Origin of the sequence: Devosia sp., assembly GCF_036676215.1 — a bacterium.
Classification (GTDB): Bacteria; Pseudomonadota; Alphaproteobacteria; order Rhizobiales; family Devosiaceae; genus Devosia.
The window spans coordinates 57672-113442 of sequence record NZ_JAKFDJ010000052.1 but is presented as its reverse complement, the minus strand read 5'-3'; the positions used below and the strand labels follow the sequence as shown (position 1 = coordinate 113442).

The window sequence follows — 55771 nt, the reverse complement described above, 5'->3', positions numbered from 1 at the left end:
CGCAGATCCGCAAATGGGCGCACAAATTCTTCCATGTGCACGGCAAGGACGCGACGATCCGCTGGGAGGTCATCAAAGAGCACGGTGTGTTCGGCAAGGAGCCTTTCGTGTTCATGCGGACGCCGGGTTTTGGCGACAGCAACTGGACCGACGTGATCTCCGAACTGCGGCTGGCGGGCTACGAGGGCTCCATCGACATCGAAGGCTGGCATGACCCGGTCTATCGCGGCGACCTCGAAATGACCGGCCAGGTCGCCGGCCTCAACTATCTCAAACGCGCCCGCGGCGGCGACTACGTCGATCACAACTCGCTCTATGCGGGCGGCGATCCGTCGCTGGCGCGCAACTGAGGCAGAACCGCGGGCCTACATGCCCGCGGCAAGAACTAAACTGAATTCCACGGCCCGCCGGGAGGGCAGGCCGATGGTTTTGCGGATGGTCCGCACTGTTGGGAGGAAACCAAAATGAGACTATCGAGACTTGCCTTCCTCGCAACGCTGGCACTTTCCAGCGCTGCGATCTTCACACTTCCCGCCGCCGCCCAGGTCACTCTCAAGATGTGGTCCATCGACGGCGACAACGGGCTCTACACCAAGCTCGTGGAGGACTTCAACGCCTCCCAGAGCGACATTGTCGTCGAGGGCCGGCTGGTGCCGTTCGATGATCTGGTGAACGAGGCCCTCAAGGCCTTCGCCACCGGCCAGGCGCCCGATATCATCTCGCTCGACAACCCCGATTTCGCGCTGTTCTCGTCGCGCGGGGCGATGCTCGACATCACCGACCGGGTCGCAAACTCCGAAGTGATCGACACCAGCGTCTACTATGAAGGCCCGCTGGCTTCGGCGTCGTGGGACGGCAAGCTTTACGGCCTGCCCAAGGCGACCAACACCATCGCGCTATTCTACAACAAGGACCTGTTCGCCAAGGCAGGCATCACCGAGCCACCCCAGACCTGGGACGAACTGCTCGAGGACGCGCGCAAGCTCAACGACCCAGCCAACAATGTCTACGGCATCACCTTTTCGGCACGTGCCGGCGAAGAAGGCACGTTCCAGTTCCTGCCATGGGTGCAGATGGGCGGCGGGTCGTTCAAGGAAGTGAATACGCCCGGTGCGGTCAAGGCGCTTGAGATCTGGAAGACCCTGATCGACGAGAAGCTCGCCTCGCAGGACGTGCTGAGCCAGGGCCAGTGGGATTCCACCGGCACGTTCAACGCCGGCAACGCCGCCATGGCCATTTCCGGTCCGTGGGAGCTGGGCCGCATGGCGACCGATGCCAAGTTCGACTGGGGTGTTGCCCTGCTGCCCACTGAAACCGAAGGCGGCCCCCGCTCCTCGGCCATGGGCGACTTCAACCTGGGTATCTTCGCCAGCTCGCAGCACCCGGACGAGGCCTTCAAGGTCATCGAATACTTCGCGTCGCAGAGCGATCGCCTGTTCCCGGAATTCTCCAACATTCCGCCGCGCAGCGACGTCCCGCTGCCGCCCACTGGGGATGCCCGTACCGACGCGGCTCTCAAAGTGTTCCAGGAGCAGCTGCAATACGCCCAGCCGCGCGGTCCGCACCCTGAATGGCAGAAGATCTCCAAGGCGATCTACGATGCCTTCCAGGCGGCAATGACCGGCCAGATGTCGGCCAAGGATGCGCTCGACCAGGCGCAGGCTACCATCAAGGGCATTGTGGGCTAATTTTTCCTCCCTGACTGGGCCGGCCGGAGCAATCCGGCCGGTCATATCGAATCTTCCGCGGAGGGGTCATGTCCCGGTTCTTCAACAGCCTGCGCGATGGCGTCGGGTTCGACCTGGTCCTGGTCGGTGCAGCCCTGCTGTTCCTGCTGGCGCTGGCAGGTCTGCCGCTGCTCTATAACGTGCTGATGAGCTTCCAGCAGGTGGACATGTTCACCCTTGGAACGCTGATCCGGCCATGGGCTGGGTTCACCAACTATATCGACGTGGTGCAGCAGCCCGAATTCTGGCTGGTGACCAGGAACACCCTGATCTTCGTGTTCGCGTCGATGGCCGGGCAGTTCGTGCTGGGCTTTGCGTTAGCCCTCTTCTTCGCGCAGAATTTTCCGGGCGCCGCGACCATTCGCGGGCTGTTCCTGGTGAGCTGGGTGATGCCGGGCCTGGTGGTGGGCGCGATCTGGAGCTGGATCCTGGCAGGCGATTTCGGCGTGCTCAACACGATCCTCAAGTCACTTGGGCTGATCCAGGGCACAGTGTTCTGGAAATCGGACCCGAACTTTTCCATCTGGGCGGTGGTCATCGCCAATATCTGGCTGGGCCTGGCCTTCAACATGCTGCTGCTGTCGGTGGGCCTGGCCGCCATTCCGCGCGACCTCTATGAGGCGGCAGAACTCGATGGCGCCAACGCTTTCCAGCGCTTCTGGACGATCACGCTGCCGATGATGCGTTCCACGATCGGCGCGGTGCTGTCGCTTGGGCTGATCGGCACGCTGCAACAGTTCGACCTGTTTCCGGCGATTACCGAAGGCGGGCCGGCCAACACGTCGACAGTTGCCGGCTACTGGTCGTGGCAGATGAGCTTCCAGCTTTACGACTTTGCCAAGGGCGCAACGATTTCGGTGATGATGTTCCTGCTCGTGCTGTTTGCTTCGGTGATCTATGTGCGTTCCACTCGCCACGAGGTGCGCGGATGACCCGGCCTTATGTTCCATGGTTGCTGCTCGCGGTGGCGCTGGCCCTGGCGGCGGTCTACCTGTTTCCGCTCTACTGGATGTACGTGACCAGCCTCAAATCGGCCTCGGAAATCTACGCCAACCCGCCGACCTTCTGGCCGATCGCACCCGATACGAGCATCTACCCGCAGGTGTGGTTTGGGCGGACCATGCCGACCTTCCTGTGGAACTCGGTGGTCATCGCTTCGGGCGTCACGGCCATCACAGTGATCCTGGGCACGGGCTGCGCCTATGTGCTGGCGCGCTATCGCAGCGTCTGGGTCGATATCGGGCTATTCCTGATCCTGATGCTGCAGGTGCTGCCGGCCTCGGTGATGATCACGCCGCTCTTTGTGGGCTTCAACCAGCTTGGGTTGCTGCACTTTCCGCGCACGGCGGTGGTGCTGGCGGCGGCGGCCAAATCGATGCCCTTTTTCGTGGTGCTGGTGCGGGCGACGTTCATGAGTGTGCCGCGTGAGCTTGAAGAGGCGGCGCTGGTCGACGGCAATTCGCGCGTCGGGGCATTCTTCTCGATCGTGCTGCCGCTGGCGCGCAACGGCATCCTGGTCTGTGCCATCCTCACCTTCATGAGTGCGTTCGGCGAATTCATCTATTCCAAGTCCATCATCCAGGAAACGGCCCTGCAGCCGGCCAGCGTCGGGTTGTCGGGCTTCTTGGGACCGAACTCGTCCGACTGGAACTCCATCATGGCCTATTCGGCGATCTATGTGACGCCAATCCTGGCCGTCTTCGTCATTCTGCAGCGCCGTATCGTCTCCGGCCTTACTTCGGGAGCCCTCAAATGAGTGCACAGATCGAGCTCAGCAATATCGACAAGCATTATGGGGCGTTTCATGCGCTCAAGGATGTGAGCCTTTCGATCGAGAAGGGGACATTCGTGGCCCTGGTCGGACCCTCAGGCTGCGGAAAATCGACGCTCCTGCGATCCATTGCCGGCCTCGAGACCATCACCTCAGGCTCGCTCAAGATCGCGGGCGAGACGATGACCGGCGTGCCGCCGCGCAAGCGCGACGTCGCCATGGTGTTCCAGAGCTATGCGCTCTATCCACACATGACGGTGGAGGAAAACCTCACCTACTCGCTACGCCTGCATGGCGTCGGCAAGGCGGAGGCCAAGGCCAAGGCGGGGGATGTAGCGGCGACCATCGGCCTTTCCGCGCTGCTTCACCGCTATCCGCGCGAGCTGTCGGGCGGGCAGCGGCAACGCGTAGCCATGGGCCGGGCCATCATCCGCAACCCCAAGGCTTTCCTGTTTGACGAACCGCTGTCCAATCTCGACGCCGCGCTTCGCGTGCATATGCGCAAGGAGATCCGCGCCCTGCACGATCGGCTGGGTGCCACCTCGGTCTATGTGACGCATGACCAGGTTGAGGCCATGACCATGGCCGACCATGTCGTGGTGATGCGGGACGGCCGTATCGAGCAGCAAGGCGCGCCGCTTGAGCTCTATGATCGGCCGGTGAGCCGGTTCGTTGCCGGCTTCATCGGCTCTCCGGCGATGAACTTCATCGACGCGATCGTCGCCGAGAACGGACATACAGCAGTACTCCAGAACTCGGATGGCGGCACGGTAACGCTGCCGTCACGCCTCGAGCCAGGCCGCGCAATCCTGGTTGGTCTGCGGCCCGAGCATCTGCGCGTGGTTGAGCAACGGGGCACTTTCGAGATCACCGTCGGGGCCATCGAGTCGACCGGCTCCACGACCTACATTTCGTCGTCGGATGATCTCATCACGCTGGTCCAGGCCGACCGTACGTCCATAGCGGTAGGCGACCGCGTGTCGCTGGCCATCCCGGACATCCACGTCCACGTCTTTGACCGCGAGACGGGTCTGCGCATCTGAACCCAGATCGCGCCCTGGCCTAGCGGATCCTCTCGCCTGACAGCGAGAAGAGGCGCATCAGCTCGGGCGCGCACTGCAAATGCAGCTCATCCCCCGCTGCAAAGTCCGCGCCGTCGCGGTGCTCGATGACAATCGGCTGTCCGTCGCCAAGACTCGCATAGATGTAGCGCGTACCACCCAGATATTCGCTGAAATCCACCACCGCCGGCAGAGCATTCGGCCCGGCCGGGCCGACGACGATATGCTCGGGTCGAAGACCCAGAATTGCCGGTTGCGCCTGCTGCGACTGCACCGAAACCGGCAGGGCGTAGCCGGACACCTGTGCCGTACCCTCCTGCGTGAATACGGCATCGAGAAAGTTCATCTTGGGCGAGCCGATAAAGCCGGCGACAAAGCTGTTGGCGGGATCCTCATAGACCTGCCGGGGCGTTCCAACCTGCTCGATCCGCCCGTCGCGCAGCACCACGATCTTGTCAGCCAGGGTCATGGCCTCGGTCTGGTCATGCGTGACATAGACCATGGTATTACCCAGTTCGCGATGCAGGCGCGCGATCTCGATGCGCATCGACACGCGCAGCTCGGCATCGAGATTGCTCAGCGGTTCATCGAACAGAAACACATCGGGTTTGCGCACGATAGCGCGGCCGATGGCAACGCGCTGGCGCTGACCGCCCGAGAGCTGACCGGGGCGCCGTTCGAGCAACGGCTCGATCTTGAGGATGCGCGCCGCGGCATCAACCTGCCGCTCGATCTCGGCCTTGGGCACATTGGCCATCTTGAGGCCGAAGCCGAGATTGTCGCGCACGCTCATATGGGGATAAAGCGCATAGGACTGGAACACCATGGCGATGCCGCGCTGTGACGGATCGAGGTCGGTGACATCCCGGCCGCCGATGGAGATTTCTCCGTCCGTCACCTCTTCGAGCCCCGCAATCATCCGCAGCAGCGTGGATTTTCCGCAGCCGGACGGACCGACGAAAACCACGAACTCGCCGGCGGCAATATCCAGGTCGACCCCATGGATCACCTCCATATTGCCGAAGCTCTTGTGCACCTGGCGTAGCGCCATGCCGGTCGTGTTAGCCATGTGCGCTACTCCTGACGCTGGCGGAGCCAGACGAGCATCTCGCCCGGCGCCCGATTGTCCCACAGATGATAGGGTACGAGGCGGGCCGTCTCCGGGGCGGTGTCGGGCGCCTTCTCGGCATAAAGCGCATCGCCCCAGCTCTCTGCCTGCTCGCGCAATACCGGCACATCGATGGCGATGGCGCCCCGCAGATCGGGAATGACCGCCGTCTGCGCCTTGCCCAGGCCATTGTTGAGCAGGATCGAGTTGAGTGCCCCGCCATTGTCCACGCCCTCAAGGCAATAGACCAGCGGACCGCGCATGATGGCAACACGCCCGGCATCCTGCCGCACCGAAGGATGGGCGCGCAGTGCCCGCGGCTCCAGCGGCAGGGTCAGTGCCATTGTATCGCCTTGGCTCCACTCCCGCTCGATGCGGGCATAGCCATCCTTCGCCAGACCTTCCAGCGCGACAGGCTGCCCATTGATGGCTAGCTTCGCGCCTCGGGCCCAGCCCGGAATGCGCAGCGACACCGCAAAACGTGCCGGAGCTTCGGGATTGACCGTGATCTTGATATCGCCCGACCATGGATAGTCGGTTTCCTGTGTCAGGGTGAATTTGGCCCCATTCGCCAGCTCCACCCGCGCCTCGCTCGCGCAATAAAGATGCACGGCGATTTCATCGTCCGCCACCGCGTAAGCATAGGAACCCAGCGAGGTCACCAGCCGCGCGATATTGGGCGGGCAGCACGGGCATGGATGCCAGGTCCAGCGATGGTGATCGCCGGTGCTTTCGAGCGGGTTGTCATAGAAGAAGGTCTTGCCATCGGTCGACAGCCCGGTAATGGCGCCATTGTAGAGCGCCTGTTCCATCGTGTCGGCATAGCGCCGGTTTGGCCCGCGGCCGAGCATGCGCGACGCCCAGAACACCAGGCCAACCGAGGCGCAGGTTTCTGCGTAGGCCGTGTCATTGGGCAGGTCGTAATAGTCGGTAAAGCCTTCATTGGACTCCGCCGGGCCGATGCCGCCGGTAATATACATCTGCTTCTGCGTCAGATCCGCCCACAGCGTCTCGAGCGCCTGGGTCAGGCTGTCGTCGTGGTACTCGGTCGCGACATCGGCCATGGCCGAATAGAGATACATGGCCCGTACAGCATGGCCGACCACCTTGGTCTGTTCGCGCACCGGCAGGTGCGACTGGTTGTATTCGAGCGTCTTCTTCTGCACGCCCTTGGGGTCGCGCCCCTGGGCGATCGCTTCCTCGATGAAGAAATTCGGCTCCTGGCCGCGCTCGTCGACAAAGAACTTGGCAAGATCGAGGTATTCCTGCTTGCCGGTGGCGCGCGCGAGCCTGACCAGCGCCAGTTCCACCTCCTCGTGCCCGCAATAGCCGCGCACCTGGCCCGGTCCGCGCCCGAACTTCTTCACCATATAGTCGGCCATGCGGCACATGACGTCGAGAAACTTGCGCTTGCCGGTTGCCTGGTAATAGGCCACCGCGCCTTCCATCATGTGGCCGGCGCAATAAAGCTCATGGAAGTCGCGCAGATTGGTCCACTTCCATTCCGGCCTGACGCGCTGGAAGAAGGAATTGAGATAGCCGTCAGGCTCCTGCAATTTCTCGTACAGGTCGATGATGGCATCGGCCCGCGCCTCGAGCGCCGGATTGGGCTTGCGATACAGCGAATAGGCAATCGTCTCAATCGATTTGCCAAGGTCGCTGTCCCAGAACATCTGCGGCGTGCCCAGCCAGTGAATGATGGGGATGACAATACCCGGGCTGGGCACGTCCGGGTTCACCTGTTCGAGCATGCGCGCCTCGACACAGCGGTCCAGCAGCGCCGCCGCCGTGTGATCACAGACGGCGTCCTGCCACGCGCCCCAATAGCCGCCAATGGTGACGGATGGCACGGGCAGCGGACGGAATTGACGGTTTTGGGTAGTCGCCATTTGAATAGTCCCGAGTTGAGAGATTACTTGACCGCGCCGGCCATCAGCCCGCGCATGTAGTAGCGTTGCAGCAGGAGGAAGATGATGAGGCATGGGATGGTCATGACCATCACGCCCGCCTCCACCGCCCCCCAGTTGATGGCCCCGAGCCGTCCCGCCCGCACGGCGGTCATCAGCACCGGCAGGGTGTATTTGTCATTGTCCGACAGCAGGATCAGGGCCGCGAGGAACTCGTTCCAGGCATTAAGAAACGCAAAGATCGCCACCGTCGCCACGCCGGGCATGACCAACGGCAGCAGCACCCGGACCAAGAGCTTGATATCGCGCGCGCCGTCGATGCGCGCCGCCTCCTCGATCTCGCGCGGCACCGCGTCGAAGGCATTGCGCATCATGAAGACCGAGAAAGGCAGCTGCAGGGTGACATAGACCAGCATCAGCCCGAGCAGCGAATTGTTGAGCCCCAGCCGCGCCAGGATGATGAAAAGCGGCGTGAGGATCGACTGGAACGGGATCATCAGGGTCGCGATGATCAGGATGAACAGCACGTTCTTGAGCGGAAAGCGGTAGCGCGAGAAGCCATAGCCGGCGAGCAGCGAAACCACGACCGTCAGCACCACTGTCCCCAGCGACACCAGCAGCGAATTGAACGTGTGCTGCCAGATGCCCGAACCGAATGTGTTCAGCGTGGCATAGGAGTCAAAGCTGATGCCGCTGGTCGGCCAGGGCGGTAGCGGCGGGGACTGCGCCTCGGTGCCGCGCCGCAGCGAAGCCAACCCCGCCCAGAAGAATGGCGCGAGGAAAAAGAGACCGGCGATTACCCCGAAGCCGTGATAGCCCACCCCGCCCCAGAGCTTGCGCCGGGCACGCACCTGCTTGACCGTCGCGCTCATTTCTCGTCCCCCACGCGCAGCAGCCACAGCTGCACCACGCTCAGCGCCACCAGGATGCCCAGCAGCACGATGGACAAAGCCGAGCCGTAGCCGAGCTGGAACGACACGAAGGACTGGTTGAAGATATAGTAGACCACCGAGATCATGCGGTTCTGCGGCCCGCCGCTGGTCATGATGTAGAACTGATCGAATGCCAGCACCGAGCCCGTCACCGACAGGATCAGCGCCAGGGCGATGGTGCGCCGCATCAACGGCAGCGTGAGGTGGCGGAAACGCTGCCAGCGCCCCGCTCCATCGATCCGCGCCGCTTCGGTCAGATCCGCGGGGATCGACTGCAGGCCGGTGAGCAGGATGATCATGGTAAAGCCGACGATCTTCCACACCACCATGACCACGATGGTGAGGAATGCATTGTCGAACGTGGCCAGCAGATTGGCGCTGCGGCCCGTAACGCCCAGCATGCGCAGCACCGGGCTGAACAGCCCGCTATCGACATTGGCCAGCCACACCCAGAGCAGCGAGGCCGTCGCCAGGCCCACCACCACCGGCATGAAGAAGATGGTGCGATACACCTCCACCCCCCGCCGCTGCCGTTCGACGAACAGCGCCAGCGGGAAGGCAATGGCAAAGATGACGATGGTGACGATCAACGTATAGTAGGCAGTGAAACTGAGCGCTGACAGGAACCGGGTGTCCGTCAGCATGCGGACATAGTTCTGCAGGCCGATCCAGTTCGACTGACCCAGCAGCGGCCAGTTGTGGAAGCTCATCCACACCGTGAACAGCACCGGCACGACGAAGAACACCGTCACCAGCACAATGGCAGGCATGACATAGAGCAGGCCCTGCCATTGGCGCCCAAACCGCGGGCGACGCCGCGCACGTGTAGCAGCGGGGGCGAGAGTGACCGCCAAGATAGACATAAGTGAACTCCGAACCAGCTGGATGCCGGGAGGCCGATCAGGCCTCCCGGCGGCTTCCCATCAGGGCGCGTTGTCGATGATCGACTGCATTTCGGCCTGCGCATTGGCGAAGGCGCCATCCACGTCGTCGCCATAGATGGCGGCATTGGTGAACGTGGCCCACGGCCCGTTGGCGCTGTTGATCAGGTCGTTGAACAGCAGCGTATAGGGCGTCTTGGCCACGGCGATCGCATCCACCGCCACCTGCAGGCGCGGATCGAGACCCGCCAGCGTTTCCGCCGCGATATCCGAACGGGTCGGCAGCGAACCGTTCTGGGCCAGGATCTTCTGCCCCTCGGGCGAATAGGCGAACTCGATGAACTCCTGCACCGCTGCCAGGCGCGGCGTATCCTTGGTGACGACGATATTGTCGCCGCCGGCAAAGGACGATGCGCCGCTTTCGATGCCCGGAATCAGGGTCACCCCGAAGTCGATCTCCGGATAATCGTTCACTAGCGTACCAATGGCGAAGGCGCCCAGGCTCTGGTGGCCAATCTTGCCACTGGTGAAGCTGAGGAAATTGACGCCGTTGTCGGTTGTCGAGCTTTCCGGCACCAGGTCCTTTTCCACCATCGAGCGGTAAGCCTCGACGGCGGCCCGCATCTGCGGCGTGTCCAGCGTCGCCGTCTTGCCATCCTCGGACAGGATGTCTACGCCCGACGCCCAGACCAGCGGGGTAAAGGTGAAGATCATGCAACCGCCGCAGGAGCCGCCAGAGAAGTAGAAGCCATAATTGTCCCCGCCCAGGGCGCGGATGGCTTCGCCATTGGCTTCGACTTCCGCCCAGTTGGCCGGCGCCTTTTCCGGATCGAGCCCGGCCTGTTCATAAAGCCCCTTGTTCCAGGCCAGAACCGAGGTCTCCACCAGCAGCGGCAGGCCATAAATCCTGTCTTCATAAGTGCCCAGCGCAACATGGGAGGGCGACAGGCTCTCGAAATAGTCGAGCCCGGAGGCCCAGTCGGTCAGGTCCTGCAACTGCCCGGCCGCAGCGAAGGCCGGGGTATAGATCAGGTCGAGCGACAGCGCATCGGGCGCCTGGCCGCCGGCAATGGCGGTGGCATATTTCTGCACCAGCTCGGCGAACGGGACTTCCGTCAGCTCGATCTGGTTCTCGTGGCTGCCATTGTAGGCGTCGGCCAGCGAGGTGAACGCCGTGCCGATGCCGGTGCGCACCCACATGTTGATGGTCTCCTGTGCCGATGCCGTCGACACCAGGCACAGCGTCGCGACCGATGTCGCGGCGAGCAGTTTACGGATCATTTCAGTTCCTCCCTTGGGCCAATCCTCCATCGGCCCGGTTGCATTATCCGGGGGGTATGCCCCCACAGGATTGTCGAACCACAAGCTGGCAAGGCAGCTTGCGGATTCCGGGCTCGACGGCTTGTCCCCCCGCCAAAGCCAGAATGAGACGGCCAGCTTCCCGGCCGAGTTGTTTGAGATTCATGTCCACCGTGGTCAGCGGCGGTCGCGTCGCCGCCGCGACGATTTCCCAATTGTCGAAGCCGACCACCGAGACATCTTCGGGCACCCGCAGACCGCGCTCGCGCAGGGCATCGACCACCCCGCGAGCGATCTGGTCATTGCCGCAGAAAATGGCATCGGGCGTCTCGTCGGGAGTGCTCCAGAGCTTGCCGACCGCCTCATGCCCCCAGGCCTCCGACCATGGGCCATGCAGCACCTGCCCGCCGGCGCCCACGACCTCGCGATAGGCATTGGCACGCTCGGCAACGGAGACGAAGCTCTCGGGACCGGTGACATGCACCACCCGCTTGCGTCCCAGCCCCACCAGCCAACGCACCGCCTCCCGCGAGCCCTGCGCATCGTCCGAAACCAGCGTCACCGCATCCTCAGGTCCGCTGGTGAAGGCATAGACCACCGGGATCGGCAGGTTCGACAGATCGACCGGCAGCCGCCGGTCGATCCGTTTGCCCGAAGCAATGATGCCATCCACCTGCTTGTCGAGCATGGCATCGACATGCACCTTGGCCAAAGCCGGATCATCCTCGATGGTGCAGAGGAAAACCGACACACCCTGATCGACCAAGGCCTCCGACACCCCCGCCATCAACGGCAACGTGAAGCGACCATAGGTATCGTTCGTGAGCAGCCCAACCGTGAAGCTCCGGTTGCTCAGCAGCGCCCGTGCCATGGCATTGGGACGAAAGCCCATTTCCGTAGCCACGCGTTTGACGCGTTCGCGGGTCTCTTCCGTCATTCGGCCCGTGTCATTCAGCGCCTTGGAAGCCGTCGCAATGCTGACGCCCGCAGCATTCGCCACGTCATAAATGCGGATACGGCCAGGTTTGAGAATGTTCACGTGTCGTCCGAGAAAAGGTTTTCTCAACTAGGTAAAACCTTTTCTCAGCGACCGTCAAGACCCTCCGGGCGGATGCGCCCGCTAAACGTGCCTGCCGGATTGGTGTCAGGCCGAAGCGCGCCGGGTGATCTCGAAGCCCACATTGTAGATCGCTTCGACATCGGCACGATTATCGAACCGGTCCAGCAGCGCATTCGCTGCGGCGCGACCAAGCACATCGCGGTCGACGCGGATGCTGGTCAGGGTGGGATCAAGATGGGCCGCGAACTCCTGATCACCGAATCCGATCACCGCCACATCGCTAGGCACCGCAAGGCCACGCGAGCCGGCCTCGACCAGAACACCCTGCGCAAACTGGTCGGAACTGCAGAATACGACGCAGCCGCGCGCCATGCCCCGGTCCAACAGGTCCACCAGGGCCTGCCGCCCTGCCCCCAATGTTGCCGTGCTGTCAAAGTCGACGCCCATGATATCCGCGCCGCTGAGCTTGCGGAAGCGATCGACAAAGCCATTGCGGCGACGAATGGCACGCTCGTCGCCCGCCGTGACGGTCGCGGCATGCCGATAGCCCGCAGCATGAGCAAACTCGGCCGCCGCCGCGCCGGCCTCGCTATGCGAAAAACCGACACAGCAATCGATGGGCGTGTCGGTGACATCCCACACCTCCACCACGGGAATGCCAGCGCCCAGCAACAGGCGCCGCGCACCCGCACTGTGATGGATACCCGTGAGCAGAATGGCGTCCGGACGACGGGACAGATGCGCGCTGATGGCCGCCTCCTCCCGCTCCGGATCGAAACCGGTCTCGGAGAGCATGAGCTGGTAGCCGTGACCCAGCATGATGTTTGAGAACGCATGCAGCATACTGGCATAGACGATGTTGGTGACCGACGGGACCAGGGCGGAGATGAGCCTGCTCTTGCTCGACGCCAGCGCCCCGGCCACCGCATTGGGGACGAAGCCGGTCATTCTTATCGCTTCGCGAATGCGCTCGAGCGTCTCCGGCGACACCTTGGCGGGAGCCGACAGCGCCCGCGAAACGGTCACCTGCGACACCCCGGCCAGTCGGCCGATATCGGCCATGGTGACATTGCCGGCCGAAGCGCGGCGACCGGTCCCCGGCTCTCTGACCCGGCTATTCATGCGACAGTCAAACTCCCTGCGTCCCCGTGCCTATACCTCGCGACGCCGTTCCGCACCACCACTGCACGATCGAACCCTTGGTGAATGCGTATCCATCATCATCCATTGCCCAGGGTCAGTCCGTCAACCCGCCTTGCGATCAACGTCATTAGCATGAACCCAAGTGGCTCCGGCGACGTTGACAGCCCACAATGTTAGCGCATACATAGCTCAGCAACTGAGGCCTGTTATGACCACAAACCAGCGCAAATCCGCCGAATCCCTGCGCTCCGCCCGCTGGTTTGCCCCTGATGACCTGCGCACCTTCGGTCATCGCTCCCGCCTGGCACAGCTCGGCTATGACGAGGCGGATTATGCCCGAAAGCCGGTCATCGGCGTTCTCACCACCTGGTCCGAGCTCAATGCCTGTCACGGGCACTTCCCGGAGCGCCTGCAGGACGTCAAGCGCGGCGTAGCACAGGCCGGGGGTTTCGCGGTCGCCATGCCATCGCTGTCGGTGGACGAAAGCTTCACCAAGCCCACCTCCATGCTCTATCGCAACATGCTGGCCATGGAGGTCGAGGAGATGATCCGCTCCCACCCCCTCGATGGCGTCGTGCTGATGGGTGGCTGCGACAAGACTACGCCCGGGCTGGTGATGGGCGCCATCACCGCGGGCGTCCCGATGATCTATCTGCCGGCCGGCCCGATGTTGCGGGGCCACCATGCCGGCACCACCCTCGGCTCAGGCTCCGATGCCTGGAAATACTGGGACGAACGCCGCGCCGGCAACGTCTCCGATGAGCAATGGCGCGGGCTGCAGAGCGGCATCGCCCGTTCGGCCGGCGTCTGCATGACTATGGGCACGGCTTCGACCATGACGGCGATCACCGATGCCATGGGGCTCACCCTGCCCGGCGCCTCATCGATTCCGGCGGTGGATTCCAGTCATATGCGCATGTCCGCCGCCTGCGGCCGCCGCATCGTCGACATGGTCTGGGAGGATTTGACGCCCGACCGCATCGTCACCGACGCATCTATCCGCAACGCCGCCATCGTCGCCATGGCCACCGGCTGCTCGACCAATGCCGTGGTCCACCTGATCGCCATGGCGCGCCGCGCCGGGGTGGAACTCACCCTCGATGACCTGGATGCGCTGGGCCGTGTCACGCCCCTCCTCGCCAATGTCCGCCCCTCGGGCAAGGACTATCTGATGGAGGATTTCTACTATGCCGGCGGCCTGCTGGGCCTCATGAAACAGATCGCCGATCGCCTGGACACCTCCTGCCTCACCGTGACCGGACAGACTCTGGGCGAGGGCATCAAGGACGCGCAGGTCCACAATGACGATGTCATCCGACCGCTCTCCAACCCGGTCTATCACGAGGGCTCGCTGGCCGTGCTGCGCGGCAATCTCTGCCCGGACGGCGCCGTCATCAAGCCGGCCGCTTGCGACGCCCGCTTCCACCTCCACCAGGGACCGGCACTGGTCTTCGACAGCTATCCGGAGATGAAAAACGCCATCGATGACGAGAACCTCGCCGTCACGCCCGACCATGTCCTGGTGCTGCGCAATGCCGGCCCGCAGGGTGGCCCGGGCTTTCCCGAATGGGGCATGCTCCCGATCCCCAAGGCGCTGATCAAGCGGGGCCATCGCGACATGCTGCGCATTTCCGATGCCCGCATGTCGGGCACCTCCTACGGCGCCTGCGTGCTGCATGTGGCGCCCGAATCCTATATCGGCGGGCCGCTGGCCCTGCTGCGCACCGGCGATATCGTACGGCTGGACCTGCCCAATCGCAGGCTGGATATGCTGGTCGAGGCCGATGAGATCGAGCGTCGCCGTGCCGCATGGACGCCGCCCCCGCCCCACTACGAGCGCGGCTGGGGCTGGATGTATTCGCGCCATGTCACCCAGGCCGACAAGGGCTGCGACTTTGACTTCCTGGAACGCGATTTCGGCCGCACGGCCGGCGAACCCGACATCTACTGAGGCGATATTGATGACCCAAACGCTGGACGAGGCGCTGACCGGCATTTCCGGAATCCTGGTGACACCCTACGACGCGGATGGCGACGTCGCCCCGGCGCGCCTCGCCCCGATCCTCGACCGCGCCCTCGCCGCCGGCCTCCACATGCCGGTGGTCAACGGCAATACCGGCGAGTTCTACGCCCTGACCACCGAGGAAGCCTGCACCATGGTCCGCGCCGTCGTGGACCTCGTGGCCGGTCGCGCCCCCGTCCTGGCGGGCGTCGGTCGAGGCATTCGCGACGCCTGCCAGCTGGCGCGGGAATCGGCCAGGGCCGGTGCCACCGCCCTCATGGTGCACCAGCCGCCCGACCCCTTCGTCTCCCCACGCGGCATCGTCGCCTATCTCCAAGCCGTGGCCGATGCCTCGGGCGGCCTGCCGATGATGATCTATCTGCGCAATGACACGATCGGCACTCGCGCCATCGCCGAGCTCTGCGCCGTACCCGGCGTCAAAGGCGTCAAATGGGCCACCCCCAATCCGATGAAGCTGGCCGAGGCCAAGGCCGCCTGCAATCCCTCCATTGTCTGGGTCGGTGGGCTGGCCGAGATCTGGGCGCCGACCTTCTACGCCGTGGGTGCCCGCGGCTTCACCTCCGGCCTGATCAATGTCTGGCCGGAACGCTCCGTGGCGATCCACGCCGCTCTTGAAGCAGGCGACTATGCCGGCGCCAATCGCCTGATCGCCGGCATGAAGGCTTTCGAGGATATCCGGGCCGAAGAAATGAACGGCACCAACGTGACCGGCGTCAAGGCCGCCCTGCTGGCGCTGGGCCGGGATTGCGGCCCCACAAGACCGCCTTCGGCCTGGCCCCTGACGGCCCAGCAGCAGGCAAAGCTCGAAGCCTTTATTGCCGACAACGCCCTCAGCTGAGGGACCATCAATGGGCCTGCGCACGAGGAGCCTTACGTGGACGAAACAACCCGCCAGAAGCTGATGCATGTATCCGTCGCCACCCTGGCGACGGCCTTGTTCAAGCGCGGCCTGCGCAACCAGGTCATTCAGGACGTTCGCCCGATCAAGCCAAAGGGGCGCAACATGGTCGGCCCGGCATTCACCCTGCGATACATCCCGGCGCGCGAAGACCGCAATCAGCTGGCCGAATTTCGCAATCCCGCCCACCCCCAGCGCGTAGCAGTGGAAAGCTGCCCGGCCGGCCATGTGCTAGTCATGGACAGCCGCAAGGACCCTCGCGCGGCCTCTGCCGGCGATATCCTGGTCACCCGCCTGATGGTGCGCGGCGTGGCGGGCGTGGTGACCGATGGCGGATTTCGCGACGCATCGACCATTGGCGACCTCGATATCCCCGCCTACCACAACCGGCCCTCGAGCCCGACCAACCTGACCCTGCATGAGGCGCTCGATCTCAACATCCCCGTAGCCTGCGGCGATGTTGCCGTTTTTCCCGGCGACATCATCGTCGGCGATGCCGACTGCGTCATCGTCATTCCACAACACCTCGCCGACGAGATCGCCGATGAGGCCGTCGAGATGACGGTCTATGAGGATTTCGTGGTCGAACAGGTCAAAGCCGGTGTGCCAATCATCGGGCTCTATCCCGGCACCCGGGAAGAACACGCCCTGGCCTTCGCCAACTGGCGCGCCCAACAGGGCCGGTGACGGCGACGGACGGCGCTCGCGCCATCTCCATGACATGGCCAGGGCTCCAGCAGCCGGCCAGATCAAGCACAACCAAAAAGCAAAAAACCCCCGGTTTCCCGGGGGTTTGAAATGGTAGCGAAGCCCAGATTTGAACTGGGGACACACGGATTATGATTCCGCTGCTCTAACCAACTGAGCTACTCCGCCCCAAGGGGGCGCGCGGGCTTCCCCGGCGATATGCCCTAACTAGGTTTAGCATGCCGCGCTGTCAAGACGCCAATCCGAGATGATTCAACGCCAGATACGCCAGCCTCGCAACCCTCATCGTTCAAAAATCGACACCAGTCTGTTGGTATTGGCCTCCTGCACAAACCGCTCGGGCTGGATTACATCTACCCCAACAGCGGCGCGACCCCGCGCCCATCAGGAGACACCAAAATGACGCTCGAACTCGGAGGCATCCATCACCTCACGGCGGTCACCGCCGAGGCCAAGAAGAACCTCGCATTCTACACCCAGACCCTGGGCATGCGGCTGATCAAGAAGACGGTCAACCAGGACGACACCACCGCCTATCACCTGTTCTATGGTGACGGCGTGGCCTCGCCCGGCGCCGACCTCACCTTCTTCGATTTCCCCGCCGCCCGTGAACAGCGCGGCAACCACACCGTCAGCCGCACAGGCCTGCGCGTCGATAGCGAGGGCAGTCTCAACTGGTGGAAGACCCACCTGCAGGGCCACAATGTCGGCACCAGCGCCATCAAGGAGCGCAATGGCCAGCTCTCGCTCGATTTCGAGGATTTTGAAGGCCAGCGCTTCCGCATGGTGATCGACGCCGCCAACAAGGTCGTGCCCTGGGCCAAGTCGCCCGTGCCGGCCGAGCGCCAGATCATCGGCCTGGGGCCCATCTCCATGGCCGTGCCGCGGCTCGACCGCACCGAAGCCGTGCTGACCCAGGTGATGAACATGCGCAAGGTGCGCGAATACGCCATGACCAGCCACACGCCCGAAACCCACGTCTTTGAAATGGGCCCCGGCGGCCCCGGCGCCGAGCTGCATGTGGTGGTTGACCCCAATGCGCCCCAGGCTCGTCCCGGCGCCGGTGGCGTGCACCACGTCGCCTTCCGCACACCCGATCAGGATGGTCTGCGCCAGTGGATCGAACGGGTGGGCAAGGCCGGCCTGCGCAATAGCGGCGAAGTCGAGCGCTTCTATTTCACCTCGCTCTACTTCCGGGAGCCCAATGGCATCCTGTTCGAGATCGCTACCGATGTCCCCGGCTTCGCCGCCGACGAACCGATGGAAACGCTCGGCGAAAGCCTGGCCCTGCCGCCCTTCCTCGAAAGCCGCCGCGCCAGCATCGAAGCGGGTCTGAAGCCCCTGGTTTAGGCACTTCACCTCTCCCTCTGGGGGAGAGGTCGACCCTCTTGGGTCGGGTGAGCGGGCCTTTCATGACGCGGGGGTGAGGGGAAGGCCCCCTCACCCGGCCTGCCCCAGAGGGAGAGGTAAGAGCCCTACTCGCACACTTCCCCACTCGCCGCGCTGTCGCACGGATCGGTATCCGTATCCGGCTTCAATAGGCTCGCCGCATCCACCATCTGGATGAACTCCGCCCGATAGCCGCTATCGTCCGCGCCCTTGCCCGAGCGGGCCAGCGCCTCGATCTCGTCCCAGCCCATGGAGGAGCCATAATTGCTTCCCTTGAGCTTCTGCCCGAATGCCGCCACTGCCGCGGCAAACCGCATGTCCTCGCTGGCATCGGCAATGTCGCCATAGACCGCCTCGGCCGTCACCGGCTGCTCGATCAACTGGCTGACATCGCTGTCCGGCAGCTTGTAGCGCATCCGCAGGAAGGCGATCTCCCCGTCTGCGGCCGGCGTTTCCGTCACCTGCCCATAGCGTAGCGGCTCGATCATTTCGGCGCCCGAACCCACCGGCGTGATCTCGTACAGCGCCGTCACCGTATGGCCCGCACCGATATCGCCGGCATCGACCGCGTCATTGTTGAAATCCTCGCGATTGAGCGCGCGGGTCTCGTAGCCGATCAGCCGGTATTCGCTCACCACGGCCGGGTTGAACTCGACCTGGATCTTCACATCCTTGGCGATCATGTCGAGCGTGCCGCCCATTTCCTCGACCAGCACTTTCTGCGCCTCGCGGAAGCTGGAAATGTAGCTGGCATTGCCATTGCCGTTCTGCGCCAGCGCCTGCATCGTCGCATCGTCCAGATTGCCGCGCCCGAAGCCGAGCACCGACAGCGTCGTGCCGCTCTCGCGCTTGGACTTGATGAAGTCTTCCAGCGCTTCCGGATCATCGATCCCGACATTGAAGTCGCCATCAGTGGCCAGTATCACGCGATTTGTGCCTCCGGTGACCCTGCCCTGCTCCGCCAGCCGATAGGCCAGCTCGATCCCTGCGGCCCCGGCGGTGCTGCCGCCCGCCGCAAGCTGGTCCAGTGCGCCGAGGATTTTTGCCTTCTCCGTCGCCACCGTCGGCTCCAGCACCACGCCGGCCGAGCCGGCATAGACCACGATCGAGACCGTATCATTGGCGCTCAGTTGGTCGACCAGCAGCGCAAACGCCCGTTTCAGCAGCGGCAGCTTGTCCGCCTCATCCATCGACCCCGATGTGTCGATCAGGAACACCAGGTTGCTCGCCTTGTCCTCCGTGACAGCAGGCACATAGCCCTTGATGCCGATATGCAGCAGCTGCGTCTTGGGGTTCCACGGCGTCGGATAGACGCCGATGGTCGGCTTGAACGGCACTTCGGCGCTCTCGGCCGGTGCATAGCCATAAGGGAAATAGTTGAGCATCTCCTCGATGCGCACCGCATCAGGCTCGGGCACATAGCCGTCCTCCAGCATGCGCCGCACATAAGCATAGCTCGCCGTATCCACATCGATCGAAAAGGTCGAAACCGGCTCGTCCGCCACGGCCTTGAGCCGCTGCTCGTCGAAATTGGTGAACTGGTCGCCGCTGGGCTCGGTCGCTATCGGCCCCGGCAAATAGACGCTTTCCGCCATCTTGCCGGCCGGCGCCATGGTCGCCATCGGCGCCGGTGCCACGACGCCCCCCAGGGGCGCCACCTCGCGCGCCATCTCGGCGTCCGCCGACGAGCCATCCATCTCGGCCAGTTGCGGTTCAGGAGCGACGACCGGAGACGTCGCCTGCGTTACGGCATCGCTGGTGGCGGCAAGCTCCTGCCGCTCTTCCACCGCGACCTCGGCCGGCGCCTTGTCGACCGCAGTCTGCTGGCGCACCACGACGTCGGCCGGCGTCATCGAGGTCGTCGTATAAAGCTGGTAGCCGAGCGGCAGCACCAGCAGGGCAATGGCGGCGGTGCCGATGGGGAGACGCATGTCCATGATCGATTTCCCTTTCCAGGAAGTGATGATGGACATGAGACGCTGCCCCCAGGACGATCCTTGGGTGGCAGGCGAAGATTTTTCCTGGGCAGCCTCGAAAGCCGCCATGCCGGCGGCCAGCGCCCGCTTCCGCGCCTCGGCGCGCGGGTCCGGCGCCTTGGCACCTTTCAGCTGTTCGAATGGATCGTGCATGTCGTCGCTCATAGCAGCCCCCTCAGGGTCTTGCGTGCCTCGTGGACATGAAAGGAAACCGTGGCCTCCTTGATGCCCATGATCTCGGCCGCCGCCGCGTGGCTCAATTCCTCCGCATAGACCAGCAGAACGGCGTCGCGCTGCTGTGCCGGCAGCGTCCGCACCGCCGCCCAGAGCTGGTTGCTGGTTGCCGCATCTTCCTGTTCCGCCGGCTGGTCCTCCGGCGATATTTCGGCATAGGCATCGGCATATTGGCTGCGCCGTTTGCCCGCCCGCTGCAGGTCGCGCACCGCGTTGAGCGTGATGCGATAGACCCAGCTCGAAAAGGCCGAACGTCCGTCGAACTGGCGGATCGCCTGGCCCAGCTTGACGCACACATCCTGCGCAATGTCCTCGGCATCGGTCCGGTTGCCGCACCACTTCCACGCCGTGCGATGGATGAGATCGTAGTGATCCCCGATCAGCTCGCCGAACGCTTCAGGGTCACCATTCTGCGCGCGCACCACCAGCGCCCGCGTCACCGCGTTCGCCATATCGCCCTGGGATGCGGCATCGCGTTCCATCAACCCATGCACCCGCGCCTTACCTCCGGCACCATTGTAGTGGTAAGACGCCCCTGCCCGGGACATCCTTGGGTTGGTTTTGCAGATTTATTTGAAGGCCGGTCTCATGGACGAAGAACCCAAGCTCAGCCCCTTCGCCCTCAATCGCGGTCGCATCGTGCTGCTCATCCTGGGCGCCGCCCTGGTGCTCATCGCCATTTCGACCTCGCTGGGCGGCCTGTCCTCCTACCAGCAGCTCAAGGAAGCCAATGCCGCGGCGACCAGCGCACCGGCGCAGACGACGACGGAGCCTACCGTCTCGCCATAACCACCAGCCGTCACCCTCGGGCTTGACCCGAGGGCTCTGTACTTGTCGGACGCTCAGCCAGTGAAGACTCCTCGGGTCAAGCCCGAGGGTGACGCGCGGTGGGTGGGCAGTAGCTCGGTGCTAAGCCACCAGCACCTGCGGCACCGCCTCAGCGATGAACCCGCCGCCCCAGACTTCCGAGGTCGGCGTGTCGTCGGCATAGAACACGCAGGCCTGGCCCGGCGAAATCCCATACTCCCCACTGACCAGCGTCACGAACACCGATCCGTCGCGCTCCTGGATCACCGCCGGCTGCGGCCCGCGCGTCGAACGCACCTTGACCTCGACCGGCGCACCATTGCCCGCACTCAGTTCCGCCAGCGGACGGGCGCCCAGCCAGTTGACGTCACGCAAGCGCACCGTATGGGTCTTGAGCGCCTCGCGCGGTCCGACGATGACCCGACCCGTCTTGTGCTCGAGCTTGATCACATAAAGCGGCTCGCCCGCCGCCACGCCCAGGCCCTTGCGCTGGCCCACCGTGTAATTGACGATCCCCTCATGCGTGCCCAGCACGCGGCCGTCGAGATGCACGATCTCGCCCGTCGCCACCGCCTCGGGATGCATCTTGCGGATAATGTCGGCATATTTGCCCTGCGGCACGAAGCAGATGTCCTGGCTGTCGTGCTTTTCGGCAATTTCCAGCCCCATGTCCCGCGCCAGCTCGCGCACTTCGGCCTTGCCCATGCCGCCCAGCGGGAAGCGCAGGTAATCGAGCTGGCTCTGCGTCGTGGCAAACAGGAAATAGGTCTGGTCGCGCTCGGCATCGACCGGCCGGAACAGCTGCCGCCGTCCGTCTTCGCCCAGCCTCGACTGCACATAGTGCCCGGTCGCCAGCACATCGGCGCCCAGATCGCGCGCCACCTCCATCAGGTCGACGAACTTGACCGACTGGTTGCAGGCAATGCACGGCACCGGCGTTTCGCCCTGCTGATAGGCATTGGCGAAAGGCTGCATCACGCTCTTCTTGAAGCGCTCTTCATAGTCCAGCACATAATGGGGAATGTTGAGCGTCGCCGCCACACGGCGGGCGTCGTGGATGTCCTGCCCGGCACAGCACGCCCCCTTGCGATGGGTGGCCTCGCCGTGATCGTAAAGCTGCAGGGTAACCCCGACGACATCATAGCCCTGACGGGCCAATAGGCCCGCGACGACTGAGGAATCCACGCCCCCCGACATCGCGACGACGACGCGCGTGTCTTCGGGACGCTTGGCAATATCAAGCGAGTTCAGCATCTTTCTGGTATCCGGTTGGGTTCAAGGGCCAGCGGACGAATTCGAGTTCGGGCTAATACGACTTTCCTGGTGCTCCCGCAACATTTGCCCGGCAGCTTTTGCCGCTCTCCGCCGGCTACGGCGCAGCGCCGCCTGGCCCCATCGCGCCAAACCATTGTAACGGCACGCTTTTCACCATCCAAAGCACTTGGCATCCGGCTTGCATCGTACTCAGCGGATTAGTCTCATTATGTAGGGCCGCTTTCGTGGCATCACACCTGACCGTTACGACCAGCACTGCCGGCGTCGCCACCACCAAGGGTTTTGGCACCGGCGCCGAAGCCGATAGCGGCTCCACCGACATTTTCGCAGCCCTGCTGGGCGCTGCCGGCCAATCGACACAAACGGCAGCCCCTGCCTCATCCGAGGCCGGCATCAACCTCGCCAATGCCATAAACATGTCCCTGGGTTTTGGCGGCGATGGTGCCGAGCAGAGCGAGGACCCCGAGGCCATCGCTGCGGCCATCGACGCCATCATTCCCGTTGAGACGCCGGCCGACACGGCAGCGGACCTGACCGCCCTCATCGAGGGCCTAGCCGATCTCAAGGCTCGGCTCGACGCTGGCGAACCGCTCGATCCGGAGGCGCTGGAAAGCCTCGAGGCAGCGCTGACCGAGCTGGCCGAAGCGCTCGATATCGATCTCGATACCATGCCGACATTCGATGAACTGGCGGCTTTGGCCGCCGGCATCCTGCCCGACGACGCCAGCCCGGCGGCGCAGCTGACCGCCGCCCTGACGCCATTGGCCAAAGCCCTGATGGACGGCTCGGGCACGGCCGATGCCGATGCTGCTGACGAACTCTCTGCCCAGATCAAGTCCATCGGCGACAAGCTGGCGGCACTGCTGCAGTCGCTCAACAATGGCGATATCGACGCTGACAAACTGGCGCAGCTGGGGCTCGATGCCGATTCCGCGCCTGACGCCGAACTGGAAGCCGCGCTCGCCAGACTGCTCAACCCGGCGCCCAAGGTCGATGCCGCAACCACTGCACCGGTCCTCGCCTCACCAGAGCTCACGCTCACCGAGCCAGTATTGACCGGCAAGGCCAACGCCATGGCCCATGCCAATGCCCACGCGATGGACGCCCTGGAGAAGTCAGGTCCGCCCGACACCATGCCGCCCACCGCCGTCGCCAATGGGCACGACGAGGAGAAGCCCGACGCCCGTCCCGAGGAGCGCAAGGCCGAAACCCGTTCCACGCCACCCGCGGCCGCCATCGACAAGCCGATCGAGCCGCAGGCCGGCATGCAGTCGACCCAGGCCGCTCGGGTCGACGCCGTCGCCGCGCCGCGCGTGGTCCAGGCCGGTTACCAGACCAGTCAGCAGCAGCTCAACCTGCCCCAGCTTGCCTTCGAGCTGGTGCGCCAGGTCAATGACGGCAACACTCGCTTCCAGATCCGCCTCGATCCGCCCGAACTGGGCAAGATCGACGTCAAACTCGATATCGACGCCTCCGGCCAGGTCAATGCGCGCCTGACCGTGGAAAAGGCCGAGACGCTGGACCTGATGCAGCGTGACCAGCGTGGCCTCGAACGCGCCCTGCAGCAGGCCGGGCTCGACGGCGCCAAGACCAATCTCGAATTCTCGCTCAAGCAGAATCCATTCAGCGGCGGCCAGCAGGGGCAGGACGGCAATGGCCACCCGCTCTTTGGCGAAGAGGCTGCGGCGGAAGACGAAGACGTGCCGCCAACCGTCAACCTCTACCGCGCCAGCCTCAGTGCCAGCGGCGTCAACATCATCGCGTAAGGAGTAGGTGCCATGGCAGTCGACGGCGTTTCCAGCACGACTAATACCAGTCAGATGTCGAGCTCGCGCACCACGATCGCGGACAATTTCGACACCTTCCTGTCCATTCTGACCACCCAGCTCAAAAACCAGAATCCGCTCGACCCCATGGACACCAACCAGTTCACCCAGCAACTGGTGCAGTTCACCGGCGTCGAGCAGCAACTCAAGACCAACGAATTCCTCGAGACGCTGATGCTGTCGGGCCAGAACACCGCCAAGTCCGACGCCGTCTCCTATATCGGCAAGGAAGTGACCTCGTCGGGCAAGACGGGTGAATTGACCGGCAGCAATGCAGCCTTCTGGGCCTATAGCGCCGAGGCCAATGCGGCCAATGCCACCATCACCATCAAGGATGCCAGCGGCCAGATCGTCTACAACCAGACGGGCCCGCTCAATGCCGGCCCCGGCACCTTCCGCTGGGACGGCAAGGGCAGCGACGGCAATATGAAGCCCAATGGCGTCTACACCATCGACATCAAGGGCAAGGATGCCAACGGCAAGGACGTCAAGATCAGCACCGCCTCGATCGGCATTGTGACCGCTGTGGACTTTACCGGCGACGTGCCTGTCCTCACCGTGGGCACCCGCCGCGTGGCGATCACCGACGTCACCGACGTCCGCATTCCGGACGTGACGGCGCCTGTCGAAGACGACGACACCGACGCCTAGACTTTCCGCCGTCACACACCTTCACCCCCAGCTTTCCGGGGGTGTTTTGCCGTCTGACAAGACGTCGATACAGTGTCCGGAAGTCCAGACCATTCTTAACCTGTTGTAAGTTTCCCCTTAGTCGAATTTTAAGGCCGTTGGCCTACTCTCTTCCTCATATGGTCAGGTTGAGTAGAGAGTAAAATGACCGTACAAATGCGTCCTCGCGTTAAGTACGTTATCGGACCGGACGGAAGTCCGCTTACGATTGCAGACCTTCCCCCCGCCAATACGCGGAGGTGGGTCATCCGCCGTAAAGCCGAAGTCGTCGCTGCCGTGCGTGGCGGGCTGCTCAGCCTCGAAGAGGCCTGCGACCGCTATACATTGAGCGTCGATGAATTCCTGAACTGGCAGGCCGCCATCGACAAACATGGCCTTGCCGGTCTGCGCACCACCTGGATCCAGCACTACCGCGAAGGTTGAGCTGCGCTCAGTGCAAATTTCAAAGCCCGCCGGGGAAACTCGGCGGGCTTTGTGTTTTCGAAACGGCCCATCGGGCAAAACCCGCCACCGGCGCCATTGAGTTTGAGATCCCCCTCTCCCCTTGTGGGAGAGGGTCGATCATTCTGCGTCCAGCAGAATGATCGGGGTGAGGGGGCGCTGCGCCATCCCATGCTTGGGGGCGAGGGTTAGCTCAGCTCCCCCTCATCCGCCCTTCGGGCACCTTCTCCCACAAGGGGAGAAGGGGGACGTCCCCATCGTTCACGGCGTCTCCGGCCCCATCCACCGTGCCCCCGCTACCCGGCCCTTTAGCCGCTCGTAATACTCCGACACCGCCGGCAGCACCGGCTTGTCCGCCGCAATCGATATCCAGCGATGCACCGAGAGGCCTAACGCGATATCGGCAATGCTGAATTCGCCCGCGACAAAGCCCGTACCGCTCTTGGCCAGTTGCGCCTCGAGCAGGTCCATCTTGGCGCCCCACCGGGTCATGGACTCCGCAATCTTGGCCGCATCGTCATAGCCCGGGGTCTTGCGGATCAGCGCATTGACCGCATAGCCCCAGGGCGGATTGAGTTCGCTGGTCTGCCAGATCAGCCATTGCAGCGCCAGCGCCCGCACTTCCAGTTGCTTGGGCAGCAATTGGCCTTCGCGCTCGGCCAGATAGATCAGAATCGCATTGCTTTCCCACAGCACGAACTCATTTTCGACCAGCACGGGCACCTGCCCATTGGGATTGAGCGCCAGAAATTCCGGTGCCTTCGGATCGCGCAACGGCAGGCCCCAATCCTCCCGACCATAGTCCAGGCCCAGTTCGTCGAGCGCCCAGAGCACTTTGCGTACATTGATCGAGGTCACCCGACCCAGAATCCTCAGCATGCGCATTCATCCTTTTTCAACGTCAATCGGCATTTTGTGCCGGAATTCGCAAACTGCAACTAAGAGTTAAGACAATGTTTACCATCAGCTAGGTAATTTTTGCCCAGCGGCCTCCCGTGCATCTGCGTCGGCATGGTCACCCCTTCTAACCGAGTGCCGGCGTGGATAATCTCTCCCAGTTGATCAACCGCATAGGTCTGCCTCGTTTGGCAGCGATGGCGGTTGTCGCCGTGCTTATGCTGGGCTTCTTCGGCTTTCTGATCATGCGGGCGCAGACGCCCAACCTGGCCCCGCTCTATACCGGCCTCAGCCTCGAAGACTCCTCGGCAATTGTGACCGAGCTGCAGACGCTCAACATACCCTACGAGCTGCGTGGCGAAGGCGACACCATTCTGATCCCGCGCGATCAGATCACCACCGTCCGCATGACCCTTGCCGGCTCCGGCCTGCCCCAGCGCGGCCAGGTCGGCTACGAGATCTTCGATCAGCAGTCGACCCTGGGCGCCACCAGCTTCGTCCAGAACCTCAACAATGTCCGCGCCCTTGAGGGCGAACTGGCCCGCACCATCTCCTCGCTCAACCGAATCAAGTCGGCCCGCGTCCATCTCGTCCTGCCCGAACGCGAGCTGTTCCGTCGCGAGCGCAGCGACCCGTCCGCCTCCATCGTCCTGGCGGTGCGCGGCGAGCTGGCCAATAGCGAAATCCGCGCCATCCAGCACATGGTCGCCTCCGCCATCGAAGGCCTGACCCCGACCCGCGTCTCCATCGTCGATGACCAGGGCAATCTGCTCGCCTCGGGCAGCGGCGACGATGCCCAGGGTGCGCTGGCCGGCGACACCGCCGAGCGTACGCTCAGCTACGAGAACCGGCTGCGGACCCGCGTCGAAGACATGCTGGCCAATGTCGTCGGCCCCGGCCGGGCCCGTGTCGAGGTCAGCGCCGAGATCGACTTCAACCGCTCCACCACCACTCAGGAGACCTTCGACCCCGAGAGCCAGGTCGTCCGCTCCAGCCAGCTCCGCGAAACCGAGAACCTCACCGCCGGGGCCAATGGCCAGGTCACCGTCGCCAACGAACTTCCCGGCGCCAGCCAGAACAACGGCGCCGCCGGCGCCAGTGAACAGGGCACATCGAGCGAGGAAGTCACCAATTACGAGATTTCCAAGACCACCCAGACCGCCGTTACCGAAGCCGGCTCGGTCAAGCGCCTGTCGGTCGCCGTGGTTGTCGATGGAGTCTATGCCGCTGACCCATCGCTCGGCACCGAGACCTATACGCCGCGCTCCGCCGACCAGATCGCCCAGATCCTGACGCTGGTCCGCTCGGCCGTCGGCTATTCCGCCGAGCGCGGCGACAGCGTCGAAGTGGTCAACATGCAATTCGCCGAGCGCCCTGAGCTCGCCGCGCCCGGCACCGATTCCAGCGGCGGCCTGCTCGACTTCACCCGCGACGACCTGATGAACGGCGCCGAAATGGCGGTCACCCTGCTCATTGCACTGGCCCTGGTCTTCTTCGTCATGCGCCCGCTGCTCAAGAAGGTCATGACGCCGGAGACCCAGCCCCTGGCTTTGCCCTCCGCCGCCGAAGTCGGCCACCATGGCGTGCTGAGCGCCGATGGCCATGTCATCCCCGACCCCGCGGAAGAACAGCGCGATAAGACACCCGCCTGGGTCGCCAACGCCAAATCGATGGGCGAGACCCAGCTCCAGACCCTCAAGATGGTCGGCAACCTCGTCGAAGAAAACCCCAGGCAGGCCGCACTGATCGTGCGCGACTGGCTGGGTAGCGCAGCGTAACCGCCATGGCCCTTGTTTCCCAATCCAACCAGTCCGAACCGGCCAAGGCCTCCAGCCAGCTGGTCGTCAGCGACGCCACCACCCATCGCGTCCTCAAGGGCGACGAGAAGGCCGCCGCACTGCTGCTGGCGCTCGGGCCCGACTATGGCAAGCCCATTTTCGACGAACTCGACGAGCTCGAGGTCAAGCAGCTCAGCCGGGCCATGGTGCGCCTTGGCCCGATCACCCAGGAAATGCTCGACGACCTGATGATCGAGTTCGTCACCACCGTCTCGTCCAACGGATCGCTTTCCGGCAATACCGACTCCACCGAACGCCTGTTGCTCAGCTTCCTGCCGGCCGACAAGGTCGATTCCATCATGGAAGAGATCCGCGGGCCCGCTGGCCGCAACATGTGGGAGAAGCTCTCCAACGTGCAGGCGGACGTGCTCGCCGCCTATCTCAAGAACGAATATCCCCAGACCATTGCCGTGGTGTTGTCCAAGATCGCCACCGACCATGCTTCCAAGGTGCTCGCGGTGCTGCCGGAAGAACTCGCCATGGACGTGGTGCAGCGCATGCTCGGGCTCGACCCGGTGCAAAAGGAGATCCTCGAAAAGATCGAGACCACCTTGCGCACCGAATTCATGTCCACGCTCAATCACAGCAAGCGCCGCGACAGCCACGAGCAGATGGCCGAAATCTTCAACAGCTTCGACCGCCAAACCGAGGCGCGTTTCATCACCACGCTCGAAGAACACAGCCGCGACGACGCCGAGCGCATCAAGGCGCTCATGTTCACCTTCGAGGATCTCGCCAAGCTCGAATCCTCGGCCATCCAGACCCTGCTCACCAAGATGGACAAGAAAGACCTCGCCATGGCGCTCAAGGGCGCCAACGATCAGGTCAAGGAAACCTTCTTCAAGAACATGTCGGGCCGCACCGCCAAGCTCCTCAGGGACGACATGGAGGTCATGGGTCCGGTTCGCCTCAAGGACGTCGACGAGGCCCAGGGCCGCATGGTCTCGACCGCCAAGGATCTCGCTGCCAAGGGCGAAATCCTGATCATGAAGTCCAAGGTCGACGACCAGATGGTGGCTTGACCCATGGCATCCGCCGCCCGCTTCACCTTCGATCTGGATTTGTCCGAGCGCGTTACCGCGGCCCAGCCCGCGCCGCCGCCTATCCCCACAGTGCCCGAGGATCTGGTCGCCCAGCTCATCGCCCAGGCCCGCGAGGAGGCCTATACTGAAGGTGTTGCCGCCGGCGAACGCGATGCCTTGTCCATGGCGGCCCAGACCCTGGCTGCCGCGGCGGGCACCCTGGCCACCCAGACGGCCGAAATGGCCGCCGCTCTCGATGATGCCGCCGCCCTGGCGCAGCGCGACGCCGTCGAGTTGGCCGCCAGCATCGGCCGCAAGCTGGCGCTGCATCTGCTGGCACGCTACCCCACGGTCGAACTCGATGCCCTGATCGCCGAATGCATGCAGAATCTCAGCGGCGTGCCGCATCTGGTTGTGCGCTGCCATCCCTCGATCGCCGAGGGCATTCGCGACGTCGCCACGGCGCATATGCACACCTCCGGCTTTGCTGGCCGGCTGGTGGTGATGGGCGACCCCGATCTGCGCCTGGGTGACGGACGCCTCGAATGGGTCGATGGCGGCCTGGTGCGCGACATCGGCGCTGTCTCCAAAGACATCGACATCAAGATTTCGGCTTATCTCGCCGCCCGCAGCGGCCAGGCCAAACCAGAGGAGAGCGACCAGTGAGCGCTTCCGATCCCGACGACATCACCACCACCGAAGAAATTTCCTTCGAAGAGATGCTGGCTCCCAACAAGCCGGAAGGTCCCGGGTCCCATACCGATCGCAGCGCCGCCGACCTTGAGGCGGTGTTCGACGTCCCGGTCCGTGTTTCGGTCGTCCTTGGCCGCACCAAGATGGCTGTCAGCGAACTTCTCAGGCTCGATACCGGGACGGTCATCGAGCTCGACCGTCAGGTCGGCGAAGCCGTCGAGATATTCGTCAACGACCGGCTCGTCGCCCGCGGCGAAATCGTGCTGGTCGAAAGCAAGCTCGGCGTCACCATGACCGAAATCATCAAACCACAGTAAGGGAGGCCAGGATGCGTCTGCTCATCATCGGAGCCCTCGAGGGCCAACTCAGCACCGCCACCAAGATGGCCATGAGCGGCGGCGCCAAGGTGGCGCACGCGCCCTCCGTCGAAATCGCCCTGGCCGCCCTGCGCGCCGGCCGCGGTGCCGATCTGCTGCTGGTCGATGTCGTGATGGACATTGCCGGCCTCATCGCCGGGCTCGAAGCCGAGCGTATCGCCATTCCGGTGGTCGCCTGCGGCGTCGAGGCCAATGCCGCTGCGGCCGTCAATGCCATCCGCGCCGGCGCCAAGGAATATATCCCCCTGCCCCCCGATGCCGAGCTGATCGCCGCGGTCATCGCCGCGGTAGCCCGTGACAGTTCCGAATTCCTGTTCCGCGATCCCGCCATGCAACGCGTCGTCAAGATGGCCGACCAGATCGCCGGCTCGGACGCCTCCATCCTCATCACCGGCGAGAGCGGCACCGGCAAGGAAGTCATCGCCAAATACGTCCACGCCAGGTCCAAGCGCGCCAACAAGCCCTTCATTTCGGTCAACTGCGCCGCCATCCCCGAAGCCCTGCTTGAATCCGAACTGTTCGGCCATGAGAAGGGCGCCTTTACCGGCGCCATCGCCCGCCGCATCGGCAAGTTCGAGGAGGCCTCGGGCGGCACGTTGCTGCTCGACGAAATCAGCGAAATGGATGTGCGCCTGCAGTCCAAGCTCCTGCGCGCCATTCAGGAGCGGCTGATCGACCGCGTCGGTGGCGGCAAGCCGGTGCCGGTCGATATCCGCATCCTCGCCACCTCCAACCGCAACCTCAACGAGGCCGTCCGCGAAGGCAGCTTCCGCGAGGACCTGCTGTTCCGCCTCAACGTGGTCAATCTCAAGCTGCCGGCCCTGCGCGACCGTCCCGGCGACATTGCGGCTCTCTCCGAGCACTTCGTCGCCAAATATGCCAAGGCCAATGGCCTGCCGCCGCGCGAACTTTCGTCCGAGGCCCGCGCCGCGCTGATCAAGGCGCCCTGGCCGGGTAATGTGCGCGAACTGGAAAACACCCTCCACCGCGCGGTGCTGCTGTCGTCAGGCGATATCATCGGTCCCGACGCCATCGTCCTGCCCGACGGCATGGGCCTGACCGAGGCCGCTTCGGCCAATTCGCTCTCGGCCCAGCTCGCCCAGACCGCCGAAACCATGAACCGCGCCATGGTCGGCCGCACTGTGGCCGATGTCGAGCGTGACCTGATCCTCGATACGCTCGATCACACCCTGGGCAATCGCACTCACGCCGCCAACATCCTCGGCATTTCCATCCGCACCCTGCGCAACAAGCTCAACCAATACGCCGACGAAGGCACCAACGTGCCCGACCCCGGCGAACGGCGCAGCGTGGCCTGATGGCACACTGGGCCGACGGCAGCGCACCCACCTCTCCCTTTGGGGGAGAGGTCGACGCGAAGCGGCGGGTGAGGGGGCCTTTCCTTTGCACCGCTCAAGGCCCCCTCACCCGGCCTTTGGCCGACCTCTCCCCCAAAGGGAGAGGTAAGAACCCCCTCATCCGCCCTTCGGGCACCTTCTCCCACAAGGGGAGAAGGGGAATTCGGCGTAATCCATGAGCGACCTCCCCACCGGCCGCATCCGCGCCCCGTTCAAGATCCCATCGGCCGCTTCGGTCGTCGACATGCTGCGCTCGGGCGATATCGCCCTCGCTGCTGGCGTCATGGGTCTTATCGTCATCCTCATCGTGCCGATGCCGGCGCTGCTGGTGGACGGCCTGCTGGCGATCTCCATCGTCTTCTCGGTGATGATCCTGATGACGGCCCTGTTCATCCAGAAGCCGCTCGAATTCTCGTCCTTTCCCACCGTGTTGCTGATCGCCACCATGCTGCGGCTGGGCCTTAACCTGGCCACCACGCGACTGATCCTCTCCGATGGTCACGAGGGAACTGCCGCCGCCGGCCACGTCATCGAGGCCTTCGGCAACTTCGTCACCCGCGGCAATTTCGTCATCGGTATCGTCGTCTTCATCATCCTGGTGATCGTCAACTTCATCGTCATCACCAAGGGCTCCGGCCGTATCGCCGAAGTGGCCGCCCGCTTCAGCCTCGACGCCATGCCCGGCAAGCAGATGGCCATCGACGCCGATCTCAGCGCCGGCCTCATCGACGAGGACACTGCCAAGCGGCGTCGCGCCGAACTCGAAGGCGAAAGCGCCTTTTTCGGTAACATGGACGGCGCCTCCAAATTCGTGCGCGGCGACGCCATTGCCGGCCTCATCATCACCTTCATCAACGTCTCGGCCGGCATGCTGATCGGCATGATGCAGGAGGGCCTGAGCTTCCAGGAAGCCGGCAACGTCTACACCCTGCTCACCATCGGCGATGGCCTGGTCAGCCAGATCCCGGCGCTGATCGTCTCCACCGCCGCCGGCATCCTGGTCTCCAAGTCCGGCGTCACCGGTTCGGCCGACAAGGCCCTCTCGGCCCAGTTCACCGGCTATCCGCGGGCGCTGGGCATGTCCTCGGCCGTCATGGGCCTGCTCGCCTTCCTGCCCGGCATGCCGGTCATCCCCTTCCTGGCGCTGGCCGGGGGCGTGGGCTACGTCGCCTGGCGCGCCGCCCGCACCAAGGACGAAAACGCCGAAGATGCGCTCACCAAATCGGCGCTCGACGCCCCACCCATTCCGGCCGGCGGCGCCGCTGCCTCGGAAGCCCCGATCTCCGAAAGCCTCAAGATCGACGAGCTCAAGCTTGAACTGGGTTACGGCCTGCTCAGCATGGTCAAAGAGGACGAGAACGGCAGCGACCGCTTGACTGAGCAGATCAAGGCCCTGCGGCGCCAGCTTGCGGTCGAACTGGGCTTCGTCATGCCGCCGGTCCGCATTCTCGACAACATGCAGCTCGAACCCAATGCCTACAAGGTTCGCATCAAGGAAGTCGAAGCCGGTGCCGGCGAGATCTATGCCAACCAGCTCATGGTCATGGACCCCTATGGCAACCAGATCGACCTGCCGGGCACCCACACGACCGAGCCCACCTTCGGCCTGCCCGCGACCTGGATCGAGCCCGCTTTGCGCGACGAGGCCGAACTCCGCGGCCTCTCCATTATCGATCCCTCAACGGTCATCTCGACGCATCTGACCGAAGTGCTCAAGGCCAATGTCGCCGACCTCTTGAGCTACGCCAATGTGCAGTCCCTGCTCTCTGGCCTGCCCAAGGAGCAGCAGAAGCTGGTCGAAGACATCATCCCGGGCCTCATCTCGGTCTCGGGCGTGCAGCGCGTGCTGCAGACCTTGCTCAACGAGCGCATCTCCATCCGCGATCTCTCGACCATCCTTGAGGGCATCGCCGAGATCGCCGGCCCGGGCCGCTCGGTGCAGGTCATCGCCGAGCATGTCCGCAGCCGCCTCGCCCGCCAGATCTGCGCTGCCCATCTCGGCCCCGACGGCAATCTGCCGCTGCTGACGCTGGGCCCGCAATGGGAACGCGACTTTGCCGAAGCCATGGTCGGCGACGGCGAGAACCGGCATCTCGCCATGGCGCCCAGCCGCCTGCAGCAATTTATCGCCGGTGTGCAGCAGGCCTATGAGCGCGCCGCCCAGCAGGGCGAACTGCCCGTGCTCATCACCTCACCCTCGATCCGTCCCCATGTCCGCTCGATCATCGAGCGCTTCCGCCCGCAGACCGTGGTCATGAGCCAGAACGAGGTACATCCGCGCATCCGGCTCAAGACCGTGGGAAGCATCTAGCCTTGGGCAAGGTTCATCTCTCCGGCTATCTCGAAGTCCCCGCGGACCGCATCGACGCGGTCAGGGCCGCCCTGCCGCACCATATCGCGCTGACGCAGGCCGAGCCCGGGTGCCTGGCTTTCACGGTGGTGCAGAACCCCGCCATTCCGACGCGCTTCGACGTCTCGGAGACCTTCGTCGATCAGGCCGCCTTCGACCAGCATCAGCAGCGCGCCCAGGCCTCGGACTGGGCGCGGGTGACGCTAGACATGCCCCGCCACTTCACGATCCGGGTAGAGGACGGCTCCTGGCCGGCCTGACGCCCCTAGTGCATCGGCGGTCCCGCTGGCGGCGTCGGCTGGCTGGCTTCCGCAGCTTGTTCCGAGCTGTCCATGTCGGCCTGCTCGGCCAGGGCCTGTTCGGCGCGATACCAGAATTCCTGGTCGCGGCCCTCGGGCGAGCCTTCCTCCTGCCACAGGGCATAGGCGCGGTCGCGAATTTCAACTTCCTGCTGCGCGTGCATGGCAATCTCCTTCGTTGCTCGACTCCTAATGCAGAGTCAGGCCCAGAAGTTGCCTGCCCATTGCGACCACTGCGCGACAGCCTCCCCGAGCCCCGCCGTACCCGGGCTCCCCAGCGACCGCTCAAAATGCTGGTGCCAGCACCCCTCAGCCCCGCTTGGGAATATCCAGCCCGCGCTGCACCGCCGGCCGCGCCAATCCGCGCTCCAGCCAGGCCGGCACGTTCTTGAGGTGGTCATAGCCCACTAGGTCCCCCGCGCCATAGAACCCAACCAGGTTCCGCACCCAGCCCAGCGTGGCGATATCGGCGATGGAATACTCATCCATCACCCAGTCGCGTCCCTCCAGCCGGGTCTCCAGCACACCGAGCAGGCGCTTGGATTCCGCCGCATAGCGGTCGCGTGGTCTTTTGTCCTCAAAGTCCTTGCCGGCGAATTTGTGGAAGAACCCCACCTGCCCGAACATCGGCCCGATCGAGGCCATCTGGAACATCACCCACTGGATGGTCTGGTACCGCCTGGCCGGATCGGCCGGCAGGAATTTCCCTGTCTTTTCCGCCAGATAGATCAGAATCGCGCCGGACTCGAACAGCTCCAGCGGCTTGCCGCCAGGACCATGCGGGTCGATGATGGCCGGGATCTTGCCATTCGGATTGAGCGCCAGATATTCCGGTCCCCAGGTCTCATTCTGGCTGATATTGACCGCATGCGCTTCGTATTCCAGCCCGGTCTCCTCCAGCATGATCGAGACCTTGACACCATTGGGCGTGGGAAACGAATAGAGCTGGATGACTTCGGGGTTGGCCGCTGGCCAGCGCTTCGTAATCGGAAAGCTCGAAAGATCGGTCATTATCGCTCCGTAAAGGCAAGTTTGGCGCCGAGCAGCACAAAGGCGCCGGCAAAGGTCCGGCGCATCCATACCATGATCGCCGGCCGCGAAATCACCTGTCCGCGGATCGATGCTGCGAACAGTCCGTACATCGCGAACACCACGAAGGTCATCGCCATGAAGACCGCGCTCAATTCCAGCATCCGCGCCACGCCATTGGGCGCGCTGGCCGGCACGAATTGCGGCAGGAAGGCGAAGAAGAAGATCGAGAGCTTGGGATTGAGAATGTTGATGAGGATGGATTCAACGATCACCTTGCCTGCCGATTTTTCCGCCTGGTCGGTCTCGACGCTCAGCGTCCCGCTCTCGCGCAGCGTCGCCCAGGCCATGTAGAGCAGATAGGCCACGCCGAGATATTTGATGATCTCGAAGGCCAGTGCACTGGTATGCAGGATCGCTGCCAGCCCGGTAATGGCCGCCAGCATATGCGGCACGATGCCCAGCGTGCAGCCAAACGCCGCCCAGAGGCTCGCCTTGCTACCCCGGCTCAACCCGGCCGCAATAGTGTAGAGCGCGCCCGTGCCCGGCGACACCACCACGATCAGCGTCGTGATCAGGAATTCGATGCTCATGGCCTTGTCTCCAGTTGGAGGCCAATCATGCCCATGGATTGCCTGTGCATTCCAGAGCCCGGCCATGCATAATCCGACGGAACGCACCGCTACCTGGCGCATTGTTGCCGATCACGTCCTGGGGCAATTCATGAAGCTCTTCGCCTGCGACCATTGCGGCAATACCATCTATTTCGAGAACGCGTCCTGCGAGCGTTGCGGGCATCAGCTCGGCTATCTGCCGGACAAGAACGCGCTGGTATCGCTGGTCGAAGATGGCGGCCTCTGGTCGACCCCCGCCTTCCCGGACGACGCCTATGTGTTCTGCGAAAATGCCCATTACGGCGCCTGCAACTGGCTGATCCCGGCCAATCCGGCTGGCGACATCTATTGCGCTGCCTGCCGTCACAACGAGACCATTCCGGCTATCGAGAATGCCCTCAACCTCAGCCGCTGGCAGGTGATCGAGCGCGCCAAGAAGCGTCTGTTCTATTCCCTGCTGCGGCTGCATCTGCCGCTCGAAACGCGCAACGAAAACCGGGGGCACGGCCTCTCCTTCCGCTTCCTGGCCGACATGCCGATCGCCGCCGGTCAGGTCCTCACCGGCCACGAGGAAGGCATCATCACCATCGCGCTGGCCGAAGCCGACGATGCCGAGCGCGAATCCCGCCGCACCCGCATGGGCGAGCCCTACCGCACCCTGCTGGGCCATTTCCGCCACGAGATCGGCCATCACTACTGGGACCTGCTGGTGGCCGGTCGTCCCGCCCTCGACCGCTTCCGCGCTCTGTTCGGCAACGAGACCGCCGACTACAACCTGGCGCTGCAGACCTACTACGGCAGTGGAGCCCCCCTTGGCTGGCCGCAGACCCATATCAGCGCCTATGCCACCGCCCATCCCTGGGAGGATTTCGCCGAAACCTTCGCCCATTACCTGCACATCACCGATACCGTCGAGATGGCCTCCGCCTTCGGCGTGCGCGCCCGCCCGCGCACCGAGGATGCCAGTCTGACCTTGCGCGTCGACTTCGACCCCTATGCCGCACCCCATGTGCAGACCATCGTCGACAATTGGGTGCCGCTTGCCAGCATGCTCAACAACCTCAACCGCGCCATGGGCCACCCCGACGCCTATCCCTTCATCCTCACCCGTCCGGTGATCGAAAAGCTGGGATTTGTGCATGATCTGGTGCATGGGCGTTGAGTTTGCGCCATGGTGGAATCCGCCGTTTCTGGCGGGCTTATGCATCGGGGGAGTATAGGTTGCAGCTGCATTGGATCGAGCAATTCGCCGAGGATCGCCGGCGCGAACTCTATGCGTTTTACAGCAAGGAGTGGTGGACGCAGGGACGTGAATACGACGATGTCATTCAGGTCCTCGAGCATTCCGACATAGTTCTTGGCTGCTGTTCCGACGCAGGCAGGCTTATCGGCTTTGCTCGCGTTCTTACCGACTTCACCTTCAAGGCAATGATCTTCGACGTGATCGTGGATGAGCCTTTCCGGCGCCAAGGAGTAGGAAACGCCATCATAGACAGGATCAAGGGACACGAGGCCCTGCAAAAGGTACGGAGCTTCGAGCTATACTGCCCGGACCAACTCGTCGCCTTTTATGAGGGCCTGGGCTTTGCGAAGAGCTCGTCCTCACTGTTGCGCCACCAGCGCTAGCACCGAGACTCTCAGGGCGGCAAGGCCGCATTCGAAAACCGGAGGCCATAGCCGTGTCGGCCCTCACCATCCTCACCGTCCCGCCCTTTTCCACCCTCTGCAACGCCGCCTTCGCGCTGCGCCGCGAGGTCTTCGTCTGGGAGCAGAAGGTGCCCGAGGCGGAAGAGCACGATGCCGACGACATGACCGCCACCCACTTCGTCGCCATCGCGCAAGGCGAAGTCGTGGGCACGCTGCGGCTCATCGACAAGCCTGAGCACGTCAAGATCGGCCGGGTCGCCGTACGCCAGGCCTTCCGGGGACAGGGTATTGCCAAACAGATGATGCTTGCCGCCATGGACCACGCCCGTGCCACTGGCCGTGACCGCTTCTATCTGACCGCGCAGACCGACAAGCTCGGCATGTATGAAAAGCTCGGCTTTACCGCCTTCGGGCCGGAATTCCAGGATGGCGGCATGCCCCATCGCGCCATGCGCAGCTATGACTTCTGAACGGCCTTCACCGCGACATTTGACCCGTTAGCGGCCCCTTAAGCCTCTTTGCCAACAGGCCATGCCTTGCCCCGCCCAATGCGCTATTGTCGGCGATGTCGGGAGGCCTGCGCACCACGCGCTGCGCGGCACCCGGAACAAAAACCGCCAGGGAGGCGGAGGAGGCCGGTCTCGCTTGCGAGTGCCGGCCTTTTCAATTCAGTGCGACAAATCGGGTCGGAACATCTGCGCGGTTCGTTGCGTTGTCGAAACATCATGGGCCGCACGGCACTCTACCGGCAAGTTTTGCACCGCACGGCCCGTTCACCTCAGCGATGAACCTACGGAGCCTACTATGATCCGCACCCTTCTGGCCACTACGGCCCTTGCAGCCCTGCTGTCTTCGGGCGCCATTGCCCAGGATGCAACCCCGGTTGATCCGGCTGCGCCCGTCACGACCGAAGCCCCGGCTGATCCGGCAGCTCCCGCTGCCGCCGACGCAATGCCTGTCGCCGCCGGCGGCGCCATGGAAGAAACCGACATAAACGAGCCCTGGGACATGGCGACCGGCTATGTCGCCACCGACACGGATAACCTGGCCTCGCGCCTGATTAACCAGCCCGTCTTTTCGTCTTCGGGCGATGATGCCGAAGAAATCGGCAACATCACCGACCTGGTCTTTGACGAAAACGGCCATATCCAGGCTGTGGTGATCGGCGTTGGCGGCTTCCTCGGCATCGGCGAAAAGGCCGTCGCCGTCGACTTCCAGTTGCTGGAACTCACCCTGGCCGCCGACAATACCAAACGCTGGGTCCTGCCCACCTCGGCCGATGCCCTGAACGCTGCTCCCGATTTCGTCTGGGGGGAAGATGTGCCGGTCGACGGCGCGGTTGATGGCGGCGCCATGGCTCCGGCCGACCCCGCCATGCCCCCGGCCGACCCGGCCGCTGCCCCGGCTGATCCGGCTGCGGCTCCGGCAACCAACTAACCCCTCGCGGATTATCTCACGAAGGGCCGGCCCTCGGGCCGGCCCTTTTGCGTCACAGGAGATCGCCATGATGCGTCCTATCATCACCGCCTCTGCCCTTGCTTTGCTCCTGGTCTCGCCGGCTTTGGGCCAGGCGCCGGCCGCCGGCGCGCCGAGCGAATTGCAGCAGAGCGGCCTGACGCCGCCCACGGTTCTGTCCGAGGGCTACGCCACCGGAGGCCAGGACGTGCTGGTGACCCAGCTCCTGGGTGAAACGGTCTTTGCCTCGCTCGACGATGCCGCCGAAGAAATTGGCACCATCACCGATTTGGTGGTGACCTCCGGCCAGGGCATTTCCGCAGTCGTCATCAGCGTCGGTGGCTTCCTTGGCGTCGGCGAGAAGGACGTTGCCGTCGATTTCGTCCAACTCGCATGGCTGGCGCGCGATGACGGTTCGCGCCGCTGGGTCCTCGACACCACGGCCGAGACGCTCTCGGCCGCTCCCGCCTTCATCTGGGCCGACAGCGAGCAGACCACCGGCGAGCCGGCGCTGACGACCCAACAGGAGGAAGATCAGCTTGTCGACGGCGATCCCAATGCCGCTCCGGTCGATCCGGCCCTCACCACCGACCAGCCCGACCGTCAACCCATCAGCACGCCGGTCGATCGCTCCGGCTTTATTGAGTTCGACGAGACGGGCCTGTCTGCTGAGGACCTGCGCGGCATCGGCGTCTATGGCATCAACGACGAGCAGATCGGCACGATCGGCGATATCGTCGCCAACCCTGACGGCAGTTTCGATGCGGTAATCGTCGATGTCGGCGGCTTCCTCGGCCTCGGCGCCAAGCCGGTCGCCGTGGGCTTCGACAATCTGGTCTTCTCCTCCGACACCCCGGGCAACCGCTACCTGTTCCTCAATACCTCACGCGAACAGCTCGAAACCCAGCCCGCCTACAACCCGGCGACCTACGAAACCGAGCGCGCCACCCAGCGCATGGAGATCGCACCATAGGCATGCTGCTGACCGCCAACGTCCCGGCTCGGCTGTGCCGCGCCCCAAACAAAAAGGCCCGCCGAAGCGAGCCCTTTTCATCACCGCCAATGTTGGCTTCTATTGCCCGCGGAACCGCAGCCGGCCGATCTCGTCATATTCGCTCTGCTCCACCTTGAGCTGCTCGGCGGCTTCCCGCTGATGTTCGCGCTGGTCCAGCAGTTCGACCTTCTTGAGGTCTTCGACAGCCTCGGCGAGCCCATCCTGGGCGGCCTCAAGCTTGCCCTTCATGTCATTGGCTGAATTGAGCAGATTGTCGCGCCGCGTCATCGCGGCCTTGGCAAAGGTCGAATAGGCGAAGTGCGCCACATCGGAAATGCCGGTCTTGGTCTGCTCGATTTCGATCTGCTGATCGAGTTCGGACGCCATGCGCTCGAAATCGTTGATCATCATCTCGATCTGCGCGACCTGACGGCGCTTCTCGTCCACCTGGAACTTCTTGAGCCGAATGAGGCTCTCGCTGCGCGATTTCAAGACCTGTACTCCTTACACACCAAGTCAGTTCCGGGGCCTGAACAGCGCCCCATCAGCCTGCCGCGCCCGCCTCGTCCACAATCGCCGCAAGCCTTTTATAGCCCTCGGCAATCGTCGTCGTCTCTTCCCGCTCCTGGCTCAGAAAAGCCTCAAGCGCGGGATAGATGGCGATCGCGCGGTCCACTTTCGGATCTGACCCTTTCCGGTAAGCCCCCAGCCGGATCAGTTCCTCCATGTCGGAATAAATCGACATGAGCTCGCGCGCTTTGGCCAGAACCGGTCTGAAATCGACCGGCACACACCCTGGCATGGTGCGCGAGATGGACCGGAGCACGTTGACCGCCGGGTATCGTCCCCGCTCGGCAATTCCGCGCTCCATTACGATGTGCCCATCAAGAATGCCGCGCACGGCATCCGCAATAGGCTCATTGTGATCATCACCTTCGACTAAAACGGTAAATAGACCGGTAACAGAGCCCGTTGTCGGTGTGCCCGGCCCGGCGCGTTCCAGCAAACGCGGCAATTCGGTGAAAACCGTCGGTGGATAACCCTTGGCCGTCGGCGGCTCGCCCACCGCCAGCCCGATCTCGCGCTGCGCCATGGCAAAGCGGGTAAGGCTGTCCATCATGCACAGCACGCGCTTGCCCTGGTCGCGGAAATATTCGCTGAGCGCCAGGCTCATATAGGCCGCCTGCCGCCGCATCAGCGCTGCCTCATCGCTGGTGGCAACCACCACCACCGCATTGGCCAGCCCCTCTTCGCCCAGATACTCCTGGATGAACTCATGCACCTCGCGCCCGCGTTCGCCGATCAGCCCGATCACCGCCACGTCCACATTGGTATTGCGCGCCAACATGGACATAAGGACGGATTTGCCGACGCCCGAGCCGGCAAAAATGCCCAGCCGCTGTCCCTCGCAGACCGTAGTAAAGGTATTGAGGCACCGCACGCCCAGATCGAGCGGATCGCCCACCCGCGCCCTGTCATGCGCCAGCAGCGGGTTTTGCCGCAATGGATAGGCCATCGCGCCTCGTGGCAGCGGTCCCTTGCCGTCGATCGGCTCGCCATTGGCGTTGATCACCCGGCCCAGCCAGCCTTCCGAGGGAAAGGCCGCCCCGTCATGGCGCTGGAACACCGCCTTGCAGCCCAGCCGCACGCCGCTCAACTGCCCGAATGGCAGGCACAGCGCATGGCCATCCTTGAAACCGATGATTTCGGCCGCCAGGAACTCGCCATTGACCGCTTCGATCTGCACGCGGCCGCCAACGCGCAATTCGCGCACCGGACCGACGATTTCGATCAGCAGGCCCTGCACCGATTTGACGCGGCCGAACACCTCGATGTCGTCGATCGCCTCAATGGCAGAGATCAGCGCCTTCATTTTCGTACATCATCCGTTCATAGGCGTGACCGAATTATGGTTTCTGCGACGGTCGAATCGTGGATAACTTCGAATCAGACAGTAACCGAACATTAAGCAAATGGCGCTATTTGATGCGTTGGACCTCTCCGTCCGTGCTCCGGCACCGACCTTGGCCAAACCCCCGACATAGCCCCAATTGCATGAGTCAAGTGAGTCGCTTAGAACGGCTACTTAAACCATTTTCTTAAGAAAAATGGATAAGATTAACCGTTATATTTCAATGAGTTAGACTAAATTTATCCTAACGTCGTTTGCGTATTGCCCAACCGAATTAAACTTTGTTAACTATTGGGGCTTAGGGTTCAGTCATATCCAGTAGGGTTGGAGTGAGGCGGCGTCCTGGTCGCTCAGCCTCACGGGTTCCAGCAGGAACGAAATGGCAAGGGGAATATAATGCGGGTACTCCTTATAGAGGACGACAGCGCTACGGCGCAGAGCATCGAACTGATGCTCAAGTCCGAAAGTTTCAACGTCTACACCACCGATCTCGGTGAAGAAGGCGTCGATCTCGGCAAGCTCTACGACTACGATATTATTTTGCTCGACTTGAACCTGCCCGACATGAGCGGTTACGAAGTCTTGCGAACATTGCGCGTCGCCAAGGTGCAGACGCCAATTCTCATCCTTTCCGGTCTCGCCGGCATTGAAGACAAGGTTCGTGGTCTCGGCTTCGGCGCCGACGACTACATGACCAAGCCCTTCCACAAGGACGAACTCGTGGCCCGCATCCACGCCATCGTCCGCCGCTCCAAGGGCCACGCCCAGTCGGTCATCCAGACCGGCGACCTGACGGTCAACCTCGACACCAAGACCGTCGAAGTGATGACCCAGCGCGTGCACCTCACGGGCAAGGAATACCAGATGCTCGAGCTGCTCTCCCTCCGCAAGGGGACCACGCTCACCAAGGAAATGTTCCTCAACCACCTCTATGGCGGCATGGACGAACCCGAACTCAAGATCATCGACGTGTTCATCTGCAAGCTGCGCAAGAAGCTTTCCGTTGCGACCGGCGGCAAGAACTACATCGAGACCGTCTGGGGTCGCGGCTATGTGCTGCGCGAGCCCGACGACGTCGAAGGCTATTCCGAGAACGTCGCCTAAAACTTCGTACCCTCCTCCTCCCTGCTGCCCCGTGCGACACCCGTCGTGCGGGGCTTTTTTGTTTGGGCGTCCATGGCTGCGCCAAACGCGACGGGGGTCGAAAGAAAACCGCAAAGGCCTGTCGAAATGGCATCAAGCTGCTCGTCGTCCAACCAGAAGCGCCATAGAGGGCGCGCCAACAGGAGACGCTCAATGTTCCGCAATGCCATCACCGTCGGTGCCATGCTGGTGACCACCGCCGCTTTCGCCCAGTCCGAGCCCGTCGGCGCCACGCTCGAGGTCAACGGCATGCAGATGTATTACGAGGTATCCGGCCAGGGCGACCCGCTGATCGTGCTGCACGGCGCCTATATGAACATCCCCACCATGGGCGAAATCATCCCCATTCTGGCCGAGACCCACACCGTCTATGCGCTGGAGTTCCAGGGGCACGGCCGCACCACCGACATCGACCGCCCCATCACCTATCCCAATCTTGCCGACGACGTGGCCACCTTCATGGACAGCATCGGCATCGAGAAGGCCGACGTCTTCGGCTATTCCATGGGCGCCGCCGCCGGCCTGCGTCTCGCCCTCGATCACCCCGAAAAGGTCGATCAGTTGGTGGCCGCCTCGGTCGCCTATGACGCTTCGGGCTGGCAACCCGCCTTCGTCGAATTCATCCCCCAGATGGTGCCCGAATTCTTCGTCGGCACGCCCATGGAAGAGGAATGGAAGAAGCTGGCACCCAATCCCGACGGCTTCCGCGGCGTGGTGGAAAAGCTGATTGCGCTGGAACACGAACCCATGGCGTGGGAAGAGGACGTCAAGCAGCTCAAGGCGCCGGTCCTGATCATCGCCGGTGATGCCGACGTCTCCACTCTCGAGCACAATGTCGCACTGTTCCGCCTGCTTGGCGGCGGCGTCATGGGCGACATGGGCGTACCCCTACCCACCTCGCGGCTGGCGGTGCTGCCGGCGACCTCGCATACTGCCGTGATCAACCAGACCGACCTGCTCCACGGCTTCATCGAACCCTTCCTGCAGGGCGAGACCCCCGCCAGCTTCATGGGCCAATAGCCAAGACAGGGATCAGGAGGAGGTGGTCACACCTCCCCTTGCCGCCGTTCTTCACGAAGCGGTTGCGGGTGAACGCCGATACTGGTTTCATCCGCAGCCATGCAAACCGAGTCCGACACCCACCGCGCCATCAACACAGTCTGGAAGACCGAGCAGCCCAGGCTGATCGCCGGCCTGACACGAATGGTTCGCGACATCTCCCTGGCCGAAGAACTGGCGCAGGATGCCCTGCTGGTCGCCCTCAAGGCCTGGCCGGAATCCGGCGTACCGAACAATCCCGGCGCTTGGCTGATGCAGACCGCCAAGCGCCGCGCCATCGACTATTTCCGCCATCGCAAGATGGCCGCGACCAAGCTCGAGGAAGTCGGCCGCATCATCGAGGACGACGCTCCCGATCACGAGGCCGACCTGGTCGAGGCGCTGGACGACGATGTCGGCGACGACCTGCTGCGCCTGATCTTCACCTCCTGCCACCCCATCCTGCCGGCCGAGTCTCGCGTGGCCCTGACGCTGCGTCTGCTGGGGGGCCTCACAACCGAGGAGATCGCTCGCGCCTTCCTCGCCGCCGAACCCACCATCGGCCAACGCATCGTGCGCGCCAAAAAGGCCATCGCCGAAGCCGGCATTCCGTTCGAGGTGCCGCGCGGCGACGAGCGCGCCGAACGGCTCGGTTCGGTGCTGGGCGTGCTCTATCTCATTTTCAACGAGGGCTATTCAGCCACTGCGGGCGAGGATTGGATGCGTCCCCAGCTCTGCGCCGAGGCCATGCGCCTTGGCCGGGTGCTGGCCGGCCTCGCGCCCGACGATTCCGAAGTCCATGCTTTGGTGGCCCTGATGGAGATCCAGGCCTCGCGCACCGATGCGCGCACCGATGCCAAGGGTGAGCCGGTGCTGCTGCTCGATCAGGACCGCTCGCGCTGGGATCAATTGCTGATCCGCCGGGGCCTTGCTGCCCTCGACCGAGCCGTGGAACTGGGTGGGGCCAACGCGCCCTATGCGCTGCAGGCCGCCATTGCCGCCTGCCACGCCCGCGCCCGCAAGCCGGGTGACACCGACTGGGCCCGCATCGCCGCTCTCTACGCCACCCTGGCTCAGGTGACCCCGTCCCCGGTCATCGAACTCAACCGAGCCGTAGCCGTGTCCATGGCTGAGGGGCCGGCGGCGGCCTTGCTGCTGATCGACGCCATCAAGGACGATCCGACGCTCAGGAACTATCACCTGCTCTATGGCGTGCGCGGCGACATGCTGAGCAAGCTGGGCCGCCACACCGAGGCCATGCTGGAATTCCGCCGCGCGGCGGAACTGACCCGCAATGCGCGCGAAAAGGCCTATCTGCTTGGCAGGGCTGACGAAACGGGCTAAGCGGCGGCCGGCAGCTCGAACTTGGCTTCGAGAATGGTGCGATCGAACGGCTTCATCATATAGTCGCTGGCGCCGGCCTTGAGCGCCATGGCGATGGCGCCAATGTCGTTCTCGACCGTGCAATAGACCACATGGGGCTTTTCGCCGCCAACATAGGCCCGGAGCAGCTTGAGGAATTCAAGGCCACTCATGATCGGCATGTTCCAGTCGAGCAGGATGGCGTCCGGCATTTCCTGCCGGCACTTGTCGAAGGCGTCCTGCCCGTCCTCGGCTTCCTCGACAATATAGTCCATGTCCTCGAGGATACGTCGTGCCACTTTGCGCACGACGCTCGAGTCATCGACGATCAGGCAGGACTTCATGCCGAGGGGCTCCGCAGAGGCTAACGCTGCATTCGATTATGAATGTCACATCCTACGGATTGGTTAGCAAAGTACTGACTATTCGGCCGCCTGCTGTTGGCTCCTCGGCGTGGCATTGAGGAAGAACATCTCGTTTTCCAGCCCGATATTGATGTCCATGTCGGTCATGCGCGCCAGTATGCCCGTATAAAACGGCTGGATGCCCCGTGCATCCACGAACCCCTCCTCGGGAATGCCCGACAAGAGGCCCGCGCAGCCAGCGGGCACCAGCGTCTTCTGCCGCTTTTCGGGATCGCTCTTGGAGGTGAATTCGAACCGCTCATTGCCGGCATCACCCAGGATCGCGGCCGTCACCTGCCCGCCGCGCGGCACCGACATGGCGGCGATCAGCAGCATGTTCATGAACAGCTTGGCCTTGTGCTTGGGCAGCAGGATCAGCGGCACGTTCCACTCGAGATCGGCCTTCTCGATCTCGAACAGGATACGCGCCACCCGCTCGCATTCACGCGTGTCGATATCGGTGCCCGAAGTCGACGACGCGCCATAGGCAAGGCGGGCGAATTCGAGCTTGGCGCGGCTCTGCTTCGCGGCGCTGGCGATCAGGTCGCGCGCACCTTCCGCCATCTCGGCCTGGTTCGGATCGGCCAGCACTTCCAGCCCATTGCCGATAGCGCCGATGGGGTTGATCAGGTCATGGCAGACCCTGGAGCACAGCATGGCCGCCAGATCGGTTGCCTTGAGCTCGATGATGTCCATCTGGGCAGTCTCCGTAAGAATCACTTTTGCCGACATTAGAGGGTGATCCGCCAAAGTGGACAGATGAATTGCGCCTCCGATCGGCGCCAATGGCGGATTTCAGTTGATCGAAAGGCCCTTGGACAGTTCAGGCCACCGCGCTTCGGCCTCGCGCGCCGCCTCGTCCGGCGAGAGCACGAAGGCCTCCCGATTGGCAGCCGAATAGAAGAGATAAAGTCTCTGCTTGAACACCACGTAGATCTTGGGGTTGCTGTCCGAAACATAGCCCCGTGCCATCCCCATGGCGCCATGACCGCCGAACTGGGGCGCATAGATGTCGGGTGCGCTCTTGAAGATGTCGCGATTGGCCGCGGTGGCAAAATGCCAGGGCACGTTGTTCCAGATATGCTCGAAATCGGCCCGACCCTGCAGCGGCTCGGGCTCGGTGAAATAACTCACCGGATCCCAACCATAGATCCCCACCCCCGTCAGCGGATCGGTCACGATCAGTGTCACCACCGACTGCGCCCGCACCGGCAGAATGGCGAGCCAAACCATGCCCAATAGCGGCAAAACAAAGGCAAGCATGGTTAAGATTTGTTTAGAGGTTTGCTTCATCATCGACCCAATGATCGGCACACGCTGGCGACCAATGTCCGCCACAAAGGTACGGTTTAAGCCTTAACGACTTCGTAACCGCCGGCCTGCCCTCCCTGGGAGATTTCTATGTTCAAGCGCCTTGCCCTTCTCCTCGCTCTCGTGGTCGCAATGGCTGCGCCGGCACCGGCTGTCTTCGCCCAGGGCTCGCTCAGCGATACCTATTCGGGCGACGACCTGATCGACAACGGCAAGGCCTTCTTCGGTTCGACCTCGCAGGGCCTGGCCTCGCTGGTCGAGCGCGCCGTAAGCCAGTTCGGCCTGCCCAATGGCTACATTCTCGGCGAAGATGCCGGTGGAGCGCTGTTTGCAGGCGCCCGCTATGGCGAGGGCGTGCTCTATACCCGCAATGCCGGCGAATTTAACGTCTTCTGGCAAGGCCCCTCGATCGGCTTTGACGTTGGCGGCGACGGCTCCAAGGTGATGATGCTGGTCTATAACCTCAACCAGATCCAGGACGTGCTCGGGCGCTTTGCCGGCGTCGATGGATCGGCCTACGTGCTGGGCGGCTTCGGCATGACGGTACTCAAGCGCTCCAACGTCGTGATGGTGCCCATCCGCTCCGGCGTCGGCGCCCGCCTCGGCCTCAATATCGGCTACCTCAAATTCACCAACGAGCCCACCTGGAACCCCTTCTGACAGCCGCTTCCCGGCCGCTGGCCATCGGCCCCGCGGGTCGGTAACGTCAGGCGCGTGTCAAATATTGGTGGGATGCGAGATGCATGTAGGACGGTCATATCGGCTGATCGATTTTGCACTCTGGTCACGGCGCAGCGTGATCTACATGCTCGTGGTCAGCCTCCTGGCGATCGGGGTCTATTATATTCCCGGAATAGCCGGTTTCAGCGTGCCCTGGCCGGTGGTCATCATGCTGGGCACCACTGTGTCGCTGATCGCGGGCTTCAAGAATGCCCAGGTTCTGGCCCGTAGCGGGGAAGCCCTCCAGCTCTTTGCGCAGATTTCGGCCAGCAGCCGCGTATGGGCGAGCCTCTGCCGGGACTTCGCCGACCCCGACACCGCGCGCGCCCTCATTCACCGGCATCTGGCCTGGCTCACCGCATTGCGCTTCTCGTTGCGCCGCCCCATGCCCTGGGAAACGATGGCGCGGCCGAGCAATGCCGAGTTTCGCAAGCGCTACCATATCGCGGAGGACGAGAGCTCCCTGCAGACGGAGATCAGACCCTTGCTGATGGCCGAGGCCGAGATGGTCCTTGAGGCGCGCCATCCCGCCCCGCAGGTGCTCGATCTGCAGACCCGCCACCTCAACCAGCTGTTCAAGGAAAGCGCCCTCCCCCCGCAGATTTACGGCGAGCTGATGAAGTCGATGCGCGAAATGCATGACCTGCAGAGTCGAGCCGACCGGATCAAGAACAACCCCTATCCCCGCCAGTACGCCATCGTCGGCACGATGTTCGTGGCCATATTCTGCACGATACTGCCGTTTGGCGCGGTGCCCATCTTTGCCGATCTGGGCAAGTCCGGCGCCGTGCTTGGCGCGGCTACGATCTGGCTGGCAATTCCGTTCAGCACGCTGCTGGGATGGATGTACCTGTCGCTCGACCAGGTCGGAGAAAGTACGTCCAATCCCTTCGAGGGGAATGCCAACGACGTCCCCATCAGCCAGATTTGTCGCGACATCGAAATCGAGCTGCGCGGAATGCTTGGAGAGCCGAACCTGCCAGCGCCGCTGCCCGCTACCAACGGTTTTGCGACCTAGAATGCCAGCTTGGCCGTGACGCGGGGCTCCAAACCCGTTAGGGTTGCTCACTGGCGAATATGGCGACAGCATCGCTGAGCTGTCAGAACAGAATTGCCCGTATCGCGTGCTGATGCGGTGCCGGAGTTTGGCCGATGGTCATCGAAAACATCATGTATTTCGCGCTGGGCCTGCTCGTGGCCGGCCTGGTGTCGCTGATCATCCTGCCGGCGGTGTGGAAGCGCGCCGTGCGCCTCACCAAGCGCCGCATCGAAGCCGCCACCCCCATCACCATGGCCGAGTTCCGCGCCGACAAGGACCAGTTGCGCGCCGAATTTGCGCTGTCGACCCGCCGGCTGGAAATGCATGTGGAGACGCTGCGCAAGCGCCTCGCCGAACAGCTCGGCGAGGTCAACCAGAAGCGCAGCGACCTCGGCCTGCTCAAGGCCGAGCGCGACAAGAGTGTGGCAATCGTCAGCGAGTTGGAGGTCCGTGAGGCCGAACTGCGCGCCCGGATCCTCGAACTCGAGCGCGACGGCACCGATCTGGCGCAGCGTTTGCGCATGCGCGACCGCGAACTCGATATCCGCGGCGAGGAACTCGTAAAGCTGCGCGATACCCTGCGCGGCGGCCTGCCACGCGGCAGCGACCTCGATGGTCAGGCCCTCAGCGGCGATTATGACGACGATGTCGACCGGCTGACCACGGCTTTGGCCATCGAGCGCAAGCGCGCCAGCTTCCTCGAAGACCAGGCCAAGAGCCTGATATCCCGGCTGGAAAACTCCGATCGCCGCAGCGCTGAAGCGACCGCTGCCATCGCCCAGATGCGCGAAGCCCTCGCTGGCCGCAGCGACCAGAAAGCCGCCGATGCCGAGAGCCTGGTCATTGCCGAAGCCCGCATTGCCAGCGCAGAGAACCGGCTCAATGCCCTTCTCGCCGAAACCAGCCAGGCGATGGACGAGGCCAGTGGCCGGGCCGAGCAGTCGCTGGCCGACAAGCTCAACCTGGAAGACGAAGTCGAGACACTGCGCAAGAAGGTGCTCGACGTCGAATCCACCATCCTGTCCGACTGGGATAGCGAGCGGCTCGATGAAGCCTATCTGCGCGAAAAACTCAACGACATCGCCGCCAGCGTCAGCCGCCTGGTCTATGCCGTCGATACCGAAACCCCGGTCCCCAGCACCGAGGAAGAGAGCCTGTTCGACCGCGTGCAGCGCTTTGCCGATGATAGCGAGGGCAGCGACGCCCTGCCCATCGACCCGCCTCCCCGCGAACGCCGCGGCTCGGTTTCCGACCGCATGACGGCCCTGCGCGAGATTCAGGGCCGCTAGGCTGCCCCTACTCCCCGATCACCACCTGCCGCGTCAGCTCGCCCGTCGCCTGGTCGAACAGTGCCAGTGTCGTCACCCCGTCCAGCACATAGGTCACATTGATCGCCCCCTCGCTGAGCTGCGCCGAGACCACCTCGGCCCCCGCGGGCAACGCCACGGCCTCGGCCACGACCGGCGGCGGGGCGTCGCGCATCACGCGATAGACAAGGGCGATGCCAATCGCCATAAAGCCCAGCAACAGGATGCCGATCGATATCCCGAACGACCGGCGCGCCTTGCTGAACATGGCCAGCGCCTCGGGGGACAGCGGGGCATCCGCCTTGGGGCCGTCTGGCCCAGTCTCGTTAGGATCGCTCATGGCCGAAAATACCGCTGAAGAGTTCGAGGGCGAGGAAGGCGAAGTCCAGGTCTTGGTCATCGTCGATGCCGACATGGCCGGCGGCAGGCTCGATGCCTCGCTGGCCAAGGTGCATACCGTGCTGAGCCGCAACCGCATCAAGGACCTGATCCTTGGCGGCGCCGTCAGCATAAACGGGGCAACCGTCAGCGAGCCCAAATACCGGCTTACCGCAGGCGAGACAATCGTCCTTGTTGCCCCACCCCCAGAAGACGCCGAACCGCATCCCGAGAATATCCCCCTCGACATCCTCTACGAGGATGACCAGCTCATCGTCATCAACAAGCCCGTCGGCATGGTGGTCCACCCCGCCCCCGGCTCGCCCGATGGCACGCTGGTCAATGCGCTGCTCTTCCATTGTGGCGACACGCTGCAGGGCATTGGCGGCGTCAAGCGCCCCGGCATCGTCCACCGGCTCGATCGCGACACTTCCGGCGTCATGGTCGCCGCCAAGACCGAGACGGCGCACAAGCACCTGTCGGAACAATTCGCCGATCACGGCCGCACCGGCCCGCTGCATCGCGTCTATATCGCCTATGTCTGGGGTTCGACCGAAACCGCCAAGGGCACCATCGACGCGCCGCTCGGCCGTGACCAGAACAACCGCCTCAAGCAGACCGTGCGCAAGGATGGCCGCGAGGCGATTACCCATTATTTTGTCGAAGCGCGCTTCGGCGATCCCGGCTGGGACATTACCCGCGTGCAGTGCCACCTCGAAACCGGCCGCACCCACCAGATCCGCGTCCACATGGCCCATATCGGCCATCCGCTGGTGGCCGACAGCGTCTATGCCTCGGGCTATGCCACCAAGATCAACAGGCTGCCACCCGACGTGGTGGCGCCCATTCAGGCGCTGGGGCGCCAGGCTTTGCACGCCGCCGAACTGGGTTTCGAGCACCCGGTGACCAAGGAAGAAATGTTCTTCGAGGCCCCTCTGCCGCCCGATCTGCAAGCGCTGGACGACGCGCTGCAGGAATACGACAAGGCCTTCGCGCGTTAGCCCCGAAACGCAATCTTCGCGCAAGGTTGCTCGTCCATATTGCAACCCATGGGCGATAGCGACGTTTGCAAGGGTTCACCCCTTACAAAAGACAAATTGTCGCCTATATATCCATCGTAGTCTGCCGATGGTCCGTAAGGGCATCGCAGACTCATGTCCGCCCGCTTCATGCGGGGGAGCCAGAAAGGGGTGCGCATATGGCCCAGACCAATCTTCCAGTCCTCTCCGCCGAAGGGGGCTTGAGCCGCTATCTTCAGGAAATCCGCAAGTTCCCCATGCTGGAGCCGGATGAAGAATACATGCTGGCCAAGCGCTACAAGGAACATGCTGATCCCGGTGCCGCCCAGAAGCTGATTACCAGCCACCTCCGCCTCGTGGCCAAGATCGCCATGGGCTATCGTGGCTATGGCCTGCCCATCTCCGAAGTCATTTCGGAAGGCAATGTGGGCCTGATGCACGCGGTCAAGCGCTTCGAGCCCGAAAAGGGCTTCCGCCTGGCAACCTACGCCATGTGGTGGATCCGCGCTGCCATCCAGGAATATGTGCTGCGCAGCTGGAGCCTGGTCAAGATCGGCACCACCGCCGCCCAGAAGCGACTGTTCTTCAACCTGCGCAAGGTGAAGGGCCAGATCGCCGCCCTGGACGATGGTGCGCTGCATCCCGACCAGATCAAGCAGATCGCCACGACCCTCAAGGTCACCGAGGACGATGTGGTGTCGATGAATGCGCGCCTCTCGGGTGACGCTTCGCTCAACTCGCCGATGCGGGCCGACGAAGGCTCGTCCGAATGGCAGGATTGGCTGGTCGACGATACCCCGAGCCAGGAAACCAGCCTGGGCGAAAGCCAGGAATTCTCCGAGCGCATGGGGCTGCTGAACAGCGCCATGGACGTGCTCAACGAGCGCGAACGCGCCATCTTCCAGGCCCGTCGCCTGCAGGATAATCCCGCGACGCTCGAAGAGCTGGCCCAGCAGTATGACGTCAGCCGCGAACGCATCCGCCAGATCGAAGTCCGCGCCTTCGAAAAGGTCCAGGACGCCGTCAAGGAAGCCGCCGCGGCGCACTGAGCCGGGTTGAGATTTGCAAAAAGGCGGGCAGCAATGCCCGCCTTTTTTGTTTGGGACCACAACGCCCCCACCTGACCTCCTCCTGAGGGGGAGGAACCGCGCAGTGTATGTGTGGCGAGAGGGCGATCCAAACCCGATCTGCCCGTCCCCCTTCAGGGGAGGCTAGGAGGGGGTTGGCCAGACACAATCCCACACCCACCGCACGTCACCCTCGGGCTTGACCCGAGGGCTCTTCACTTGTGGAACGTCGGATAAGTGCAGTCCCATCGGGTCAAGCCCGAAGGTGACGACCGCATTTGCTGGGGTGTGCACGTTCAAACACCAACTTATCCCCCTCCCCAAAACCTGTGGCACACTCTTCCCATCACCCCGCATGGGCGGCCTGCAGGCGAACAGTGGCGGGGTGAGCCGGGCGCGGGCTTTGCCTCTCGCGCAGGTTCGAGAGCCGGCCGCAGCATGGCGAGCGTTCATGCTGCGCGATAACCGGTCCTGTTCCAAAAACCGGCGCCCCGAGGCGACTGTCGTCTCGTTTTTAAATTTCCAGAGGCGGCATCCGCCTCGGGGTCCGTCCATTTATGAAAACCGCGTTCAGGCGGCGCTTTGGCTCGCCTCGATGAGATCCCACAACCGCTCCTTGCCCAGGATCAGCAACCACGGCGTGTCATCGACCGGCACCACTTCCACGCGCCCGCCCGTCCCTTCATTGGACGTCCCGATCAGCCCGCCGGGCTCCAGCGTCAACCCATCCATCGGATAGAACAGGCCCGTCGAATGGCTGAAGCTGATCGGCAGCAGCGGATGGATCGACACCCGCTCCCGCTCCACCGCCTCAAAGGCGATGGGCCCGACCACGGCCAGCGCCACGTCCACCTCGTCCACCAGCAGCAGCTTGCGGGTCGGCGCATATTCCAGCACGGCGCTCAGCGCCGCCAGAGTGTGGTCGAGCCGCTTGCCGGTCATGCCCAGTGCCAGGGTCACCGGCGCTCGGGTCGAATAAAGCGACTTCTGGAAATCGGTGGTGAGCTGTTCGGGAATATGAATGACCCGGGTCCGCGCCTCCCATTCCGACCGGTCGGCGAGCGAATCGAGGTCCCCGATGATGGCGGCAGGCAAAAGGCCGGCATCGCCAATCGCATCGGCGCCCCCATCGGCGCCGACCAGGGCGACCCCACGCGCCGCCAGTTCCACCAGCAAGGCAGGGTCCACCGCCCCTCCACCGACAATGGCCATGGGGCGATCGAATACGACCATTGGCGCATCCGCACCCGGCACGGAAGTGTCTTGCACTGTCACAAAGCTCTCATTAAGTGTGAGGCGTCTCGCTGGGGTGCTCCGGAGGTTTCCGGAGCTGAGAATTACCCATTGAACCTGAACCAGGTCATGCTGGCGGAGGAAGTTCGAGATGGCAAGGGCATCTCGATGCCCTCACCATTGACACCCCCTTCACTCATGGCCGTGACACCATTGAAGGGAATGACCCATGGTCAAAATCACCCGTCTGGCGCTTGCGGTCCTTACCGGACTGTTCGCCGCTCCCGCCCTCGCCGAAGAAGTGCCGATCCTCAAGGTCTATACCTATGACAGCTTCGCCGCCGAATGGGGCCCCGGCCCCGGTCTCAAGGCCGGCTTTGAAGCCATCTGCGGCGGCTGCATCGTCGAGTGGATCGCTGCCGACAGCTCCATCGGCGCGCTGCGCCGCGTTCAGCTTGAAGGCGAAACCACCGAAGCCGACCTCATCGTCGGGCTCGATACCGCCATCGCCGGGGAGGCCCGCGCCACCGGCCTCTTCGCCGATCACACCCTCGACCTCTCGGCCCTGACCCTGCCCGAGCCGTGGACCGACGCGCAATTCGTGCCCTTCGACTACGCCCACTTTTCCTTCGTCTATGACGCCGACAGCGTCGCGACGCCCCCCAAGTCCTTCGAAGAACTGATCGCCCTGCCCGAGGACTTCAAGATCGTGGTGCAGGACCCACGCTCGGCCACGCCGGGCCTTGGCCTCGTGCTGTGGATCCGCGCCGCCTATGGCGACCGCGCCCCCGAAATCTGGGCCGGCCTCAAGCCGCATATCCTGACGGTCACCCGTGAATGGAGCGAGAGCTACAACCTCTTCCTCGAAGGTGAGGCGGACATGGCGCTGAGCTACTCGACCTCGCCGGCCTACCACATCAGCGCCGAAGGCGATGACACCATCCACGCCGCCCTGTTCGACGAGGGACACCTGGCCCAGACCGAAGTGGCCGGCATCCTCAAATCCTCCGACCATCCGGAACTGGCCAGCCAATTCCTCGCCTACCTCGCCTCAGTCGACGGCCAGAAGGTGATCCCCACCACCAACTGGATGTTCCCGGTCATCGATCTGGGCGCCGACCTCGACCCCGCCTTCGCCACCCTGCCGCAGCCCGCCAAAACCCTGACGCTGACCGACGCCGAGATCGAGGCCAATAGCCAGGCCTGGATCGACGAAATGCTGGCAGCGGTGCAGTAAGGGCCTGATATGTCCGAACACCCCCTCATCCGCCCTTCGGGCACCCTCTCCCACGCGGGGAGAAGGGGGACTCGGAATTTGGGGAGGCAAGATGCCACCCCTCTCCCCTCGTGGGAGAGGGTGGATCGGCCAACGGCCGAGACGGGTGAGGGGAATTTGGCGATTGGGCTGTCATGCTGACCCTGCCCCGCCGCCCCGTCCGCATCGCCGCAGCCACCACCTTGGCCGCCGCTATTGCGGCGCTGATTGCCCTCGTCCTCTGGGCCATCCTGGCGGCCGCTACCGGCGCTGAGGGCGACACCTCGCGGATCGACATCCCGCACCTGCTGCGCATGACCTCGACCCAGGCCGGATTGACCGCGATCCTCTCCCTGGCGGTCGGCACCGCCCTCGCCTGGTCGCTCAATCGGCTGCGCTTCCCCGGCCGGGACTTCGTGGTCGGCCTCTTCGCCTCTGCCATCGTCACCCCCGGCATGGTGGTCGCCTTCGGGCTCCTCTCCATCTGGGGCCGCAATGGCTGGATCAACCAGGCCAGCGAGGCCCTGTTCGGCGTCTCCATCGGCAATCCAGCCTTCGGCTTGTCTGGCATCCTCTTCGCCCACGTGGTGCTCGACGGCGCCTTCGCTGCCCGCATCCTGCTGGCGCGGCTCGACGCCATTCCCGCCGCCCGCCTCAAGACCGGCCAGTCGCTCGGCCTCTCGGCCTGGCAGCGCTTCGCGATCATCGATTGGCCAGCCCTGCGCAGCACCATGCCCGGCCTGGCCGCCATCATTTTCCTCCTCGCCTTCACCAGCTTCCCCATCGTGCTGCTGCTTGGCGGCGGCCCGGCCAACCAGACGCTCGAAGTCGCCATCTACGCCGCCGTACGACAG

Annotated in this window: 56 protein-coding genes, 1 tRNA gene and 1 riboswitch (2 of these 58 only partly in view); of the genes, 35 read left to right on the top strand and 22 right to left on the bottom strand. The window is 63.6% G+C overall.

All coding sequences use genetic code 11. The features are described from left to right. The 5 genes from V6M52_RS04940 to V6M52_RS04920 form a co-directional block, all read left to right on the top strand. Positions 1-350: the 3' portion of a sugar phosphate isomerase/epimerase family protein gene (locus V6M52_RS04940; RefSeq protein ID WP_332700047.1), read on the top strand. It extends 589 nt beyond the left edge of the window; 350 of the gene's 939 nt are visible here — the last part of the coding sequence; the start codon falls outside the window, past its left edge; the stop codon is at positions 348-350. A 114-nt stretch (positions 351-464) separates the two neighbouring features. Further along, positions 465-1688 carry an ABC transporter substrate-binding protein gene (locus V6M52_RS04935; protein ID WP_332688660.1) on the top strand — a complete coding sequence of 408 codons (1224 nt, stop codon included), beginning with the start codon at positions 465-467 and terminating at the stop codon, positions 1686-1688. A gap of 68 nt (positions 1689-1756) precedes the next feature. Continuing rightward, positions 1757-2659 (top strand): carbohydrate ABC transporter permease, encoded by a 903-nt coding sequence (locus V6M52_RS04930; protein ID WP_332688662.1) that lies wholly within the window; start codon positions 1757-1759, stop codon positions 2657-2659. Further along, positions 2656-3483 (top strand): carbohydrate ABC transporter permease, encoded by an 828-nt coding sequence (locus V6M52_RS04925; RefSeq protein ID WP_332688664.1) that lies wholly within the window; start codon positions 2656-2658, stop codon positions 3481-3483. Before V6M52_RS04930 ends, V6M52_RS04925 begins: the two co-directional genes overlap by 4 nt. After that, a complete protein-coding gene (locus V6M52_RS04920) occupies positions 3480-4541 on the top strand; it encodes an ABC transporter ATP-binding protein (RefSeq protein ID WP_332700044.1) in 1062 nt (353 codons plus the stop codon). The genes V6M52_RS04925 and V6M52_RS04920 overlap by 4 nt, the downstream gene beginning before the upstream one ends. A gap of 19 nt (positions 4542-4560) precedes the next feature. On the opposite strand, the gene V6M52_RS04915 is transcribed toward V6M52_RS04920, so the two are convergent. The 7 genes from V6M52_RS04915 to V6M52_RS04885 all read right to left on the bottom strand — a co-directional run bounded on the left by V6M52_RS04915 (position 4561) and on the right by V6M52_RS04885 (position 12868). Beyond that, positions 4561-5628: an ABC transporter ATP-binding protein gene (locus V6M52_RS04915; protein WP_332688668.1), complete on the bottom strand. Its 1068-nt coding sequence runs from the start codon at positions 5626-5628 to the stop codon at positions 4561-4563. Between the two features lie 5 nt (positions 5629-5633). Continuing rightward, positions 5634-7556 (bottom strand): glycoside hydrolase family 127 protein, encoded by a 1923-nt coding sequence (locus V6M52_RS04910; protein ID WP_332700041.1) that lies wholly within the window; start codon positions 7554-7556, stop codon positions 5634-5636. 23 nt (positions 7557-7579) lie between these two features. After that, positions 7580-8446 carry a carbohydrate ABC transporter permease gene (locus tag V6M52_RS04905; protein ID WP_332700038.1) on the bottom strand — a complete coding sequence of 289 codons (867 nt, stop codon included), beginning with the start codon at positions 8444-8446 and terminating at the stop codon, positions 7580-7582. Continuing rightward, entirely contained in the window at positions 8443-9369 is a 927-nt protein-coding gene (locus tag V6M52_RS04900) for a carbohydrate ABC transporter permease (RefSeq protein ID WP_442881814.1), read from the bottom strand. Before V6M52_RS04900 ends, V6M52_RS04905 begins: the two co-directional genes overlap by 4 nt. A 60-nt stretch (positions 9370-9429) precedes the next feature. After that, positions 9430-10668, bottom strand: coding sequence for an ABC transporter substrate-binding protein (locus tag V6M52_RS04895; protein WP_332700035.1), 1239 nt, complete (start codon positions 10666-10668; stop codon positions 9430-9432). Positions 10669-10711: 43 nt separating this feature from the next. Next, the gene (locus V6M52_RS04890) at positions 10712-11725 is read right to left on the bottom strand and encodes a LacI family DNA-binding transcriptional regulator (RefSeq protein WP_332700032.1); all 1014 of its coding nucleotides are present in this window, start codon (positions 11723-11725) and stop codon (positions 10712-10714) included. A 105-nt stretch (positions 11726-11830) separates the two neighbouring features. Further along, positions 11831-12868, bottom strand: coding sequence for a LacI family DNA-binding transcriptional regulator (locus tag V6M52_RS04885; RefSeq protein ID WP_332700029.1), 1038 nt, complete (start codon positions 12866-12868; stop codon positions 11831-11833). 229 nt (positions 12869-13097) lie between these two features. On the opposite strand from V6M52_RS04885, the gene araD reads away from it, so the two are divergent. Genes araD through V6M52_RS04870 form a run of 3 tightly spaced genes read left to right on the top strand, consistent with a single transcriptional unit; the run spans position 13098 to position 16497 of the window. Then, complete coding sequence (gene araD, locus V6M52_RS04880) at positions 13098-14840, top strand: L-arabinonate dehydratase (protein ID WP_332700026.1); 1743 nt, start codon at positions 13098-13100, stop codon at positions 14838-14840. Positions 14841-14850: 10 nt separating this feature from the next. Continuing rightward, the gene (locus V6M52_RS04875; RefSeq protein WP_332700023.1) at positions 14851-15750 is read left to right on the top strand and encodes a dihydrodipicolinate synthase family protein; all 900 of its coding nucleotides are present in this window, start codon (positions 14851-14853) and stop codon (positions 15748-15750) included. 36 nt (positions 15751-15786) lie between these two features. Continuing rightward, positions 15787-16497: a ribonuclease activity regulator RraA gene (locus V6M52_RS04870; RefSeq protein WP_332700020.1), complete on the top strand. Its 711-nt coding sequence runs from the start codon at positions 15787-15789 to the stop codon at positions 16495-16497. 112 nt (positions 16498-16609) lie between these two features. On the opposite strand, the gene V6M52_RS04865 is transcribed toward V6M52_RS04870, so the two are convergent. Then, positions 16610-16686 (bottom strand) — tRNA-Met (locus tag V6M52_RS04865). 231 nt (positions 16687-16917) lie between these two features. On the opposite strand from V6M52_RS04865, the gene V6M52_RS04860 reads away from it, so the two are divergent. Beyond that, on the top strand, positions 16918-17868 hold the full coding sequence (locus V6M52_RS04860) for a ring-cleaving dioxygenase (RefSeq protein WP_332700017.1): 951 nt from the start codon (positions 16918-16920) through the stop codon (positions 17866-17868). Between the two features lie 125 nt (positions 17869-17993). Here the strand turns inward: V6M52_RS04860 and V6M52_RS04855 are convergent, their stop codons facing one another. Both V6M52_RS04855 and V6M52_RS04850 read right to left on the bottom strand, forming a co-directional pair. Next, entirely contained in the window at positions 17994-20048 is a 2055-nt protein-coding gene (locus V6M52_RS04855) for a vWA domain-containing protein (protein ID WP_332700014.1), read from the bottom strand. Continuing rightward, positions 20045-20599, bottom strand: coding sequence for an RNA polymerase sigma factor (locus V6M52_RS04850; protein WP_442881813.1), 555 nt, complete (start codon positions 20597-20599; stop codon positions 20045-20047). Before V6M52_RS04850 ends, V6M52_RS04855 begins: the two co-directional genes overlap by 4 nt. Before the next feature lie 106 nt (positions 20600-20705). On the opposite strand from V6M52_RS04850, the gene V6M52_RS04845 reads away from it, so the two are divergent. Continuing rightward, positions 20706-20906, top strand: a complete 201-nt coding sequence (locus V6M52_RS04845) for a hypothetical protein (RefSeq protein WP_332687724.1) — start codon at positions 20706-20708, stop codon at positions 20904-20906. A gap of 120 nt (positions 20907-21026) precedes the next feature. On the opposite strand, the gene mnmA is transcribed toward V6M52_RS04845, so the two are convergent. Then, on the bottom strand, positions 21027-22178 hold the full coding sequence (mnmA, locus tag V6M52_RS04840; protein ID WP_332687725.1) for a tRNA 2-thiouridine(34) synthase MnmA: 1152 nt from the start codon (positions 22176-22178) through the stop codon (positions 21027-21029). A gap of 245 nt (positions 22179-22423) precedes the next feature. On the opposite strand from mnmA, the gene V6M52_RS04835 reads away from it, so the two are divergent. The 3 genes from V6M52_RS04835 (at position 22424) to sciP (ending at position 25138) form a co-directional block, all read left to right on the top strand. Further along, a complete protein-coding gene (locus V6M52_RS04835) occupies positions 22424-23965 on the top strand; it encodes a flagellar hook-length control protein FliK (RefSeq protein WP_332700012.1) in 1542 nt (513 codons plus the stop codon). A 12-nt stretch (positions 23966-23977) separates the two neighbouring features. After that, positions 23978-24676 carry a flagellar hook assembly protein FlgD gene (locus tag V6M52_RS04830; RefSeq protein ID WP_332700010.1) on the top strand — a complete coding sequence of 233 codons (699 nt, stop codon included), beginning with the start codon at positions 23978-23980 and terminating at the stop codon, positions 24674-24676. Between the two features lie 183 nt (positions 24677-24859). Further along, positions 24860-25138: a CtrA inhibitor SciP gene (gene sciP, locus V6M52_RS04825; RefSeq protein WP_035102845.1), complete on the top strand. Its 279-nt coding sequence runs from the start codon at positions 24860-24862 to the stop codon at positions 25136-25138. Between the two features lie 279 nt (positions 25139-25417). Here sciP and V6M52_RS04820 read toward each other — a convergent pair whose 3' ends face one another. Then, complete coding sequence (locus tag V6M52_RS04820; protein ID WP_332700008.1) at positions 25418-26035, bottom strand: glutathione S-transferase family protein; 618 nt, start codon at positions 26033-26035, stop codon at positions 25418-25420. 161 nt (positions 26036-26196) lie between these two features. Between V6M52_RS04820 and fliF the strand changes: the two genes are divergently transcribed. The 7 genes from fliF (at position 26197) to V6M52_RS04785 (ending at position 33951) form a co-directional block, all read left to right on the top strand. Next, positions 26197-27831, top strand: coding sequence for a flagellar basal-body MS-ring/collar protein FliF (gene fliF, locus V6M52_RS04815; protein WP_332700005.1), 1635 nt, complete (start codon positions 26197-26199; stop codon positions 27829-27831). A gap of 5 nt (positions 27832-27836) precedes the next feature. Continuing rightward, positions 27837-28913, top strand: a complete 1077-nt coding sequence (gene fliG, locus V6M52_RS04810) for a flagellar motor switch protein FliG (RefSeq protein ID WP_332700002.1) — start codon at positions 27837-27839, stop codon at positions 28911-28913. A 3-nt stretch (positions 28914-28916) separates the two neighbouring features. Beyond that, positions 28917-29579: a hypothetical protein gene (locus V6M52_RS04805; RefSeq protein ID WP_332699999.1), complete on the top strand. Its 663-nt coding sequence runs from the start codon at positions 28917-28919 to the stop codon at positions 29577-29579. A 53-nt stretch (positions 29580-29632) separates the two neighbouring features. Continuing rightward, positions 29633-29923, top strand: a complete 291-nt coding sequence (gene fliN, locus V6M52_RS04800; RefSeq protein ID WP_332687646.1) for a flagellar motor switch protein FliN — start codon at positions 29633-29635, stop codon at positions 29921-29923. 11 nt (positions 29924-29934) lie between these two features. Further along, complete coding sequence (flbD, locus tag V6M52_RS04795) at positions 29935-31302, top strand: sigma-54-dependent transcriptional regulator FlbD (RefSeq protein WP_332687639.1); 1368 nt, start codon at positions 29935-29937, stop codon at positions 31300-31302. 214 nt (positions 31303-31516) lie between these two features. Further along, entirely contained in the window at positions 31517-33652 is a 2136-nt protein-coding gene (flhA, locus tag V6M52_RS04790) for a flagellar biosynthesis protein FlhA (RefSeq protein WP_332699996.1), read from the top strand. Positions 33653-33654: 2 nt separating this feature from the next. Beyond that, positions 33655-33951 (top strand): putative quinol monooxygenase, encoded by a 297-nt coding sequence (locus V6M52_RS04785; protein WP_332699993.1) that lies wholly within the window; start codon positions 33655-33657, stop codon positions 33949-33951. A 5-nt stretch (positions 33952-33956) separates the two neighbouring features. On the opposite strand, the gene V6M52_RS04780 is transcribed toward V6M52_RS04785, so the two are convergent. The 3 genes from V6M52_RS04780 to V6M52_RS04770 all read right to left on the bottom strand — a co-directional run bounded on the left by V6M52_RS04780 (position 33957) and on the right by V6M52_RS04770 (position 35612). Beyond that, positions 33957-34154 carry a DUF2934 domain-containing protein gene (locus V6M52_RS04780; RefSeq protein WP_332699990.1) on the bottom strand — a complete coding sequence of 66 codons (198 nt, stop codon included), beginning with the start codon at positions 34152-34154 and terminating at the stop codon, positions 33957-33959. Positions 34155-34299: 145 nt separating this feature from the next. After that, on the bottom strand, positions 34300-35001 hold the full coding sequence (locus V6M52_RS04775; RefSeq protein ID WP_332687635.1) for a glutathione S-transferase N-terminal domain-containing protein: 702 nt from the start codon (positions 34999-35001) through the stop codon (positions 34300-34302). Further along, entirely contained in the window at positions 35001-35612 is a 612-nt protein-coding gene (locus tag V6M52_RS04770) for a LysE family translocator (RefSeq protein ID WP_332699987.1), read from the bottom strand. The genes V6M52_RS04775 and V6M52_RS04770 overlap by 1 nt, the downstream gene beginning before the upstream one ends. Positions 35613-35742: 130 nt before the next feature. On the opposite strand from V6M52_RS04770, the gene V6M52_RS04765 reads away from it, so the two are divergent. From V6M52_RS04765 to V6M52_RS04745, 5 genes are all read left to right on the top strand, one after another. Then, a complete protein-coding gene (locus V6M52_RS04765; RefSeq protein ID WP_332700213.1) occupies positions 35743-36795 on the top strand; it encodes a zinc-binding metallopeptidase family protein in 1053 nt (350 codons plus the stop codon). A gap of 59 nt (positions 36796-36854) precedes the next feature. After that, the gene (locus V6M52_RS04760) at positions 36855-37259 is read left to right on the top strand and encodes a GNAT family N-acetyltransferase (RefSeq protein WP_332699985.1); all 405 of its coding nucleotides are present in this window, start codon (positions 36855-36857) and stop codon (positions 37257-37259) included. Between the two features lie 53 nt (positions 37260-37312). Next, positions 37313-37750, top strand: coding sequence for a GNAT family N-acetyltransferase (locus tag V6M52_RS04755; protein ID WP_332687632.1), 438 nt, complete (start codon positions 37313-37315; stop codon positions 37748-37750). Between the two features lie 334 nt (positions 37751-38084). After that, positions 38085-38717, top strand: coding sequence for a PRC-barrel domain-containing protein (locus tag V6M52_RS04750; RefSeq protein ID WP_332699980.1), 633 nt, complete (start codon positions 38085-38087; stop codon positions 38715-38717). A gap of 67 nt (positions 38718-38784) precedes the next feature. After that, positions 38785-39708, top strand: a complete 924-nt coding sequence (locus V6M52_RS04745) for a PRC-barrel domain-containing protein (protein ID WP_332699977.1) — start codon at positions 38785-38787, stop codon at positions 39706-39708. 99 nt (positions 39709-39807) lie between these two features. Here the strand turns inward: V6M52_RS04745 and fliJ are convergent, their stop codons facing one another. Continuing rightward, a complete protein-coding gene (gene fliJ, locus V6M52_RS04740) occupies positions 39808-40221 on the bottom strand; it encodes a flagellar export protein FliJ (RefSeq protein ID WP_332699974.1) in 414 nt (137 codons plus the stop codon). Between the two features lie 52 nt (positions 40222-40273). Further along, positions 40274-41602, bottom strand: a complete 1329-nt coding sequence (gene fliI, locus V6M52_RS04735) for a flagellar protein export ATPase FliI (protein ID WP_332699971.1) — start codon at positions 41600-41602, stop codon at positions 40274-40276. 435 nt (positions 41603-42037) lie between these two features. Between fliI and ctrA the strand changes: the two genes are divergently transcribed. The 3 genes from ctrA (at position 42038) to V6M52_RS04720 (ending at position 45166) form a co-directional block, all read left to right on the top strand. Continuing rightward, complete coding sequence (gene ctrA, locus V6M52_RS04730) at positions 42038-42745, top strand: response regulator transcription factor CtrA (protein ID WP_332687627.1); 708 nt, start codon at positions 42038-42040, stop codon at positions 42743-42745. 192 nt (positions 42746-42937) lie between these two features. Beyond that, the gene (locus tag V6M52_RS04725) at positions 42938-43804 is read left to right on the top strand and encodes an alpha/beta fold hydrolase (RefSeq protein ID WP_332699968.1); all 867 of its coding nucleotides are present in this window, start codon (positions 42938-42940) and stop codon (positions 43802-43804) included. Positions 43805-43903: 99 nt separating this feature from the next. After that, positions 43904-45166, top strand: a complete 1263-nt coding sequence (locus V6M52_RS04720) for an RNA polymerase sigma factor (RefSeq protein ID WP_332699965.1) — start codon at positions 43904-43906, stop codon at positions 45164-45166. Here the strand turns inward: V6M52_RS04720 and V6M52_RS04715 are convergent. The 3 genes from V6M52_RS04715 to V6M52_RS04705 all read right to left on the bottom strand — a co-directional run bounded on the left by V6M52_RS04715 (position 45163) and on the right by V6M52_RS04705 (position 46851). Further along, on the bottom strand, positions 45163-45528 hold the full coding sequence (locus tag V6M52_RS04715) for a response regulator (RefSeq protein ID WP_332687624.1): 366 nt from the start codon (positions 45526-45528) through the stop codon (positions 45163-45165). The genes V6M52_RS04720 and V6M52_RS04715 overlap by 4 nt on opposite strands. A gap of 78 nt (positions 45529-45606) precedes the next feature. Then, complete coding sequence (gene chpT / locus V6M52_RS04710) at positions 45607-46284, bottom strand: histidine phosphotransferase ChpT (protein ID WP_332687623.1); 678 nt, start codon at positions 46282-46284, stop codon at positions 45607-45609. A gap of 99 nt (positions 46285-46383) precedes the next feature. Beyond that, positions 46384-46851, bottom strand: a complete 468-nt coding sequence (locus V6M52_RS04705; protein WP_332699962.1) for a YHS domain-containing (seleno)protein — start codon at positions 46849-46851, stop codon at positions 46384-46386. Positions 46852-46989: 138 nt separating this feature from the next. Here V6M52_RS04705 and V6M52_RS04700 point away from each other — a divergent pair, with 138 nt between their 5' ends. The 3 genes from V6M52_RS04700 to V6M52_RS04690 all read left to right on the top strand — a co-directional run bounded on the left by V6M52_RS04700 (position 46990) and on the right by V6M52_RS04690 (position 49947). Then, positions 46990-47559 (top strand): DUF1134 domain-containing protein, encoded by a 570-nt coding sequence (locus V6M52_RS04700; protein WP_442881812.1) that lies wholly within the window; start codon positions 46990-46992, stop codon positions 47557-47559. Positions 47560-47638: 79 nt separating this feature from the next. Further along, positions 47639-48637 (top strand): bestrophin family protein, encoded by a 999-nt coding sequence (locus V6M52_RS04695; RefSeq protein ID WP_332699958.1) that lies wholly within the window; start codon positions 47639-47641, stop codon positions 48635-48637. A gap of 134 nt (positions 48638-48771) precedes the next feature. Next, positions 48772-49947, top strand: a complete 1176-nt coding sequence (locus tag V6M52_RS04690; RefSeq protein WP_332699955.1) for a hypothetical protein — start codon at positions 48772-48774, stop codon at positions 49945-49947. A gap of 7 nt (positions 49948-49954) precedes the next feature. Here V6M52_RS04690 and V6M52_RS04685 read toward each other — a convergent pair whose 3' ends face one another. Then, positions 49955-50305, bottom strand: a complete 351-nt coding sequence (locus V6M52_RS04685) for a DUF6476 family protein (RefSeq protein WP_332699952.1) — start codon at positions 50303-50305, stop codon at positions 49955-49957. Between V6M52_RS04685 and V6M52_RS04680 the strand changes: the two genes are divergently transcribed. Together V6M52_RS04680 and rpoH are read left to right on the top strand one after the other, a co-directional pair. Further along, positions 50304-51344 carry an RluA family pseudouridine synthase gene (locus V6M52_RS04680; protein ID WP_442881811.1) on the top strand — a complete coding sequence of 347 codons (1041 nt, stop codon included), beginning with the start codon at positions 50304-50306 and terminating at the stop codon, positions 51342-51344. The two genes, V6M52_RS04685 and V6M52_RS04680, sit on opposite strands and share 2 nt — an antisense overlap. A 197-nt stretch (positions 51345-51541) precedes the next feature. After that, positions 51542-52411 carry an RNA polymerase sigma factor RpoH gene (rpoH, locus tag V6M52_RS04675; protein WP_332687617.1) on the top strand — a complete coding sequence of 290 codons (870 nt, stop codon included), beginning with the start codon at positions 51542-51544 and terminating at the stop codon, positions 52409-52411. A gap of 588 nt (positions 52412-52999) precedes the next feature. Here rpoH and V6M52_RS04670 read toward each other — a convergent pair. Next, on the bottom strand, positions 53000-53662 hold the full coding sequence (locus V6M52_RS04670) for a thiamine diphosphokinase (protein ID WP_332699949.1): 663 nt from the start codon (positions 53660-53662) through the stop codon (positions 53000-53002). Between the two features lie 62 nt (positions 53663-53724). After that, positions 53725-53825, top strand: a riboswitch (TPP riboswitch). A gap of 66 nt (positions 53826-53891) precedes the next feature. On the opposite strand from V6M52_RS04670, the gene thiB reads away from it, so the two are divergent. Continuing rightward, positions 53892-54899 carry a thiamine ABC transporter substrate binding subunit gene (thiB, locus tag V6M52_RS04665; RefSeq protein ID WP_332699946.1) on the top strand — a complete coding sequence of 336 codons (1008 nt, stop codon included), beginning with the start codon at positions 53892-53894 and terminating at the stop codon, positions 54897-54899. Positions 54900-55072: 173 nt separating this feature from the next. Then, positions 55073-55771: the 5' end (the start) of a hypothetical protein gene (locus V6M52_RS04660; protein WP_332699943.1), read on the top strand. 894 nt of this gene lie beyond the right edge of the window; only the first 699 of its 1593 coding nucleotides appear in the window; the start codon lies at positions 55073-55075; the stop codon falls past the right edge of the window.

Excerpts from the sequence above, each read along its gene's own strand:
- V6M52_RS04820 (WP_332700008.1), bottom strand. The coding sequence starts at position 26,035 with ATGCTGAGGATTCTGGGTCGGGTGACCTCGATCAATGTACGCAAAGTG.
- fliG (WP_332700002.1), top strand. The coding sequence starts at position 27,837 with ATGGCCCTTGTTTCCCAATCCAACCAGTCCGAACCGGCCAAGGCCTCC.
- V6M52_RS04920 (WP_332700044.1), top strand. The coding sequence starts at position 3,480 with ATGAGTGCACAGATCGAGCTCAGCAATATCGACAAGCATTATGGGGCG.
- fliN (WP_332687646.1), top strand. The coding sequence starts at position 29,633 with ATGCTGGCTCCCAACAAGCCGGAAGGTCCCGGGTCCCATACCGATCGC.
- V6M52_RS04720 (WP_332699965.1), top strand. The coding sequence starts at position 43,904 with ATGCAAACCGAGTCCGACACCCACCGCGCCATCAACACAGTCTGGAAG.
- rpoH (WP_332687617.1), top strand. The coding sequence starts at position 51,542 with ATGGCCCAGACCAATCTTCCAGTCCTCTCCGCCGAAGGGGGCTTGAGC.
- V6M52_RS04855 (WP_332700014.1), bottom strand. The coding sequence starts at position 20,048 with ATGAGCGACGACATGCACGATCCATTCGAACAGCTGAAAGGTGCCAAG.
- V6M52_RS04925 (WP_332688664.1), top strand. The coding sequence starts at position 2,656 with ATGACCCGGCCTTATGTTCCATGGTTGCTGCTCGCGGTGGCGCTGGCC.
- V6M52_RS04900 (WP_442881814.1), bottom strand. The coding sequence starts at position 9,369 with ATGTCTATCTTGGCGGTCACTCTCGCCCCCGCTGCTACACGTGCGCGG.
- V6M52_RS04905 (WP_332700038.1), bottom strand. The coding sequence starts at position 8,446 with ATGAGCGCGACGGTCAAGCAGGTGCGTGCCCGGCGCAAGCTCTGGGGC.
- mnmA (WP_332687725.1), bottom strand. The coding sequence starts at position 22,178 with ATGCTGAACTCGCTTGATATTGCCAAGCGTCCCGAAGACACGCGCGTC.
- V6M52_RS04930 (WP_332688662.1), top strand. The coding sequence starts at position 1,757 with ATGTCCCGGTTCTTCAACAGCCTGCGCGATGGCGTCGGGTTCGACCTG.
- flbD (WP_332687639.1), top strand. The coding sequence starts at position 29,935 with ATGCGTCTGCTCATCATCGGAGCCCTCGAGGGCCAACTCAGCACCGCC.
- thiB (WP_332699946.1), top strand. The coding sequence starts at position 53,892 with ATGGTCAAAATCACCCGTCTGGCGCTTGCGGTCCTTACCGGACTGTTC.
- araD (WP_332700026.1), top strand. The coding sequence starts at position 13,098 with ATGACCACAAACCAGCGCAAATCCGCCGAATCCCTGCGCTCCGCCCGC.
- V6M52_RS04935 (WP_332688660.1), top strand. The coding sequence starts at position 465 with ATGAGACTATCGAGACTTGCCTTCCTCGCAACGCTGGCACTTTCCAGC.
- V6M52_RS04765 (WP_332700213.1), top strand. The coding sequence starts at position 35,743 with ATGAAGCTCTTCGCCTGCGACCATTGCGGCAATACCATCTATTTCGAG.
- V6M52_RS04875 (WP_332700023.1), top strand. The coding sequence starts at position 14,851 with ATGACCCAAACGCTGGACGAGGCGCTGACCGGCATTTCCGGAATCCTG.
- V6M52_RS04910 (WP_332700041.1), bottom strand. The coding sequence starts at position 7,556 with ATGGCGACTACCCAAAACCGTCAATTCCGTCCGCTGCCCGTGCCATCC.
- V6M52_RS04705 (WP_332699962.1), bottom strand. The coding sequence starts at position 46,851 with ATGCTTGCCTTTGTTTTGCCGCTATTGGGCATGGTTTGGCTCGCCATT.
- V6M52_RS04715 (WP_332687624.1), bottom strand. The coding sequence starts at position 45,528 with ATGAAGTCCTGCCTGATCGTCGATGACTCGAGCGTCGTGCGCAAAGTG.
- V6M52_RS04860 (WP_332700017.1), top strand. The coding sequence starts at position 16,918 with ATGACGCTCGAACTCGGAGGCATCCATCACCTCACGGCGGTCACCGCC.
- V6M52_RS04700 (WP_442881812.1), top strand. The coding sequence starts at position 46,990 with ATGTTCAAGCGCCTTGCCCTTCTCCTCGCTCTCGTGGTCGCAATGGCT.
- V6M52_RS04750 (WP_332699980.1), top strand. The coding sequence starts at position 38,085 with ATGATCCGCACCCTTCTGGCCACTACGGCCCTTGCAGCCCTGCTGTCT.
- V6M52_RS04690 (WP_332699955.1), top strand. The coding sequence starts at position 48,772 with ATGGTCATCGAAAACATCATGTATTTCGCGCTGGGCCTGCTCGTGGCC.
- V6M52_RS04805 (WP_332699999.1), top strand. The coding sequence starts at position 28,917 with ATGGCATCCGCCGCCCGCTTCACCTTCGATCTGGATTTGTCCGAGCGC.
- chpT (WP_332687623.1), bottom strand. The coding sequence starts at position 46,284 with ATGGACATCATCGAGCTCAAGGCAACCGATCTGGCGGCCATGCTGTGC.
- V6M52_RS04695 (WP_332699958.1), top strand. The coding sequence starts at position 47,639 with ATGCATGTAGGACGGTCATATCGGCTGATCGATTTTGCACTCTGGTCA.
- V6M52_RS04670 (WP_332699949.1), bottom strand. The coding sequence starts at position 53,662 with ATGGTCGTATTCGATCGCCCCATGGCCATTGTCGGTGGAGGGGCGGTG.
- V6M52_RS04745 (WP_332699977.1), top strand. The coding sequence starts at position 38,785 with ATGATGCGTCCTATCATCACCGCCTCTGCCCTTGCTTTGCTCCTGGTC.
- ctrA (WP_332687627.1), top strand. The coding sequence starts at position 42,038 with ATGCGGGTACTCCTTATAGAGGACGACAGCGCTACGGCGCAGAGCATC.
- V6M52_RS04850 (WP_442881813.1), bottom strand. The coding sequence starts at position 20,599 with ATGGAACGCGATGCCGCATCCCAGGGCGATATGGCGAACGCGGTGACG.
- fliI (WP_332699971.1), bottom strand. The coding sequence starts at position 41,602 with ATGAAGGCGCTGATCTCTGCCATTGAGGCGATCGACGACATCGAGGTG.
- V6M52_RS04685 (WP_332699952.1), bottom strand. The coding sequence starts at position 50,305 with ATGAGCGATCCTAACGAGACTGGGCCAGACGGCCCCAAGGCGGATGCC.
- V6M52_RS04770 (WP_332699987.1), bottom strand. The coding sequence starts at position 35,612 with ATGAGCATCGAATTCCTGATCACGACGCTGATCGTGGTGGTGTCGCCG.
- V6M52_RS04885 (WP_332700029.1), bottom strand. The coding sequence starts at position 12,868 with ATGAATAGCCGGGTCAGAGAGCCGGGGACCGGTCGCCGCGCTTCGGCC.
- V6M52_RS04680 (WP_442881811.1), top strand. The coding sequence starts at position 50,304 with ATGGCCGAAAATACCGCTGAAGAGTTCGAGGGCGAGGAAGGCGAAGTC.
- V6M52_RS04775 (WP_332687635.1), bottom strand. The coding sequence starts at position 35,001 with ATGACCGATCTTTCGAGCTTTCCGATTACGAAGCGCTGGCCAGCGGCC.
- V6M52_RS04895 (WP_332700035.1), bottom strand. The coding sequence starts at position 10,668 with ATGATCCGTAAACTGCTCGCCGCGACATCGGTCGCGACGCTGTGCCTG.
- flhA (WP_332699996.1), top strand. The coding sequence starts at position 31,517 with ATGAGCGACCTCCCCACCGGCCGCATCCGCGCCCCGTTCAAGATCCCA.
- sciP (WP_035102845.1), top strand. The coding sequence starts at position 24,860 with ATGACCGTACAAATGCGTCCTCGCGTTAAGTACGTTATCGGACCGGAC.
- V6M52_RS04915 (WP_332688668.1), bottom strand. The coding sequence starts at position 5,628 with ATGGCTAACACGACCGGCATGGCGCTACGCCAGGTGCACAAGAGCTTC.
- V6M52_RS04845 (WP_332687724.1), top strand. The coding sequence starts at position 20,706 with ATGGACGAAGAACCCAAGCTCAGCCCCTTCGCCCTCAATCGCGGTCGC.
- V6M52_RS04725 (WP_332699968.1), top strand. The coding sequence starts at position 42,938 with ATGTTCCGCAATGCCATCACCGTCGGTGCCATGCTGGTGACCACCGCC.
- V6M52_RS04780 (WP_332699990.1), bottom strand. The coding sequence starts at position 34,154 with ATGCACGCGCAGCAGGAAGTTGAAATTCGCGACCGCGCCTATGCCCTG.
- V6M52_RS04830 (WP_332700010.1), top strand. The coding sequence starts at position 23,978 with ATGGCAGTCGACGGCGTTTCCAGCACGACTAATACCAGTCAGATGTCG.